The 55,683-nt window shown below is 68.8% G+C and carries 51 protein-coding genes (1 of these 51 only partly in view); 28 read left to right on the top strand and 23 right to left on the bottom strand.

What is annotated here, in order from left to right; all coding sequences use genetic code 11:
• Window positions 1–124: 124 nt before the first annotated feature.
• Window positions 125–1,318, bottom strand: a complete 1,194-nt coding sequence (locus ACFVM3_RS16065) for a lytic transglycosylase domain-containing protein (RefSeq protein WP_378439350.1) — start codon at window positions 1,316–1,318, stop codon at window positions 125–127.
• A gap of 250 nt (window positions 1,319–1,568) precedes the next feature.
• On the opposite strand from ACFVM3_RS16065, the gene ACFVM3_RS16070 reads away from it, so the two are divergent.
• The 3 genes from ACFVM3_RS16070 to ACFVM3_RS16080 all read left to right on the top strand — a co-directional run bounded on the left by ACFVM3_RS16070 (window position 1,569) and on the right by ACFVM3_RS16080 (window position 5,857).
• Window positions 1,569–2,147 carry an ArsR/SmtB family transcription factor gene (locus ACFVM3_RS16070; RefSeq protein ID WP_378439352.1) on the top strand — a complete coding sequence of 193 codons (579 nt, stop codon included), beginning with the start codon at window positions 1,569–1,571 and terminating at the stop codon, window positions 2,145–2,147.
• 96 nt (window positions 2,148–2,243) lie between these two features.
• A complete protein-coding gene (locus tag ACFVM3_RS16075) occupies window positions 2,244–4,565 on the top strand; it encodes a penicillin acylase family protein (protein ID WP_378439354.1) in 2,322 nt (773 codons plus the stop codon).
• The gene (locus ACFVM3_RS16080; protein ID WP_378439356.1) at window positions 4,562–5,857 is read left to right on the top strand and encodes an alpha/beta hydrolase family protein; all 1,296 of its coding nucleotides are present in this window, start codon (window positions 4,562–4,564) and stop codon (window positions 5,855–5,857) included. The genes ACFVM3_RS16075 and ACFVM3_RS16080 overlap by 4 nt, the downstream gene beginning before the upstream one ends.
• 136 nt (window positions 5,858–5,993) lie before the next feature.
• Here the strand turns inward: ACFVM3_RS16080 and ACFVM3_RS16085 are convergent, their stop codons facing one another.
• Entirely contained in the window at window positions 5,994–6,794 is an 801-nt protein-coding gene (locus ACFVM3_RS16085) for a carbon-nitrogen hydrolase family protein (protein WP_378439358.1), read from the bottom strand.
• A gap of 103 nt (window positions 6,795–6,897) precedes the next feature.
• On the opposite strand from ACFVM3_RS16085, the gene ACFVM3_RS16090 reads away from it, so the two are divergent.
• Window positions 6,898–7,557 (top strand): GntR family transcriptional regulator, encoded by a 660-nt coding sequence (locus ACFVM3_RS16090; protein WP_340681564.1) that lies wholly within the window; start codon window positions 6,898–6,900, stop codon window positions 7,555–7,557.
• A gap of 5 nt (window positions 7,558–7,562) precedes the next feature.
• Window positions 7,563–7,898 carry a sporulation protein gene (locus ACFVM3_RS16095; RefSeq protein WP_378439360.1) on the top strand — a complete coding sequence of 112 codons (336 nt, stop codon included), beginning with the start codon at window positions 7,563–7,565 and terminating at the stop codon, window positions 7,896–7,898.
• Here ACFVM3_RS16095 and ACFVM3_RS16100 read toward each other — a convergent pair.
• Complete coding sequence (locus tag ACFVM3_RS16100; RefSeq protein ID WP_378439362.1) at window positions 7,837–8,517, bottom strand: TetR/AcrR family transcriptional regulator; 681 nt, start codon at window positions 8,515–8,517, stop codon at window positions 7,837–7,839. The two genes, ACFVM3_RS16095 and ACFVM3_RS16100, sit on opposite strands and share 62 nt — an antisense overlap.
• A 53-nt stretch (window positions 8,518–8,570) precedes the next feature.
• Between ACFVM3_RS16100 and ligD the strand changes: the two genes are divergently transcribed.
• Window positions 8,571–9,509, top strand: a complete 939-nt coding sequence (gene ligD / locus ACFVM3_RS16105; protein WP_378439364.1) for a non-homologous end-joining DNA ligase — start codon at window positions 8,571–8,573, stop codon at window positions 9,507–9,509.
• Between the two features lie 41 nt (window positions 9,510–9,550).
• Here the strand turns inward: ligD and ACFVM3_RS16110 are convergent, their stop codons facing one another.
• Together ACFVM3_RS16110 and ACFVM3_RS16115 are read right to left on the bottom strand one after the other, a co-directional pair.
• The gene (locus ACFVM3_RS16110) at window positions 9,551–11,935 is read right to left on the bottom strand and encodes an ATP-binding cassette domain-containing protein (protein ID WP_378439366.1); all 2,385 of its coding nucleotides are present in this window, start codon (window positions 11,933–11,935) and stop codon (window positions 9,551–9,553) included.
• A 145-nt stretch (window positions 11,936–12,080) separates the two neighbouring features.
• Entirely contained in the window at window positions 12,081–12,584 is a 504-nt protein-coding gene (locus tag ACFVM3_RS16115; protein WP_378439367.1) for an Lrp/AsnC family transcriptional regulator, read from the bottom strand.
• Window positions 12,585–12,677: 93 nt separating this feature from the next.
• On the opposite strand from ACFVM3_RS16115, the gene ACFVM3_RS16120 reads away from it, so the two are divergent.
• The 7 genes from ACFVM3_RS16120 (at window position 12,678) to ACFVM3_RS16150 (ending at window position 18,114) form a co-directional block, all read left to right on the top strand.
• Entirely contained in the window at window positions 12,678–13,862 is a 1,185-nt protein-coding gene (locus ACFVM3_RS16120; RefSeq protein ID WP_378439369.1) for an MFS transporter, read from the top strand.
• Between the two features lie 138 nt (window positions 13,863–14,000).
• Window positions 14,001–14,189, top strand: coding sequence for a hypothetical protein (locus tag ACFVM3_RS16125; protein WP_378439370.1), 189 nt, complete (start codon window positions 14,001–14,003; stop codon window positions 14,187–14,189).
• Window positions 14,190–14,233: 44 nt separating this feature from the next.
• The gene (locus ACFVM3_RS16130) at window positions 14,234–15,376 is read left to right on the top strand and encodes a type III PLP-dependent enzyme (protein ID WP_378439372.1); all 1,143 of its coding nucleotides are present in this window, start codon (window positions 14,234–14,236) and stop codon (window positions 15,374–15,376) included.
• Window positions 15,366–15,737, top strand: coding sequence for an adenosylmethionine decarboxylase (gene speD, locus ACFVM3_RS16135; protein ID WP_125683252.1), 372 nt, complete (start codon window positions 15,366–15,368; stop codon window positions 15,735–15,737). Before ACFVM3_RS16130 ends, speD begins: the two co-directional genes overlap by 11 nt.
• On the top strand, window positions 15,737–16,597 hold the full coding sequence (locus ACFVM3_RS16140) for a spermidine synthase (RefSeq protein WP_378439374.1): 861 nt from the start codon (window positions 15,737–15,739) through the stop codon (window positions 16,595–16,597). Before speD ends, ACFVM3_RS16140 begins: the two co-directional genes overlap by 1 nt.
• A 116-nt stretch (window positions 16,598–16,713) precedes the next feature.
• On the top strand, window positions 16,714–17,412 hold the full coding sequence (locus tag ACFVM3_RS16145; protein ID WP_378439376.1) for a GAF and ANTAR domain-containing protein: 699 nt from the start codon (window positions 16,714–16,716) through the stop codon (window positions 17,410–17,412).
• A gap of 147 nt (window positions 17,413–17,559) precedes the next feature.
• Complete coding sequence (locus ACFVM3_RS16150) at window positions 17,560–18,114, top strand: hypothetical protein (protein WP_378439378.1); 555 nt, start codon at window positions 17,560–17,562, stop codon at window positions 18,112–18,114.
• A 15-nt stretch (window positions 18,115–18,129) separates the two neighbouring features.
• Here the strand turns inward: ACFVM3_RS16150 and ACFVM3_RS16155 are convergent, their stop codons facing one another.
• The gene (locus ACFVM3_RS16155; protein ID WP_378439380.1) at window positions 18,130–18,378 is read right to left on the bottom strand and encodes a hypothetical protein; all 249 of its coding nucleotides are present in this window, start codon (window positions 18,376–18,378) and stop codon (window positions 18,130–18,132) included.
• Window positions 18,379–18,683: 305 nt separating this feature from the next.
• Between ACFVM3_RS16155 and ACFVM3_RS16160 the strand changes: the two genes are divergently transcribed.
• The 3 genes from ACFVM3_RS16160 to ACFVM3_RS16170 are packed head-to-tail and all read left to right on the top strand — an operon-like array spanning window position 18,684 to window position 24,997.
• Window positions 18,684–19,367 carry a response regulator gene (locus ACFVM3_RS16160; protein ID WP_378439382.1) on the top strand — a complete coding sequence of 228 codons (684 nt, stop codon included), beginning with the start codon at window positions 18,684–18,686 and terminating at the stop codon, window positions 19,365–19,367.
• Window positions 19,368–19,399: 32 nt separating this feature from the next.
• Window positions 19,400–20,470 (top strand): PAS domain S-box protein, encoded by a 1,071-nt coding sequence (locus ACFVM3_RS16165; protein ID WP_378439384.1) that lies wholly within the window; start codon window positions 19,400–19,402, stop codon window positions 20,468–20,470.
• A gap of 21 nt (window positions 20,471–20,491) precedes the next feature.
• On the top strand, window positions 20,492–24,997 hold the full coding sequence (locus ACFVM3_RS16170; protein ID WP_378439386.1) for a HAMP domain-containing protein: 4,506 nt from the start codon (window positions 20,492–20,494) through the stop codon (window positions 24,995–24,997).
• A 7-nt stretch (window positions 24,998–25,004) separates the two neighbouring features.
• Here the strand turns inward: ACFVM3_RS16170 and ACFVM3_RS16175 are convergent, their stop codons facing one another.
• Both ACFVM3_RS16175 and ACFVM3_RS16180 read right to left on the bottom strand, forming a co-directional pair.
• Window positions 25,005–25,409: a response regulator transcription factor gene (locus tag ACFVM3_RS16175; RefSeq protein WP_378439387.1), complete on the bottom strand. Its 405-nt coding sequence runs from the start codon at window positions 25,407–25,409 to the stop codon at window positions 25,005–25,007.
• A gap of 71 nt (window positions 25,410–25,480) precedes the next feature.
• A complete protein-coding gene (locus ACFVM3_RS16180) occupies window positions 25,481–25,786 on the bottom strand; it encodes an ANTAR domain-containing protein (protein WP_378439389.1) in 306 nt (101 codons plus the stop codon).
• A 188-nt stretch (window positions 25,787–25,974) separates the two neighbouring features.
• On the opposite strand from ACFVM3_RS16180, the gene ACFVM3_RS16185 reads away from it, so the two are divergent.
• The gene (locus ACFVM3_RS16185) at window positions 25,975–26,607 is read left to right on the top strand and encodes a response regulator (protein WP_378439391.1); all 633 of its coding nucleotides are present in this window, start codon (window positions 25,975–25,977) and stop codon (window positions 26,605–26,607) included.
• A gap of 15 nt (window positions 26,608–26,622) precedes the next feature.
• On the opposite strand, the gene ACFVM3_RS16190 is transcribed toward ACFVM3_RS16185, so the two are convergent.
• A complete protein-coding gene (locus ACFVM3_RS16190) occupies window positions 26,623–27,600 on the bottom strand; it encodes an Acg family FMN-binding oxidoreductase (protein ID WP_378439393.1) in 978 nt (325 codons plus the stop codon).
• 129 nt (window positions 27,601–27,729) lie between these two features.
• On the opposite strand from ACFVM3_RS16190, the gene ACFVM3_RS16195 reads away from it, so the two are divergent.
• A complete protein-coding gene (locus tag ACFVM3_RS16195; RefSeq protein WP_378439395.1) occupies window positions 27,730–29,472 on the top strand; it encodes a GAF domain-containing sensor histidine kinase in 1,743 nt (580 codons plus the stop codon).
• 6 nt (window positions 29,473–29,478) lie between these two features.
• Here ACFVM3_RS16195 and ACFVM3_RS16200 read toward each other — a convergent pair whose 3' ends face one another.
• On the bottom strand, window positions 29,479–29,775 hold the full coding sequence (locus tag ACFVM3_RS16200) for a dsRBD fold-containing protein (RefSeq protein ID WP_378439397.1): 297 nt from the start codon (window positions 29,773–29,775) through the stop codon (window positions 29,479–29,481).
• Window positions 29,776–29,934: 159 nt separating this feature from the next.
• On the opposite strand from ACFVM3_RS16200, the gene ACFVM3_RS16205 reads away from it, so the two are divergent.
• Both ACFVM3_RS16205 and ACFVM3_RS16210 read left to right on the top strand, forming a co-directional pair.
• Entirely contained in the window at window positions 29,935–30,891 is a 957-nt protein-coding gene (locus ACFVM3_RS16205) for an Acg family FMN-binding oxidoreductase (RefSeq protein WP_378439399.1), read from the top strand.
• Window positions 30,892–30,968: 77 nt separating this feature from the next.
• A complete protein-coding gene (locus tag ACFVM3_RS16210; RefSeq protein WP_378439401.1) occupies window positions 30,969–31,928 on the top strand; it encodes a DUF6528 family protein in 960 nt (319 codons plus the stop codon).
• A 324-nt stretch (window positions 31,929–32,252) separates the two neighbouring features.
• Here the strand turns inward: ACFVM3_RS16210 and ACFVM3_RS16215 are convergent, their stop codons facing one another.
• Window positions 32,253–33,068, bottom strand: a complete 816-nt coding sequence (locus tag ACFVM3_RS16215; protein ID WP_378439403.1) for a response regulator transcription factor — start codon at window positions 33,066–33,068, stop codon at window positions 32,253–32,255.
• Between the two features lie 107 nt (window positions 33,069–33,175).
• Between ACFVM3_RS16215 and ACFVM3_RS16220 the strand changes: the two genes are divergently transcribed.
• Window positions 33,176–34,801, top strand: a complete 1,626-nt coding sequence (locus ACFVM3_RS16220) for an AMP-binding protein (RefSeq protein WP_378439405.1) — start codon at window positions 33,176–33,178, stop codon at window positions 34,799–34,801.
• 20 nt (window positions 34,802–34,821) lie between these two features.
• Here the strand turns inward: ACFVM3_RS16220 and ACFVM3_RS16225 are convergent, their stop codons facing one another.
• Entirely contained in the window at window positions 34,822–36,891 is a 2,070-nt protein-coding gene (locus ACFVM3_RS16225) for an AMP-binding protein (RefSeq protein ID WP_378439407.1), read from the bottom strand.
• 254 nt (window positions 36,892–37,145) lie between these two features.
• On the opposite strand from ACFVM3_RS16225, the gene ACFVM3_RS16230 reads away from it, so the two are divergent.
• Both ACFVM3_RS16230 and ACFVM3_RS16235 read left to right on the top strand, forming a co-directional pair.
• On the top strand, window positions 37,146–37,871 hold the full coding sequence (locus tag ACFVM3_RS16230; protein WP_378439409.1) for a flavin reductase family protein: 726 nt from the start codon (window positions 37,146–37,148) through the stop codon (window positions 37,869–37,871).
• A gap of 403 nt (window positions 37,872–38,274) precedes the next feature.
• Entirely contained in the window at window positions 38,275–39,519 is a 1,245-nt protein-coding gene (locus tag ACFVM3_RS16235; RefSeq protein ID WP_378439411.1) for an MFS transporter, read from the top strand.
• Here ACFVM3_RS16235 and folE read toward each other — a convergent pair.
• On the bottom strand, window positions 39,509–40,105 hold the full coding sequence (folE, locus tag ACFVM3_RS16240) for a GTP cyclohydrolase I FolE (RefSeq protein ID WP_219151525.1): 597 nt from the start codon (window positions 40,103–40,105) through the stop codon (window positions 39,509–39,511). The genes ACFVM3_RS16235 and folE overlap by 11 nt on opposite strands.
• A gap of 134 nt (window positions 40,106–40,239) precedes the next feature.
• On the opposite strand from folE, the gene ACFVM3_RS16245 reads away from it, so the two are divergent.
• Window positions 40,240–40,956, top strand: a complete 717-nt coding sequence (locus ACFVM3_RS16245; protein ID WP_378439458.1) for a helix-turn-helix transcriptional regulator — start codon at window positions 40,240–40,242, stop codon at window positions 40,954–40,956.
• Between the two features lie 5 nt (window positions 40,957–40,961).
• On the opposite strand, the gene ACFVM3_RS16250 is transcribed toward ACFVM3_RS16245, so the two are convergent.
• Both ACFVM3_RS16250 and ACFVM3_RS16255 read right to left on the bottom strand, forming a co-directional pair.
• Window positions 40,962–41,414: a carboxymuconolactone decarboxylase family protein gene (locus ACFVM3_RS16250; protein WP_378439413.1), complete on the bottom strand. Its 453-nt coding sequence runs from the start codon at window positions 41,412–41,414 to the stop codon at window positions 40,962–40,964.
• An 83-nt stretch (window positions 41,415–41,497) separates the two neighbouring features.
• Window positions 41,498–42,874, bottom strand: a complete 1,377-nt coding sequence (locus ACFVM3_RS16255; RefSeq protein ID WP_378439415.1) for a cytochrome P450 — start codon at window positions 42,872–42,874, stop codon at window positions 41,498–41,500.
• Between the two features lie 90 nt (window positions 42,875–42,964).
• Here ACFVM3_RS16255 and ACFVM3_RS16260 point away from each other — a divergent pair, with 90 nt between their 5' ends.
• Window positions 42,965–43,561 (top strand): TetR/AcrR family transcriptional regulator, encoded by a 597-nt coding sequence (locus tag ACFVM3_RS16260; protein WP_378439417.1) that lies wholly within the window; start codon window positions 42,965–42,967, stop codon window positions 43,559–43,561.
• Here ACFVM3_RS16260 and ACFVM3_RS16265 read toward each other — a convergent pair.
• On the bottom strand, window positions 43,479–44,273 hold the full coding sequence (locus ACFVM3_RS16265; protein WP_378439419.1) for a glycosyltransferase: 795 nt from the start codon (window positions 44,271–44,273) through the stop codon (window positions 43,479–43,481). The two genes, ACFVM3_RS16260 and ACFVM3_RS16265, sit on opposite strands and share 83 nt — an antisense overlap.
• Before the next feature lie 2 nt (window positions 44,274–44,275).
• Entirely contained in the window at window positions 44,276–44,905 is a 630-nt protein-coding gene (locus ACFVM3_RS16270) for a class I SAM-dependent DNA methyltransferase (RefSeq protein WP_378439421.1), read from the bottom strand.
• A 124-nt stretch (window positions 44,906–45,029) separates the two neighbouring features.
• Here ACFVM3_RS16270 and ACFVM3_RS16275 point away from each other — a divergent pair, with 124 nt between their 5' ends.
• Window positions 45,030–45,374 carry an MmcQ/YjbR family DNA-binding protein gene (locus ACFVM3_RS16275; RefSeq protein WP_378439422.1) on the top strand — a complete coding sequence of 115 codons (345 nt, stop codon included), beginning with the start codon at window positions 45,030–45,032 and terminating at the stop codon, window positions 45,372–45,374.
• A 766-nt stretch (window positions 45,375–46,140) separates the two neighbouring features.
• Here the strand turns inward: ACFVM3_RS16275 and ACFVM3_RS16280 are convergent.
• From ACFVM3_RS16280 to ACFVM3_RS16305, 6 genes are all read right to left on the bottom strand, one after another.
• Complete coding sequence (locus ACFVM3_RS16280; RefSeq protein ID WP_378439424.1) at window positions 46,141–47,382, bottom strand: DUF222 domain-containing protein; 1,242 nt, start codon at window positions 47,380–47,382, stop codon at window positions 46,141–46,143.
• Window positions 47,383–47,505: 123 nt separating this feature from the next.
• Window positions 47,506–49,125 (bottom strand): ribosomal protection-like ABC-F family protein, encoded by a 1,620-nt coding sequence (abc-f, locus tag ACFVM3_RS16285; protein WP_378439426.1) that lies wholly within the window; start codon window positions 49,123–49,125, stop codon window positions 47,506–47,508.
• A 274-nt stretch (window positions 49,126–49,399) separates the two neighbouring features.
• Entirely contained in the window at window positions 49,400–50,803 is a 1,404-nt protein-coding gene (locus ACFVM3_RS16290; RefSeq protein ID WP_378439428.1) for a GH1 family beta-glucosidase, read from the bottom strand.
• A 2-nt stretch (window positions 50,804–50,805) separates the two neighbouring features.
• Window positions 50,806–51,663, bottom strand: a complete 858-nt coding sequence (locus ACFVM3_RS16295; RefSeq protein ID WP_378439430.1) for a carbohydrate ABC transporter permease — start codon at window positions 51,661–51,663, stop codon at window positions 50,806–50,808.
• Window positions 51,660–52,640, bottom strand: a complete 981-nt coding sequence (locus ACFVM3_RS16300) for a carbohydrate ABC transporter permease (RefSeq protein ID WP_192742169.1) — start codon at window positions 52,638–52,640, stop codon at window positions 51,660–51,662. The genes ACFVM3_RS16295 and ACFVM3_RS16300 overlap by 4 nt, the downstream gene beginning before the upstream one ends.
• 3 nt (window positions 52,641–52,643) lie before the next feature.
• Window positions 52,644–53,945: an extracellular solute-binding protein gene (locus tag ACFVM3_RS16305; RefSeq protein WP_378439432.1), complete on the bottom strand. Its 1,302-nt coding sequence runs from the start codon at window positions 53,943–53,945 to the stop codon at window positions 52,644–52,646.
• 181 nt (window positions 53,946–54,126) lie between these two features.
• On the opposite strand from ACFVM3_RS16305, the gene ACFVM3_RS16310 reads away from it, so the two are divergent.
• Both ACFVM3_RS16310 and ACFVM3_RS16315 read left to right on the top strand, forming a co-directional pair.
• Window positions 54,127–55,173 (top strand): LacI family DNA-binding transcriptional regulator, encoded by a 1,047-nt coding sequence (locus ACFVM3_RS16310; protein ID WP_378439434.1) that lies wholly within the window; start codon window positions 54,127–54,129, stop codon window positions 55,171–55,173.
• Between the two features lie 109 nt (window positions 55,174–55,282).
• A protein-coding gene (locus ACFVM3_RS16315) for a LacI family DNA-binding transcriptional regulator (RefSeq protein ID WP_378439436.1) crosses the window boundary here: on the top strand, window positions 55,283–55,683 show its 5' end (the start). It continues 613 nt past the right edge of the window; 401 of the gene's 1,014 nt are visible here — the first part of the coding sequence; the start codon lies at window positions 55,283–55,285; its stop codon lies beyond the right edge, outside the window.

Consider the following 55,683-nt stretch of genomic DNA (forward strand, 5'->3'; position numbering starts at 1 on the left):
AGTCCTGGCACCCCGGCGTCTTGCTCTTATGTCGTGAAGGGCCCCTTTGAGACCTTCATCGTCTCAAAGGGGCCCTTCACGACATACCACCGCGAAACTCACGTGAGCGCCTGACTGGTGGGCGTCACGCGGTGGGGGAAGTGGTGGTACTGGTCGGGCTCGTCTCGCCGGTGTCGCCCGCCGGGGTCGAGGCAGGCGGCGCGGAAGACCTGCTGGACGGCGGAGGCGTCGTCGAGGACGGAGGCGTGCTCGAAGGCGGTGTCGACGAGGGAGGCGTCGACGAAGGCGGAGTGCTGGTCGGCTTCGAGGGCGAACTGCTGCTCGGCGGTGTGGTGCTGCTCGGCGGGAGCGACGTGCCGGGCGGAGAGGTCGGCGGCGGGGTGGTCGTGCCCGGCGGGGGAGTGCCGGGCAGGGTCGGCACCGGGACCTCGCCGCCGGGCGTGCCGGCGGCGACGTCCTGGGAGTCGGGAGCGCCGACCGGAACCTGGCTGTCCGGCGTGGTCGCGACGCCGCCGCGGTAGGCGACCGCCCAGCGGATCACGGTGTCCACATAGGACAGTGAGTGGTTGTAGCGGTACACGGCCACGCGCTGGGTCTGCTCCGACGTCAGGTCGACACCGCCGGAGCAGAGGTACCGGCCCGAGGCGAGCGTCGCGTCGTAGATGTTGTTCGGATTGGACTCGCCGTCGCCGTTGCCGTCGGAGGCGTAGCCCTTCCACGTCGACGGGATGAACTGCGTCGGGCCGACGGCGCGGTCCCACACCGTGTCACCGTCGTACTTGCCGCCGTCGGTGTCGGAGATGGCGGCGAACGGCCCGGCGCCGTTGAGCTGCGGGCCGAGGATCGGTTCGAGGGTGTTGCCCTTCGCGTCGACGTAACCGCCGCGTGCGTGATTGGACTCGATGCGGCCGATACTCGCGATCAAAGCCCAGTCGATGTGGCAGCCGGGCAGTTCCTTCGCGAGGATGTCGGCCGCGTTCTTGTAGGCCTTCATCATGCTGGCGGGGATGCCGAGCGCGCCCGACGGCGCGAACGCGCCGCCGACGTTGCCGCTGTAGCCGGGGACGGTCAGCGGGTCCGGCGTGGGCGGCTGGGGGAGGCTGCCGTCGACGGCGATCTCCGGGACCGTGCCCGCGGGCGGCTGCCAGGCCGCGGCCTGGTTCTGCGGCGCGGCCGGTTTCGGCGCGGCGACCGGGGCGTCCGGGCCCGCCGACGCGGTGACCGCGGGCAGGACGGCGAGCGCGCCACCGGCGAGCGCGAAGGCCGTCCGGTGCCGGGCGGACAACTTGTCCGTCTGTCGAGGGCGGTGCTTCGGCATGTTCTCTCCCGCTAGGTCGACTCCGGGCAAAACTATCCGATACGACCGAATTTCGGGGACGACGCAACGAAAAACCCGCGAACCTGTCGAGTTTTCGTCCGCCCGGCACAAGACCTTCGTAGTGAAGTTGTCAATTTCACGCTGAGTTCACCGAAACGTCAGCAGAATCCTCGCTCGCTCCGCGGGGGTGGTCTGAACCGTGTGCAAAGAGACCTTTGCACAATCATCTTTGCACGGCTACCTTGGTGTCATGACCGGTCCGCCGCCACCCGAAGAGATCGCCGACGCCGCCGTGCTGAAGGCGGTGATGCACCCGCTGCGACGCCGGATCATGGAGGCGCTGGGCCGCGGTCCCGCGACGGCGACGAAGCTGGCCAAGGAACTGGGGGAGAGTTCGGGCGCGACCAGCTACCACCTGCGGGAACTGGCGAAATACGAGTTCGTCGACGAGGTGCCGGAACTCGCGCACGGCAAGGAGCGCTGGTGGCGTGCCCGGCCGCGCGACATCCGCTGGCCTCGGCACAGCGAGCAGCACGACGAGATGCGTGCCGTGTTCGACGAGGCGCAGCGCGCCGCGTTCACCGAGGATCTCGAACAGCTGGCGCGTTTCCTCGAGCGGCGCGGTGAGCTGGGCGAATGGGGTGACGCGCTGGTGTTCTCCCGTGGCTCGGTCCATCTGAACCTCGAAGAGCTCAAGGAGTTCTTCGACGACTACCTGGACCTGCTTCGCCGCTACTGGCGGCCGGAACCCGGGCCGGACGCGCGGAAGGTGCTCGTGCGCTGGACGGCGTTCCCGGACGCCGACGGGGAGGTGGGGCAAGGGAAGTGAAAACCGGTGGGAGAGCGGCCACTCGACCACCGGCAACGCGTCACCACGCCGGACGGCGTGTCTTCACGAACGACTCCACAGACAAGGGGGAGCAGCATGCTGCTCTGGAAGAGGATCGCGGCCATCTGCGCCACGGCGAGCCTGCTCGCGGCGGGGACCGCGACGGCCGCGCAACCGCCGGACGGGGCATCCCGGGCGGACGCCACCATCCGCTACACCGAATACGGCATCCCGCATATCGTCGCGAACGACTGGGTGGACCTGGGCTTCGGGCAGGGGTTCGCCGCGGCCAAGGACAACATCTGCGCGATCGCGGACGTCGCGGTCACGACGAGGGCCGAGCGTTCCCGCTGGCTGGGGCCGGACGCGCCGCCGACGAGCGGGGTGAGCCAGGCGAGTACGAACCTCGCGAGCGACCTGTACTTCCAAGGTCTGAACGACAGCGGAGTGGTCGAGCGACTCCTGTCGGCACCCGCGCCGCGGGGGCCGTACCGAGAGGTCCGCGAACTGATCCGCGGCTACGTCGAAGGCGTCAACAAGTATCTGCGCACCGGCGAGATCACCGATCCGGCCTGCCGGGGCGCCGGCTGGCTGAAGCCGATCACCGAACTCGACGTCCACCGGCACGCCCACGCGGTCGGCATGATCTTCGGACAGGGCGGCGTCGCGGACTCGATCACCGCGTCGTCGCCGGGTGCGCCGCCCGCGGGCCGCGGCACCGAGCAGATGCTCGGGGAGACCGGGATCGGCAGCAACGCGATCGCCATCGGTTCGGCCGCGTCGGCGAACGGACGCGGGGTCTCGCTGGCCAACCCGCACCTGCCGTGGCAGCTGAGCGGGACCAGGCTGTGGCAGTCGCAGATGACGCTGCCCGGCAAGTTGAACGTCAGTGGCGCCGGTATCCCCGGCATTCCGCTCATGTGGCTGGGGCACAACGAAACCGCCGCCTGGAGCGGAACCGCCACCGACACGACGCGCACGTACACGCTGTTCGAGCTGAAGCTCGTGCCCGGCTCGCCGACGACGTACCTGGTCGACGGGAAGCCCGAGCGGATGCGCCGCCACGACGTGAGTGTCCTGTCGCGCAAGGCCGACGGCACCCTGGAGCGGGTCGTACGTCCACAGTGGACAACGCGATACGGCCTGGTGACGACTCGGCTCGGGCAGCGGGAACTGCCGTGGACGGCGTCGAGCGCGTTCGCCATGGCGGACGCCAACGCCACGAACCTCGGGATGACCAACTCGATGTTCGCGATCGCCCGCGGCCGGACGGCGGGGGAGATGATCGGCGCGGTCCGCGAGACCCAAGGGCTGCCGTGGATGAACATCCTCGCCACCGACGACCGCGGCCGGGTGGAGTTCAGCCAGATCCACGGGGTCCCGCACGTCACCGACGAGAAGGCGGTGCGCTGCAACACCCCATTGGGCAAGGAAATGTTCGCGGCTGACGGCGTCGCGGTGCTCGACGGTTCCAAGACAGCCTGCGCTTGGGGCCGTGACAGGGACGCGCTGCGGCAGGGCGTCTTCGGCCCGTCCAGCCTGCCGAGCCTGAGCCGCACCGACTACGTGGCGAACTCGAACGACAGCTACTGGCTGCCCAACCCCGCGGCCGCGACGACCGGTTTCCCCAGGATCGTGGGCCCGGTCCGCTACGAACAGAACATGCGGACAAGGGGCGGTTTCGTCGAGATCGCCGATCAGCTGAAGAAGGGCGGCTTCACGGGGCAAGCGATGCGGGACCTGATGTTCTCGCACCGGGACCACGCCGCCGAACTCGTGCGGACCGACGTCGTCGCGATGTGCCGCACGATGCCGGGAATAGAGGCCGCGTGCGCCGCGCTGGCGGCTTGGGACGGCCGTTCGGACGCGGACAGCCGAGGCGCGCTGCTGTTCGACCGGTTCTGGGCACTCGTCGATCGCCTGGGGCCGTCGATCTGGAAGGTCCCGTTCGACGTCAAGGACCCGGTCCACACGCCGAACACCCTCGACACGGGTAACGCGGCGATCCGCAAGGCGCTTTCCGACGCAGTCGTGGAGTTGCAGGCGGCGAAGATCCCGCTCGACGCGCCATACGGCGACAACCACTACGTCGTCCGTGACGGCCGGAAGATCCCGCTGGGTGGCGGAACCGCGGGCCGCGGCGTCTACGACTCCCTGGGCGGGCCGTGGGATCCGGCTCGCGGCTACACCGAGTTCACGCACGGCGGGACGTACCTGCACGTCGTGGCGTTCACCGGGACCGGTTGCCCGGACACGACGACGCTGCTGACCTACTCGCAGTCCGCGAACCCGAATTCCGCGCACCACAGCGACCAGACGGAGTTGTACGCGCGCAAGCGGTGGGTCACCGAACGGTACTGCGAGAAGGACATCCTCGCGTCGCCGTCGCTGGAGGTCGTCCGGGTGAGCAGGCGATGATCGCCGCCTTGCTCGCGGCCGTCGTCGCGGTCTCATCACCGCTGCCCGCCGCGGCGCCGGACGGCGAAGTCTCGTTCACCAGCCACGGGGTCACCCTGCGGGGAACGGTGGTCGCGCCGGAGGGCGGCGGTCCGGCGCCGGGCATCGTCATGGTGCACGGATCCGGCGAACACGACCGGGACGACTACCGCGCCGAGGCGGAATCCTTCGCCAAGGCGGGGATCGCGACGCTGATCTACGACAAGCGGACCGAGGGCTATTCGCTGTTCGAGCGGGACTACTCGGTCCTGGCCGACGACGCTCTCGCGGCGGTCGAGGCGCTGCGTTCACATCCTGGGGTGGATCCCGCCCGAGTCGGCGTGTGGGGCTTGAGCGAAGGAGGCTGGGTCGCGCCGCTGGCGGCGTCGAAGTCGAAGGACGTCGCGTTCGTGGTCACCGTCGGCGCCAACGGCGTTTCGCCTGACCGCCAGCAGTCGTGGACCTTCGAGACCTATCTGCGCCGCGGCGGGGTCACCGGTTCGATGGTGGACATGGTGTCGTCGACGAACATGCGGACCCTCGCGGGCGCGGGCGTGTTCCCCGAGGCGGGATACGACCCGGTTCCGGTGCTGGAGAAGGTGCGGCAGCCGGTGCTCGGTCTGTGGGGCGAACTGGATCGGCTCACCCCGCCCGGCGAGGCCGTCCGGATCTTCCGGGAAACGCTGGACCGGGCTGGGAACCGGCAGTACACGCTGAAGGTGTTCCCGCAGGCTCAGCACGGGCTCCGGCCGACCACCGATGGTTTCGACAAGCTCGACGGTTTCGCTCCGGGCTACCTCGACCTCGTCGCGAACTGGGTGAACGGAGCGAAGCACGGGCCGTCCGCCGATCCGCCTCCGGTCCAGGCGAGCCAAAGCGCCGCGCTGGCACCGCTCGCCTGGTACGAGGCGCCGTGGGTGCAGATCGGGGTCTGGGCGCTGGCGTTGCTGGCGTTCGCGGCCTATCCGGTGACGGCGTTGTTCCGCCGTCGTAAGGAGGTCCCGCTCGGCAAGCCTGCCCGTTGGCTGGCGTCGGCAGGCCTGCTCGGCACGGTGGGATTCCTCGTCTACTACGTCGTGTTGACGACGGGGGCGGCGATGGCGCCGGGTCCGGTCCTTTTCGGACGGACGTTGCCGTGGCTCGCGTTGCAGGTGATCGCGGCCGGGGTCGTCGTCGCCGGGGCGGTGACCGCGGTTTCGTGGTGGCGGAAGAAGGAACGCGGGGGAGTCCGGGTCGGCCTGCTGCTGGCCGGGACCGTGCTGTTCGTCCCGTAGGCCGTCCACTGGGGACTGCTGGTGCCGTGAAACGAGCCTGGGTGCCGGGCGGCCACCCGGCACCCAGGCGAACGGAAGCCGCGTCACCACGCCCGAGGGCGTGTCTTCACGAACGGACCTCCGGGTCAGAAGATACTCAGGACTTCGGGGTGACGGCGAACCGGCGCAGTTCCAGCGCCGGGTTCTTGGCGCGTACCTCGGAGATCCGCTCGGCGGAGACCTCGCCTGTCGCGGTGCCCGTGCGCTCGCCGAGCGAGGCGACGACGACGCCCATCGGGTCGACGATCATGCTGTGCCCGGAACCCGCGGGGGCGGCCTGCCCCGCCGCGACGAGATAGATCGTGTTCTCGATCGCCCTGGCCCGGACCAGGGTGGTCCAGTGGTCCTCCTTGAGCGGGCCGGGCATCCACTCCGCGGGCAGCAGCACCGCGTCCGCGCCCGCGTCGACCAGGCGGCGGGTGACCTCCGGGAACCTCAGGTCGTAGCAGGTCTGGAGGCCGAAGGTGATCCCGTCGACCTCGAACGTCTCCGGTGCTTCGATGTCGCCGGGCCGGACCAGTTCCGATTCGCGGAAACCGAAGGCGTCGTACAGGTGCAGCTTGCGGTAGAGCGCGGCGATCGCGCCGTCGGGGCCGGCCGCGACGAGCGTGTTCGAGATCCGCTCGCCGCCGGGGAGTGCTTCGTTGATACCCGCGACGACGGTGATCTGCCGGTCCTTCGCGAGGCCCCGCAGCTCGGTGACGAAGGGCCCGTCGAGTTCTTCGGCCGAGGTCACGAATTCCCGGCTCATCGTCGGTACGGTGAACAGCGAGTACTCGGGCAGGACGACCACCCGCGCACCGCGGTCGGCCGCTTCGCCGACGAGGGAGGCGACTCGGGCGAGGTTGGCCTGTTTGTCGTTACCGGGCGCGAACTGCGCCACCGCGACGTGCACCATGGGACCCCTTCCAATCAGTGGAACTCTTGTATACATGATGGATACTTGAGTGGTCCAGGTGTAGGCTCTGTCGCGGAAAGTAAGGGAATAGAGGGGGAACGAGATGACTGTGACCGCCGAAGGGGGCGGCCCGGCGCGCGAGCGGGTCTACACGTGGCTGCGCGACGGAATCATCTCGGGTGAGCTGGAGGGCGGCCGCTTCCTCGACGAAATGTGGGTTTCCGGCGTCGTCGGCGTCTCCAGGACCCCGGTGCGCGAGGCGTTCCACCGCTTGGCGGCCGAGCGGTTCATCAGTCTCCTGCCCCGCAAGGGCGCCCAGGTGCGCACGGTCACCGCCAGGGAACTGGAGGAGGTCTACCAGAGCAGGCGACTGATCGAAGGGCACGCGATCGCCGCGCTCTGCGCGAACCGGGCGGGAGCGCCCGCCGAACTGCCGGAGCTCATCGAAGCGATGGCGAGCTCCGGCGCCGAACGCGACTGGTTCGCCGTTTCGGGTTTCGACCGCCGGTTCCACCGCGCCATCGTGAACGCCGCGGGCAATACCGTCCTGACCGAGCTGTACGACACGCTCCGTTCACGGCAGCAGCGGGTCACGGTCCGCGCGCTGGAGGCGCGCCCGGAACGGCTGACGGTCATCAACGAGGAACACCGGGCGCTGGTCGCCGCGTTGAACGCCCACGACGTCAAAGAGGCCTCACGGTTACTGGAGGAGCATCTGCGCCCGGTGTCCGAAGTGATGTCGGCGCTGCCACAGGAAGGCTGACCTCGATGGGACTCGAAAAGGTCGTCGGCGTCATGCGCGACAACCTCACCGTCCGCCGTGTCTACGGCGAGCCCGTCGAGAAGGACGGCGTCGTGATCATCCCGGCCGCGAGGGTGATCGGCGGCGGAGGCGGCGGGCACGGCTCCGAACAGGACAAGGAAGGTGAGGGTGGCGGTTTCATCCTCGCCGCGAGGCCCGTTGGCGCCTACGTCCTCAAGGGCGGCGAGGTGCGCTGGGTCCCGGCGGTGGACGTGACCCTCCTCGGAGCGGTGTTCGCGGTCATGGTCGCCGCGATCCACCGGCGCCGGTCATCCCGGCGAGGATCAGATCGATCCCGATGAGAAACTGCGTCCGGTCGTCGTGATCGCGCGCCTCGGCGGCCACTGCCCGGAGGAAGGGGAACTCGCCGGGATCGAGTTCTTCCCAGGCGTCCGCCGCGGCGTGGAGGAATTCGGCGCGGTCCATCCCTGGCCCGAGCACCCTGGCGTTCGCGGCGTTTTGGCCCGCGGCGCCGAAGATGTAGTGCACCAGCGCCGACGTCGCCGTGAACCAGGTGGTTTCGGGGACGCCGAGCGCGCTGACCCGCTGTCCGATGCTTTCGAAGATCCGCGGCGTCACCGAACCGCGAGGGCTATGGGAAAGCTGGAGGGCGAGCTGCGGGGAAAGCCATGGGTGCCGCTCGATCGCTTCGAACAGACCGAGTCCGATGGCCCGAATCTCGTCCTGCGGTGAGCCCTCGGCCACCACACTCAGCGCGGTGGCGATGACGGACGCGGTCGCGGCGTCGAGCAGCGCGCCCTTGTTCGGCACATGCCAGTAGATCGCGCCGGGGCCGGTGGCGAGCCGTTCGGTCAGCGTCCGGAAGGTCAGCCCGCGCTCGCCCGCCGCGTCGAGGAGTTCGACGGCGGCCTCGACGATGCGCTCGCGGGTCAGTGCCTCCGCGCGTGTCCGTGGTGCCATGTCGTTCATCCTGGCAGAGCGCGGACAGGCGGCTTTCGCGTTAGTTTCCCTGTATGGCGAAAAGCTCGGCGGTGGAGATCGAGGTCGGCGACCGGACGGTGCGCGTCTCGAACCCGGATCGTGTCTACTTCCCGGCACGCGGCGAGACCAAGCTCGACCTCGTCCGGTACTACCTCGCCGTCGGCGACGGGATCGTGCGGGCGCTGCGGGAACGGCCGTGCATGCTGCACCGGTTCCCGTCCGGTGTGTCGGGGGAGAAGGTCCATCAGAAGCGGGTGCCGAACGGTGCTCCCGACTGGCTGCAGACCGTCCGCGTCGACTTCCCCTCCGGCAGGCACGCCTACGAACTGTGCGTCACCCATCCGGCGGACGTGGTCTGGGCGGTGCAGATGTCGACCGTCGAGTTCCACCCGTGGAACTCCCGCCGCGCCGACACGGAACGCCCCGACGAATGGCGGATCGACCTCGACCCGATGCCCGACTGCCCGTTCTCCACCGTGCGGAAGGTCGCCCACACCGTCCGCGAGATCCTGGACGAACTCGGGATCACCGGCTGGCCGAAGACCTCGGGCGGGCACGGCCTGCACGTCTACGTGCGGATCGAGCCACGCTGGGGTTTCCAGGAGGTCCGCCGGGCGGCGCTCGCTTTCGCGCACGAGGTCGAGCGCCGGCTGCCCGACGAGGTCACCACCACCTGGTGGCGCAAGGACCGCGACCCGTCGAAGCTGTTCGTGGACTACAACCAGAACGCGCGCGACCACACCATCGCGAGCGCGTACTCGGTTCGCGGCGTGCCCGAAGCCGTCGTCTCGACGCCGATCCGGTGGGACGAGATCGACGACGTCGAACCGCGTGAGTTCACCATCGCCACCGTGCCCGCGCGCTTCGCCGAATTCGGCGACCTGCACGCGGGCATCGACGACACGGCGTACTCGCTCGATACCCTGCTCGAGTGGGCGGACCGGGAAGGCCTCGACACCGACGGCGAGTGACCTCCCCGCATTTAGAGGACTAAATGCGGGAGGGGCGAGGCTCACTTGCCGACGTAGGCCGCCAGGTGTTCGCCGGTGAGCGTCGAAGCGCTCGCGACGAGGTCGGACGGCGTGCCCTCGAAGACGATCTTGCCGCCGTCGTGACCGGCGCCGGGGCCGAGGTCGATGATCCAGTCGGCGTGCGCCATGACCGCCTGGTGGTGCTCGATCACGATCACGGACTTACCGGAGTCGACGAGCCGGTCCAGCAGGCCGAGCAGGTTCTCGACGTCGGCGAGGTGCAGACCGGTGGTCGGCTCGTCGAGGACGTAGACGCCGCCCTTGTCGCCCATATGCGTCGCGAGCTTCAGCCGCTGCCGCTCGCCGCCGGAGAGCGTGGTGAGCGGCTGGCCGAGGCTGAGGTAGCCGAGCCCGACGTCGTCGAGCCTGCTGAGGATGGCGTGCGCGGCCGGGATGCGCCCGTCGCCCTCGCCGAAGAACTTCACGGCCTCGGAGACCGGCATTTCGAGCGCTTCGCTGATGTTCTTGCCGCCGAAGGTGTACTCCAGCACCGACGCCTGGAACCGCTTGCCGTCGCATTCCTCGCAGGTGGTCGCGGTGCCCGCCATGATGCCGAGGTCGGTGTAGATGACGCCCGCGCCGTTGCAGCTCGGGCAGGCACCCTCGGAGTTGGCGCTGAACAGCGCCGGCTTCACCCCGTTGGCCTTGGCGAAGGCCTTGCGGATCGGTTCGAGCAGGCCGGTGTAGGTGGCCGGGTTGCTCCGTCGAGAGCCGCGGATGGGGGTCTGGTCGACCGAGACCACGCCCTCGGCGGCGGGGATCGAGCCGTGGATCAGCGAACTCTTGCCGGAGCCCGCGACACCGGTGACCACGCAGAGGACGCCGAGCGGGACGTCGACGTCCACGTTCCGGAGGTTGTGGCGGTCCGCGCCGCGGATCTCCAGTTTGCCGGTCGGCTTGCGGACGCTGTCCTTGAGCGACGCCCGGTCGTCGAGGTGCCTGCCGGTGATGGTGTCGCTCGCGCGCAGGCCTTCGACGGTGCCCTCGAAGCAGATCGTCCCGCCCGCGGTTCCCGCGCCGGGCCCGAGGTCGACGACGTGGTCGGCGATGGCGATGGTCTCCGGCTTGTGCTCGACGACCAGCACCGTGTTGCCCTTGTCCCGCAACTGCTGGAGCAGGTTGTTCATCCGCTGGATGTCGTGCGGGTGCAGCCCGATGGTCGGCTCGTCGAAGACGTAGGTGACGTCGGTGAGCGAGGAGCCCAGGTGCCGGATCATCTTCGTGCGCTGCGCCTCACCACCCGAAAGCGTGCCGGACGGCCGGTCCAGGGAGAGGTAGCCGAGCCCGATGTCGACGAAGGAGTCGAGAGTGTGCTGGAGCTTCTCCAACAGCGGCGCCACCGACGGCTCCTTGAGGCCGCGGACCCAGTCGGCGAGGTCGCTGATCTGCATCTTGCAGGCGTCGGCGATGTTGATCCGCTTGATCTTCGACGACCGCGCGAGTTCGCTGAGCCTGCTCCCGTCGCATTCCGGGCAGACGGCGAAGGTGACCGCGCGGTCGACGAACGCGCGGATATGCGGCTGCATCGCCTCGCGGTCCTTGGACAGGAACGACTTCTGGATCGTCGGGATCAGCCCCGAGTAGGTCAGGTTGATGCCCTCGATCTTGAGCTTGACCGGCTCCTTGTAGAGCAGGTCGTTCATCTGCCGCTTGGTGTACTTCTTGATCGGCTTGTCGGGGTCGAAGAAGCCGCAGCCGCGCAGGATGCGGCCGTACCAGCCGTCCATGGAGAAGCCGGGGATCGTCAGCGCGCCCTCGTTGAGGGACTTCGTGTCGTCGTACAGCGCGGTGAGGTCGATGTCGTTGACCTTCCCCCGGCCCTCGCAGCGGGCGCACATGCCGCCGGTGATGCTGAACTCCCGGCGTTCCTTCGTGGTCCGCCCGCCCTTCTCGACGGTCACCGCGCCGGCGCCCGAGATCGACGCGACGTTGAAGGAGAACGCCTGAGGCGAGCCGATATGCGGCTTCCCGAGCCGGCTGAAGAGGATGCGCAGCATGGCGTGGGCGTCGGTGGCGGTGCCGACCGTGGAGCGCGGGTCGGAGCCCATCCGCTGCTGGTCGACGATGATCGCGGTGGTCAGGCCGTCGAGCACGTCGACCTCGGGCCGGGCCAGCGTCGGCATGAAGCCCTGCACGAAGGTGCTGTACGTCTCGTTGATCAGCCGCTGCGACTCGGCGGCGATCGTGTCGAAGACCAGGGAGCTCTTGCCCGATCCGGAAACCCCGGTGAACACCGTCAGCCGTCGCTTCGGCAGCTCGACGGCGACGTTCTTGAGGTTGTTCTCGCTCGCGCCCAGCACGCGGATCAGGTCGTGGCTGTCGGCGGGGTGCTGCTCGGGCGGCCGCGGCCTGGTGGTCTTGCGCATCTTCTCTCCATCCTCATGTGGGCCGCGTGTACGTTCCGTCAGCCTCACCGGCTAGATCTAACCAGCTTCGAGGCGTTCTGCCTCGCCGACGATCACGCTAGGTGAACGTGGCCCCCGTCGCTTCTCGATTCCTGACCGGTGACGTTCAGACGCTCCAGCCCTCGCTCTTCGTCGCCTTCAGGTAGTCCTCGACCGGCGGGCCGACCGGCCTGCCCTCGTACTGGGTCGACAGCACCACCGACGACCGGATCTCGCCGTGTTTGCCCAGCCGTTCGAAGAGGCCTTCGAGGTGTTCGAGCGAGACGGCCCGCACCTTCAGCATGGTGCAGCGGTCGCCGCTGAGCCGGTGCAGCTCGACCACCTCGGGGTAGTCCTCCGACTTGCTGGTGCGCAGCAGGCAGCTGCCGAGCGAGCAGCGCATCTCGACGAACGCCTGGAGGTCGTACCCGGCGCGGCGGGCGTCGACCTGGGCCCGGTACCCCGTGATCACGCCCGCCTCCTCCAGCCGCCGGACCCGTTCGGCGACGGCCGGGGCGGAGAGGTTCACGCGGCGGCCGAGTTCCTTGAACGAGAGCCGCCCGTCGCTCTGGAGCGTTTCGAGGAGCCGCCAGTCGAGGTCGTCCAGCGCCCTTTCCGATCGTAAGGTCATCGCGCCCGGATTCCTTCCATGATGCGCCTCGCACCCCGGCGAGGCCTTCGTCAGCCTATTCGCCGCGGCGTCCGGAATCCTTAGGTTTGAAGCATGAAACCGATGTTCGCGCTCTTCATGGGCGTCGCCTGTCTCAGTACCGCGGTCGTCGGCCTGTCCACCACGGCCGCGCTGATCGTGGTCGAGCACGCCGGCGCCGCGTGGAGTGGATTGCCGAACGCCGTCCTGGTACTCGGTTCCGCGGCGGGTTCGCTGTGGTCGGGGGCACTGGCCGCCCGCTACGGCAGGCGGCTCGTCCTGGTGCTGATGTACGGCGCCGCGGTGGCGGGCGCGCTGATCTCGTTCGCCGGTGTGCTCGGCGGATCCGTGCTCGCGCTGGTGGCGGGGATGCCGTTGATCGGCTTCGGCAACAGCGGCGCGCAGTTGTCCCGGTACACGGCCGCCGACCTGTCGCCCGAGCACCGCAAGGGGTTCGCACTGTCCACAATGGTCTGGGCGGGGACGGTCGGCGCGGTCGCGGGGCCCGCACTGATCGCACCGGCCGCGGCGAGGGCGGAAGCCGCGGACCTGCCCGCGCTGTCCGGCCCGATCGTGGCGGGCGCGATCGTCGTCGCCATCGCCGTGGTCGCCGTCGCCACCCTGCCGCGCGGCCTCGCCGCCCCGGCGGAGGGGGTGCCGAGGCGGGAGCGGATGTCCGTGCGGAACCCGGTGATCCTCGGTCCGCTCGTGGCGATGGTCGGCGCGCAGCTGGCCATGGTGGCGGTGATGACGATGACGCCGGTCCAGCTGCACCAGCACGGTCAGGGCCTCGACGTCGTCGGCTGGGTGCTGAGCGCCCATCTGGTCGGGATGTTCGCGCTGGCACCGCTGTCCGGCTGGATCGCCGACCGCTGGGGCGGCCGCGCGACCATCTTCGGCGGGATCGGCACGCTCGCCGTCGCGGCGATGACCGTCATCGCCGCTCCCGCTTCGCATCACGTGGGAATCCCGGTCGCGCTGTTCCTGCTGGGCTACGGCTGGAACCTGGTGTTCGTCGGCGGCAGCAGCATGCTCAGCCGCGATCTCCCGCCTGCCCAGCGGACGAGGGCGCAAGGCACTGTCGACGCCTTCGTCTGGGGGACCTCGGCCGCGGCGAGCCTGCTCGCCGGGCAGCTGTTCGGCCTCGGCGGATACGTTCTGGTCGCGGTCGCGGGCGGACTGTGCGCTCTCGTCCCGCTCGCGGTGATCGGCCGCCGGGCGGCCGCGCCGGAACCCACCGAAAAGGCAGGGCTCCGCTGATCTGCGAAACCCGGGGCGTGCCGTCATACTGCTTCACTCCGACACGAACGAACCCGTGATGACGCAGATCACGTGGGTGACCGATTCGGAGGGTCCTAGGGTGAAAGCAGACAAGGTGCGGGAGATCGGGGGTGCACGATGAGCGAGTTCGCGGTGAATCTGCGGGACCGGGTACGGCAGGCGAGGGAGGACGTCCAGATCGCCAAGCAGGCCTCGGACGAGGACAGGGCGTCGGCCGTCGGCGCCGATCTGGCCAACCTGGAGCGACTGGCCGCCGAGCACGGCGTGGAACTGCCGGAGCAGTCTTCGAGTGACTCCCGGGCGTGACCCGGGTTCCGGGCCGGTGATCGGGCTTTGACACCCTGGGGCGTGTGACCGCAAGCCTGAACCGGATCCGCGCCTTCCTGGCGGACCGCGAGCCGCCGACACCGTGCCTGGTCGTCGACACCGACCTGGTCGCGGAGCGCGCGGCCGCGGTGTCGGCGGCGTTCCCGGACGCGCTGATCCGCTACGCGGTCAAGGCGAATCCGGCTCCCGAGGTGCTCGACGCCGTGGCGTCGACCGGTGCGGGGTTCGACGTGGCTGGCACGGCCGAGATCGAGCTGTGCCTGTCCCATGGCGCGCGGGCGGCGGACCTGGCCTACGGCAACACGATCAAGAAACCGGCGGACATCGCCTTCGCGTACGAGCGCGGAGTCCGTGAATTCACCACGGATTCCGCCGGTGATCTGGCGAATCTGGGCGAGCACGCGCCCGGTTCGCTGGTCTCGGTCCGCCTCCTGACCGGCGGTCCGGACTCGGTCACGCCGTTCGGCCACAAGTTCGGCTGCGAGCCCGCGGTGGCCGCCGCCCTGCTCCGCCAGGTCGCGGAAGCCGGCCTGCGGCCGGGAATCGCGTTCCACGTCGGCTCGCAGCAGCCGGATCCGGCCGCCTGGGAGATCGGGATCGCGACCGCGGCCAAGGTCGCCGCCGACGCGGGCGTCGTACTGGAGCGGCTCAACATCGGCGGCGGGTTCGCCACCGAACACCGGGAGCCCGTGCCGTCGCTGACGGACTACGCCGCGGTGATCCACGACGCCCGCCGCGAGCATCTGCCGGGGCCGGAGCTGCTGCTGGAGCCGGGGCGCGTGATCGTCGGCGACGCCGGGCTCATCAGGACCGAGGTCGTCCTGGTGACGACCCGCGCCGCCGCCGACGAACGCCGCTGGGTCTACCTCGACGTCGGCAGGTACAACGGAATGGCGGAGTGCGAGAACGAAGCCGTCGCGTATCGGCTGGAGGCCGTCGGCGTCAAGGGACCGCAAGGACCGGTGGTCCTCGCCGGGCCGACCTGCGATGGTGACGACGTGCTCTACCAGCGGACGCCGTGCGCCCTGCCGCTGTCGTTGAAGGCTGGCGACCGGCTGGACATCCCGGGCACCGGGGCGTACACCGCCAGCTATTCGTCCGTCGCGTTCAACGGAATCGAGCCGTTGCGTACCTATTGTGTGGGGAGGTTCGCCGATGCCGGGTGAAGTACCACTCGTCGGCCGGTTCGCTGGCCGCCACGTACTCGCGGAGTTCGAGGGGATCGAGCCGTCGTTGCTCGACGACGCCGTGCTCCTCAAGAAGACGCTCGCCGAAGCGGTGACCGAGGCGGGCGCGACTGTCTGCGAAGTCGTGTCGCATTCCTTCGCCCCGCAAGGGGTCACCGTGCTCGCGCTGCTGGCGGAATCGCACGCGTCGGTGCACACCTATCCGGAGATCGGCTCGGTGTTCGTGGACGTGTTCACCTGCGGGGACCGGGCGGATCCGGAACGCGCGGTCGCGTTGCTGGCGAAGATGCTGGGCGCCGGTACCGTCCGGATGTCCACCGTGGAACGAGGAGAGAACTGATGGCGCAGCGAGTGATCGTCGAGCCGATGGGCGCGGGGCTCACCCGGAACTGGGACGTCGAGGAGGTCCTGTTCGAGGGCCGCACCGCGTTCCAGAACGTCCTCATCGGACGGACCGCGCAAGGGATCTCCCTGTTCTGCGACGACGAACGGCAGAGCACCGAACTGAGCCAGCTCGTCTACCACGAGGCGCTGATGGTCCCCTCGCTGCTGCTCGCCGAGCGCGTCGAGCGGGTGCTGATCATCGGCTCCAGCGAAGGGGTCGCCTCCGAACTCGCGGTCGCCGCGGGCGCCGAGGTGGTCGATCACGTCGACATCGACGCCGAAGCGGTGCGGGCCTGCGCCGAACATCTTCCCTACGGCTACACGCTCGACGATCTGGCCCGTGCCGAGCGCGGAGAGGGGAAGATCCGGATCCACTACCGCGACGGCTGGGAATTCCTCGCCGAGGCGCGTGAGCGCGGGGACTCCTACGACGTGGTCGTGATCGACCTGCCGGACGAGAACGACGATCCGGAGGCGCAGCACAACCGGTTGTACGGTACCGATTTCCTGGCCCGGTGCACGGCGTTGCTCACCGACGGCGGAGTGGTCGGGTGCCAGGCGGGCTGCCCGACGCTGTGGCGCAACCAGACGTTGATCACGGCGTGGCGCCGGTTCGGCGAGTCGTTCGGGACCGTTCTCTACTACGGTTCGGACGAGCACGAGTGGGCGTTCCTGAGCGGCAGGGCTGACGCGCTCGAAGATCCCGGCGCGCTCGTCGCGGAAAAGATCGGCAAGGTGGGAATCGGTGAGTCCACAATGGACGAAGAGGCGCTGAGGGCGAACACGGTCCCGCCGTTTTCCTTGCGGCGGCACTGAGCCCGCTCGCCGTTATCCAGCCGAGATCAACGGTCGTCGCGGTGCGTGACGCCGCCGGTACAGGATCCTCCATCTGGTCGTTGCCGCTGGTCGCGGTGGGGGCCAGAATCGCTCGGGTGAGCAGCTGGCGAGCGGACCGGGAGCCCGCGGTCTGTGCCGCCTTCGCGAGTTTGACCGCGAGTGTCACGGAAGACCTTGGACCGGACCGGGTGGTGGACACCTTGTCCAGCGAATGCGCGCGGCTGCTGCCGATCGATTCCACCGAGGTCTTCCTGCCGGGTCTCGAACTCGAACGTCATCCCGCGGTGGTGGAGGAAGGGCCCGCGCGCGAGTCGTTCGAAACCGGGAGCGACATCGCCGTCCGCGACCTTTCCGCGGAGGCTTCGCGCTGGCCGGGTTACGCCGCCAAAATGGCGGGGAAGGGTTTTGCCGCGGTTTCCGCCCTCCCGTTGCGCACGACGGACGAAACCGTCGGCGCGATCGCCTTCCTCAGTGCCGAAACCACGGTCCTGAGCGCCGAAGACCGCCGTCTTGGCCGGGCGCTCGCCGACGTCGCGACGTTGTGTCTCCTGCAGCAGCGGGAATTGCGGCACTACCGGTCGCTTTCGGAGCAGTTGCAGGCCGCGCTCGACAGCCGGATCGTCGTCGAACAGGCGAAAGGCATGCTCGCCGAACGCGCCGGTGTCGATGTCGGCACCGCCTTCCATCGCTTGCGTTCTTTCGCCCGCGGTGCGAACAGGAAGCTGTCGGAGGTCGCGCGCGGCGTCGTCGACGGCACGCTGGACGCACCGGAACTCGGGCCGCGAGACCGGTGACGGCTGCCGGAAAGGGGCAGGCGAGGCTGGTAGGGCCGTTGGTCACCGGAACCGGGGACTTGTCCCGGACAACGCGCGACCGTGCGGCCCTAGGACGCGACGGCGTGGTCGGAAAGGCTTCACGCGGCAGAAGGGTGCGGTGAAGTCATGGCGTTGCTGGGAAGTCTTCGGAGGAGCCGGTCGGTGCGGCCGAGCCTGCTTCCGTTGCTGGAGTTGAGGTCCGCGGCGGTGACGCTGCGGTCCGGGTATGGGCTGGCGCCCACCGGATCGGGGACGGTCTGCTTCGTCGCGGAAGGCCGTCCGGGCGAGGGGACGGAGGCGGAGTTCGTCGCCGGGCTCGCCGGGGATCCCGTCCGGCGCAACGTGGTCGATCACGACGGGCTCGGGCGGACGATCGTCCGGTGCTGGCGGGAGAACGGCGACCTCGGCCGGTTGCTCGGCGACCTCGCCGACGTCAACGAGCGGCTGGCACAGGCCGGGTTCGCGTCCTGGTTGCTGCACACGACGGTCGACTTCGCCGAGCTGCCGGATATGCGCCACCCCAAGCTGACCATGGTCTATCGCCGGGAGCGCGGCACTTTTTACCCGTACGCGCCTCGCGGGACCCAGGGCAGGGACAGGGCGAGGGAACTGAAGATCCGCTCGTCGCTGACCCGGATCGTGCCGATGGAGTCCGACATCGGCCGGTGGCGCCCGGTGTGACGGGCGCCTGCCCGGTCAGCCGGGTGCGCCGCTGAGCCAGCCGCGCAGTCGCTGGACGCGCCGGTCCCGCGGGTTCCACCGCGTGGCCAAGGCGGTGCCGTCGAGATGCCGGATCGCGGTCAGGACGTCGTCGAGTAGCGACGCGTACGTTTCGGGCCTCGTCACGCCCTCCGGCACCCGCTCGAGTTCGGCCGCGACCCGTGCCCGGCGGACGGCGGCGGGCGTGCCGGGACGGCGGCGGGTCTCGCAGATCCTCGTGGTCACGTCCCGGTCACCCTTCCCCCGCGCTCGATCCGGCAGTCGTCACCTATGACGATGGGCCACCGAAGGCCGTTCCGGTCACCGCCGAAGGTTGTGCCATCGAGGGCACAAAGACCCCACTCGCCCGCCAGGCGGACCGCTTCGGGTGTGTTCCGCCTTCAATCACGCGAGTTACGCGTCCGATCACGCGTGTTCCGGCTCCGGACACGCGAGTTCGCACCAGGGTGAATGCGGCCGTGGACGGGATCGATTTCCGGGAATCTGCCGGACAATGGTCAAGGCGAGACCACGATCGACGGAGAAGGTGCATGCCGAACCCGAACTCCCCGCGGCCCGTGCCCGCTCCGAAGACACGACCGATTCGGGTGCTGCTCGTCGAGGACCACAAGATGGTGGCCGAAGCGCTGGGCGCGGCCTTCGAGGAATTCCCGGAGATCGACCTGGTGGCGTCGGTGGAGTCGTTGGCGCACGGGATGGTCGCGGCGGAAGAGCACCTGCCCGATATCGTGCTGCTCGATCGGCGGCTGCCGGACGGCGACGGGATCGAGGCGATCGCCGGGTTCCGCGCGGTCTCGCCGTCGAGCAGGGTGCTGGTGCTGACCGGCGACGCGAACAGTGCCATCGCCGCCAGGATCCTGGAGGTCGGTGGGGCCGGGCTGCTGCTGAAATCCGGTCTCCTCGACGAGCTGGTCACGGCGATCCGGACCATCGCGGCGGGCGACGTGGTCATCGACCCCGAGCTGCTCAGCGGCGCGCTGGCCATGCTGGCGGGCAGCCAGGGCAGGCTCGGACCGGTACTCACCCTGAGGGAACGACAGGTGCTCGGGATGATCGCCGAAGGCGCGGGAACCGACCGCATCGCCGAAGAGCTGCGGCTCGCGCGGAACACCGTGCGGAATCACGTGCAGCGGATCCTGGTGAAGACCGGGACCCATTCGAAACTCGAAGCCGTGGCGCACGCGCGCAAGAATGGCCTCCTCGAACGGCCGTAGCGGGGAGTCGTATCCGAGTGCCAAGCTGCACTATGGCCATGCCGCCATCGGAACGGACGCCTGATCACCACAGCGCTGTGCTCTTCCGGTTGTTCATGCACAGCGTCGTCGACTATGCCATTTACCTGCTGGACGTCGAGGGCAGGGTGATCAGCTGGAATCCGGGGGCGGAGCGGATCAAGGGCTATTCCGAGGACGAGATCCTCGGCCGTCATTTCTCCGTTTTCTACACCGAGAAAGACGTCGCCGACGGCAAACCGGCCTCGGAGCTGCTGGTCGCCGCCGAGATGGGGAGTCACGAGGAGGAGGGCTGGCGCGTCCGGCGCGGCGGCGAACGGTTCTGGGCCAGCACCGTGATCACCGCCTTGCGGGACGAACAAGGCGAGCTCGTCGGTTTCGGCAAAGTCACCCGTGATCTCACCGAACGCCGGAAAACACTGGAGGAAAGGACCGAACGCCGCCTGGCCTTCGCACATTTGGTCCGGGCGCAGGAAACAGAACGTCGCCGTATCGCGTGGGATGTTCACGACGATTCCATTCAGTCGATGATCGCGGTGAGCATGCGGTTGCAGATGCTCGCCGCGCAACGGCGGGATCCCGCTTTGAGGCAACTCGACGAAGCGATCCAAGGGGCGATCCGACGCTTGCGGATCCTCGTCGCCCAATTGCGGCCGCCCGCGCTGAACGACGAAGACCTGGTCGCTTCCGTCCGTGACTACCTCCACGAGGTCGTCGCGGGCTGGGGGCTCGACTGCACACTGCGGCACGACCTCGCCGTCGAACCGCCGCCAGACCTCGTGGTCACCGCCTTCAGGATCCTGCAGGAGGCCCTGGTGAACGTGCGTAAACACGCGAACGCCACCTCCGTCGTGGTCTCGCTGACCGGACAGGACGGCGGGCTGCTGGTGACGGTCGCGGACGACGGCGATGGGATGAAGGCGGACGGCGAGAGCGCGCACGAATCGTTGTCGGGTGAGCACATCGGCATGGCGTCGATGCGTGAACGTGCCGAAGCGGCGCAAGGCTGGTTTCGGATCTCCAGCAGACCCGGCGAAGGTACGACGGTGGCCTTCTGGATTCCGCTGGGCCCTCCCCGCGGGTAGTCAGGACAAGGAGGCATTTCGATGCCGGAACCGGGAAGCAAGCGCGGACCGAGAGAGCCGGTCCGGGTGGGCGGGGCGATCGACGACCAAGGCCTCCAGCGGCTGTTGGAAGGCCTGAAAGCCGTTCGCGATGGCGATTTCAGCACCCGGCTGCCCCAGGTGGACGACGTCCTGATGGACGAGATGGCGCTCGTCTTCAACGGGATGGTCGATCAGCTGGCGTTGTTCACCTCCGAGGTCACCCGAGTCGCGCGCGAGGTGGGGACCGACGGGAAGCTCGGCGGCCAGGCGGCGGTGCCCTCGGTTTCGGGGACCTGGAAGGACCTCACCGATTCGGTGAACGCGATGGCCGGCAACCTCACCGGCCAGGTCCGCGATATCGCCGAGGTCGCGACCGCGGTGGCGAAGGGTGACCTGTCACAGAAGATCACCGTCGACGTCAAGGGCGAGATGCTCGAGTTGAAGAACACGATCAACACGATGGTGGATCAGTTGTCGTCCTTCGCGGACGAGGTCACGCGGGTCGCGCGTGAGGTCGGCAGCGAAGGACGGCTGGGCGGGCAGGCGGAAGTCCCAGGGGTGGCGGGGACCTGGCGGGATCTGACGACGTCGGTGAACTTCATGGCGGGCAACCTGACCGATCAGGTGCGGTCGATCGCCGAAGTCACGACGGCGGTGGCGAAGGGTGATCTGTCGCAGAAGATCACGGTCGACGCGCGGGGCGAGATCCTGGAGTTGAAGAACACGATCAACACGATGGTGGATCAGTTGTCGTCGTTCGCCGATGAGGTCACGCGGGTGGCGCGTGAGGTCGGCACCGAAGGTGCGCTCGGCGGCCAGGCGCAGGTGCCCGGGGTGGCCGGCACCTGGCGAGACCTGACGACGTCGGTGAACTTCATGGCGGGCAACCTCACCGCGCAGGTCCGCTCCATCGCCCAGGTGGCCACGGCGGTCGCGAAAGGTGACCTGTCGCAGAAGATCACCGTGGACGCGCGGGGCGAGATCCTGGAGTTGAAGAACACGATCAACACGATGGTGGATCAGTTGTCGTCCTTCGCCGATGAGGTCACCCGGGTGGCGCGTGAGGTCGGTACCGAGGGGCGGTTGGGTGGTCAGGCGGACGTCAAGGGTGTGTCGGGTACCTGGAAGGGCTTGACCGAGTCCGTCAATGTCATGGCGGACAACCTGACCGATCAGGTGCGTTCGATCGCCGAGGTCACCACGGCGGTGGCGAAGGGCGACCTGTCGCAGAAGATCCGCGTCGACGCCCGCGGCGAGATCCTGGAACTCAAGGACACCATCAACACGATGGTCGGCCAGTTGTCGTCGTTCGCCGATGAGGTCACGCGAGTCGCGCGTGAGGTCGGTACCGAGGGGCGGTTGGGTGGTCAGGCGGACGTCAAGGGTGTGTCGGGGACGTGGAAGGGCTTGACCGAGTCCGTCAATGTCATGGCGGACAACCTGACCGACCAGGTGCGTTCCATCGCCCAGGTCGCGACCGCGGTCGCCAGGGGCGATCTGTCGCAGAAGATCACCGTCGAGGCCAAGGGCGAGGTCGCCGCGCTCGCGCAGACGATCAACACCATGGTCGACACGCTGTCGGCCTTCGCGGACGAGGTCACGCGCGTGGCGCGCGAGGTCGGCACCGAGGGCATCCTCGGCGGGCAGGCCAGGGTGCCGAACGTCGCCGGGACCTGGAAGGACCTCACCGACAACGTCAACTCGATGGCGAACAACCTCACCGGACAGGTCCGCAACATCGCCCAGGTGACCACCGCGGTCGCGCAGGGCGACCTGTCCCGCAAGATCGACGTCGACGCCCGCGGCGAGATCCTGGAGCTCAAGACCACCATCAACACGATGGTCGACCAGCTCTCCGCGTTCGCCGCGGAGGTCACCCGCGTCGCGCGCGAGGTCGGCAGCGAGGGGCGGCTTGGCGGCCAGGCCGAGGTCGAAGGCGTTTCGGGCACCTGGAAGCGGCTGACGGAGAACGTCAACGAGCTGGCGGGCAACCTGACCCGCCAGGTCAGGGCGATCGCCGAGGTCACCAGCGCGGTGGCCACCGGTGACCTCACGCGGTCGATCTCGGTCGAGGCGCAGGGCGAGGTCGCGGAGCTGAAGGACAACATCAACGCGATGGTGCAGTCGCTGCGCGAGACCACGCGGGCGAACGAGGAACAGGACTGGCTCAACAGCAATCTGGCGCGGATCTCCGGCCTGATGCAGGGTCACCGGGACCTGCGGGTGGTGGCCACGCTCATCATGAACGAGCTGACCCCGCTGGTCGGCGCCCAGCACGGGACGCTGTTCCTCACCGAATCCGGGGAAGACGGCACCCGCCTGCGGCTGATCACCAGCTACGGGCACAGCGAGGACCCGGACACGCCCACGGATTTCGCGATGGGGCAGTCGTTGATCGGCCAGGCCGCGCAGACCAAGAAACCGATCGTGGTCGACCGGACGCCACCGGGTTTCGTGAAGATCTCGTCGAGCCTCGGCTCCGCCCCGCCGGTCACCCTGATCGTGTTGCCGATCGTCTTCGAGGACCAGGTGCTCGGTGTCATCGAACTGGCGTCGTTCGGCGAATTCACCGCCGTCCGCAAGGATTTCCTCGAACAACTGATGGAGACCATCGGGGTCAACGTCAACACGATCATCGCCAACGCGCGGACCGACTCGCTGCTGGAGGAGTCCCAGCGGCTCGCCGAGGAGCTCCAGGCCCGCTCGGAGGAACTCCAGGCGCAGCAGGCGAAGCTCCAGGTGTCCAACGCGGAACTGGAGGAGAAGGCCGAACTCCTCGCGCGGCAGAACCGCGACATCGAGGTGAAGAACTTCGAAATCGAGCAGGCGCGCCAGGAAATCGAAGAACGTGCGCAGCAGCTCGCACTGGCATCGAAGTACAAGTCGGAGTTCCTGGCGAACATGTCGCACGAACTCCGTACGCCGTTGACCAGCCTGCTGATCCTCGCCGGGGTCCTCTCGCAGAACTCGACGCAGAACCTGACGCCCAAACAGGTCGAGTTCGCCAAGGTGATCCAGTCCGCGGGCACCGACCTGCTGCAGCTGATCAACGACATCCTCGACCTGTCGAAGGTCGAGGCGGGCAAGATGGACATCCACCACGAGCCGTTCCCGCTGCGTCAGCTGCTCGACTACGTCGGCACGACCTTCCGCCCGCTGACCGCGGAGAAGGGGCTCGACTTCCAGGTCACCGTCGAACCGAACGTGCCGGAACTGCTCTTCACCGACGAGCAGCGGCTGCGGCAGGTGCTGCGGAACCTGCTGTCGAACGCGGTCAAGTTCACCGAAGACGGCAGCGTCGAACTGCGGGTCAAACTGGTCGACACCGTCGTTTCGCCTTCGGGGGCGCTCCCGCACGAATCACTGGTGGCCTTCAGCGTCATCGACACCGGAATCGGGATCGCCGAGGAGAACCTGGAATCGATCTTCGGGGCCTTCCAGCAGGCCGACGGCACCACCAGCCGCAAGTACGGCGGCACCGGGCTCGGCCTGTCGATCAGCCGTGAGGTCGCGTACCTGCTCGGCGGTGAAATCCGGGCGGACAGTGTGCTGGGGAGGGGTAGCACGTTCACCCTCTACCTGCCGGTGGCCAGGTTCGCCGCGCCCGCGAATCCCGACGAGTCCACTGTGGACGCCGCGGGCGCGGAGCGGCGGGTCCTGGTCGTGGAGGGCGAGCGGAACAGTCTGCTGACCTTGCTCTCCCGCGGTGTCGCGGCCGACGTCGCGGACAGCCATGGCTCGGTCCAGGTCCGGGCGGTGGCCGATCCGGCGGAGGCGTTCGAGGAAGTGAAGCGGGAGAGCTACCGCTGCGTCGTCCTCGACACCAGCATTCCCGGGACGAGCGCGCTGAGCTTCCTCAAGCGGCTCTCCGAGGGGCCGGATCCCGTCGAGGTCCCGGTGCTGGCGTACGCGACCCGCAAGCTCAGCGCGGCGCAGGAGCGGTTGCTGCACGGGCACGCGAAGGTGCATCCGGTCGAGTTGCTGCCGTCGCTGGACATGCTGCGGGAACGCATCATGCTGCACATCTCGGCCAGCGAACTCGAAGGAATCCTCCCACTGATGCAGCAGCCGGAGGTGACGGTGCCGTCGCCGGACGACCAGTCGTCCGGCCCGCCCGCCGGCCCGCCGCGGCTGCGGGGCCGCAAGGTCCTGCTCGTCGACGACGACCCCCGCAACGTGTACGCGATCTCGGGGATGCTCGAACTGCACGGACTTTCGGTCGTGCACGCGCCCAACGGCCGCAAGGGCATCGAGGAACTGCTGGCCGACGACGGCATCGACCTGATCCTGATGGACGTGATGATGCCGGAGATGGACGGCCACGCGACGACCGCGGCGATCCGCGAGATGCCGAAGTTCGCCGGCCTGCCGATCATCACGGTGACCGCGAAAGCGATGGAAGGGGACCGGGAGAAGAGCCTGGCCGCCGGCGCGAGCGATTACGTCACCAAACCCGTGAACGCGGAGGAACTACTGGCCTGTATGGAACGCTGGCTCGCGGACTGAGCGGCGGTCACTCGGTCCCGTTGGCGCTGTTCGCGCAGACGCGGCGGATGGCCGCGACGATCTCCGTGTTGGGGCTGCCCTTCACGAGGTATTCGGTGACGCCCGCGGACGCCATCTGGGCGATGGACCGGGTGTCGCTGTGCGCGGAGAACGCCATCAGCCGCGTGTGGGGCACCCGGCGGCGGATCTCCCGCGCCATCCACGCACCGCCTCCGCCGGGGATCCGCACGTCCAGCAGGGCGACCTCCGGGGTCAGCAGCTCCGCAAGCGCGACCGCTTCACCGGCGTCGAGCGCGACGGCGACCACTTCGATGTCCGGTTCGGATTCGAGGAGGGCGCGCAGGGCGTCGCCGATGACCGGGTTGTCGTCCGCGACGAGGACCCTGAGTCTGGGGGGCGGCGTTCGGTTCATGGCCCGGTCCGAGCCCGCGTGGTCTGCGGCTCCGGTGGTGGTCGCGGGCCCCCCGCCGAACTTGGCGTGACTCAGCAAGAGATCCGGCGGTCGCCCTCGCTGGGCTGCTCGATGAGCGTCCTGGCGACGTCGTGGATCTTCATGTTGTTGTTGCGGCAGAACGAACGCAGCAGTTCGAACGCCGCGTCGATGTCGATCTGGTAACGCTCGGCGAGGATTCCCTTCGCCTGTTCGATGGGAAGCCGGTGGTCGAGCGCGTACTGGAGTTGCTCGGCGCGGGCCCGATAGAAGCGGACGCGGTCGCGCATGGCCACGAGGTCGTCGGCCGGGTCGGGGGACCCGGCCTCGGGGGCCGTCGAATACATGGTCTCGGACATGGGGTGATCGTCGCAGCGGCCGGACTGCTCCGGAAGAACAGAACGTCCTGACTCGAATGATGCAAATGAACCTGGTCCGGTCGGCGGCCGCCACTCGAACGGGCGCCGAACAGGGCCCTTTGGCCTGTCGCAGTGACCGGCCGTGCGCCGTACGCTCACATCCGAGGAGGGAAACCGTGGAGGTCGGAATGCTCCGGGTGTTTCTGGTCGACGACCACGAGGTGGTCCGTCGAGGGGTGGCGGACATGCTCGAAGAGGACGCCGACCTGTGCGTCGTCGGGCAGGCCGCCACGTTTTCCCAGGCGCTGGCGAGGATTCCGGCCCTGCGGCCGGATGTCGCCGTCCTCGACGTGCGGCTGCCGGACGGCAACGGCGTCGAGCTCGCCAGGGAACTGCGCTCCAAGATGCCCGAGCTGAAATGCCTGATGCTCACCTCCTACACCGACGAGCAGGCGATGCTGGACGCGATCATGGCGGGCGCGAGCGGTTACGTCATCAAGGACATCCGGGGGATGGACCTGGTGGCGGCGGTCAAGGAGGTCGGCATGGGCCGGTCGTTGCTGGACACGCGGGCCGCCGCGACGCTGATGGCGAAGTTCCGCGACGACGCAGCCAAGAAAGGGCCGCTCGCCGGGCTTTCCGATCAGGAACGCACCCTGCTGGAACTGATCGGCGAGGGACTGACCAACCGGCAGATCGCGGAGCGGATGTTCCTCGCGGAGAAGACCGTGAAGAACTACGTGTCCCGGCTGCTGACGAAACTCGGGATGCAGCGGCGGACTCAGGCGGCGGTGCTGGCCACGGAACTGCGGCGGCAGTGAACCCTCCGGCCTGACTCAAGCGGAAATGAGAGTGTCGAGCAGCATGTCTTCCAGCGGACGGCGCGGCGTCCACGGCAGCGGCGACCCGTAGCCGACTCGCAGCAGCACCTGCGGCCACACGCCGCAGCCGAGGAGACGCCGGAGTTCGGCGCGGGCCCCGCGGACCATGATCGGCGGCGAGATGAACGACGCGTCCAGGCCCGCGCAGGTCGCGGTCAGCAGGACCCGTTGCAGCGCCTGGCCTGCCTGCAACCGGTCGAGCCGTTCGTCGGTCAGCGACCCGATCACCACCACGAGCGGGGAGGCCGGCGTGCCGTCGTGAGCTTGGCCGACGCCGTCGAGGAGCCAGCTTTCGTCGGCGGGGGAGCCCTCCATCGCGTAGGACGGCACCCCGTCGCGAGCGCTCGCGCTCCGGCCGGTCCAGCGGCCGAGTTCGGCGAGGAACGCGGGGTCGGCGAGTTGCTCGCGGCGGGCACGGGCGGTGAGGTCTCGCAGCAGCCCGCACTGTTCGGCGTCGAGGCTCGACATCCACGCGTGCTCGAGTTCGGTCGCGTGGCGGAGCGCGGTGAGCGTGGTTTTCGGGACGGCGTCGGATACGAACGGCCGCCGGTTGGTCCGGCGCCGCGGGATCGCGCGGGCCAGCCGGACGACCTTCGGATCCGGGGTGCGCTCGGCGTGCGGGCGGACGACGGCCAGCAGATCGGGATCGGCGCGGCTCGGCATCAGGGTCGTCGCCGGATGGAAGCCCAGTGCGTGAATCGCCGTCCGGAGGGTGAACAGGGCGGCACCGCACGAGAGAACGATTTCCCGGCCGTCCGGATCCGTGGCCGTCAGGATCCGGCGCGGATCGGCGTGGACTTCGATCCCGGTGCCGGTGCACCGGAAGAGCCACGGCTGGGTGTTGTGCGTGGACGGGGCCAGCGTCGCCGACCGGAGCACGGAATTCACCTGTTCGGAGTTCAAACGTCCGACCCGGGTGACTTGTATGGTCATGGTTTCCCCCGCCGCCGCGCCACGGGCAATAAGGTTGTCTCATGGACGGTCCCCGCCCGCGGTGCGGGGCCGAAAGAGGAGAAAGTCACCACGGCCGCGACTCGTCCCGATCTTCGGAGGCGCAGCAGGATGTCGGCTCATGACCGGCTGGGCGGAAGCGACGACCGGATCACCGGCGCCCTTTCCCAGCTGCGGATTCGTGAGGTGCTGCGGGATCTGCAGGACCGCATCGAACGGCTCATCGGCACCCGCGACAAGATGGACGGCCTGCTCGAAGCGGTGCTCGCGGTCGCGTCGGGGCTGGAACTGGACGCGACGCTGCGCCGCATAGTGCAGGCGGCGATCGAACTCGGCGAAGCCGCTTACGGCGCGCTCGGGGTGATCGCCGACGACGGATCGCTCGCCGAATTCGTCTATCTCGGCATCGACGGCGAGACGAAGCAACAGATCGGGCATCTCCCGAAAGGGCACGGGCTGCTGGGTTTCGTCATCGACGAGGCGAAGCCGGTGCGGCTGGCCGACATCTCGGCGCATCCCGCGTCGGTCGGATTCCCGCCATGCCATCCGCCGATGCGCTCGTTCCTCGGGGTCCCGATCCGGGTGCGCGACGAGGTGTTCGGAAATCTCTACCTCACCGAGAAACGCGGGGAGGGTTTCACCGAGGACGACGAGGTGGTCGTCCAGGCACTCGCCGCCGCGGCCGGGATCGCGATCGAGAACGCCCATCTCTACGAGCAGACGCGGATCCGCCAGCGGTGGCAGGCCGCGACCAGCGAGGTGACCACGGAACTGCTGGGCGGCACCGATCCGGTCGACGCGCTCAACCTCATCGCGGGCCGGGCACTCGAACTCACCGGTTCCGACCTCACCCTGCTGGCGCTGCCCGGCCCCGGGCGGCTCGACGTAAGCCCGGACGGGGAGGACGAGGCCGACGAACTCACCATCGCCGTCTGCGCGGGTGCGCGGGCGGCGGAGCTGACCGGCGCGCGGATCGGTGTCGCCACCTCGTTGCCGGGGGCGGTCTACCGCGACCGGACCCCGCGCAGCGTGCCCGACCTCGTGCTCGGCGACGACGGGGAGTTCTGCCTCGGCCCGACGCTCGTGGTGCCGCTCCGGGCGCGAGAGCGGACCTCCGGCGTGCTGATGGCGGTGCGGAACCCGGGCGCCGTCCCGTTCGAGCTCGCCCAGTTGCCGGTGGTGGCCTCGTTCGCCGACCAGGCCGCGCTCGCGCTGCAACTGGCGGCGCGGCAGCGCACGGCCAGGGAACTCGACGTGCTCGCCGACCGTGACCGGATCGCCAGAGATCTGCACGACCACGTGATCCAGCGGTTGTTCGCGGTCGGGCTCGCCCTGCAGAGCACCCACCGCCGCGCGGACTCGCCGGAACTGCGGCGGCGGATCGGCGAGAGCATCGACCAGATGCACGAGATCGTGCACGAGATCCGTACGGCGATCTTCGATCTCCACGGCGGCGAGGCCGGCCAGCGGGGAGTGCGGCTGCGGCACCGGCTCTACGACTCGATCGCCGAACTCACCGACGACACTCCCACCCATCCGACGGTCAGCCTGTCCGGGCCGCTCGACTCGATTCCGCTCGCCTTCGCCGAACACGCCGAAGCGGTGGTGCGGGAAACGGTCGGCAACGTGGTCCGCCATGCTCGGGCGAGCGGGGTTTCGGTGAGCGTCGCGGTGAAGGACGACATCCTGCGGATCGTCGTCACCGACGACGGCATCGGGATCGCCGGGGCGCCGGACGGGCCCGGCGGGCTGCGGAATCTGCGCGATCGCGCGGAAAGGGCGGGCGGGGCCTTCCTGGCGGAGACGAAAGAAGGGGGCGGAACCAGGGTCGAGTGGTCCGCCCCCTTGCGCTGACCGCGGTCAGTTCGTCGACTGCGTGGTGAGGACCCCGTCGACTTCGACCGAGCGGGCGAGGTCGGAGGCGACGGTCTCCAGCAATTCCGCGGTGAGGTCCGAAAGCGCCCGTGTCACCGCGAGATAGGAGCCGATCTGGGAGGTCGAGCCGTTTCTCAGCCCGGCCTCCGCGATGCCGACACCGACGAACTCGCCGCCGTCTTCGAGCCGGAGCAACGCTTCGGCGCGTACCCGATACGGCTCGTGCTGCAGGGAAACGTCGATCGTCCACTTGTCCGTCATCGTCGGCTCCGTTCCGGTCATCGAGACTCCCATCACCGCCGTTCGTGGCACAGGGTCCTTGGTCCTCGCTCCCGCGAATCGGGGGCGAAAGTCCTCGGAATTCATGACCGGCGGCCGCTGCGGTCGCCGGGTACCCCGGCCGAAGGTGGACCAACCCTCGTCTTCCGGAGAGAGGCCACGATGAAGATCCCGTTGCCGACCCATGTCGACCAGGCGGTGGCGGCCGCCGTCCGCGCGCCGTCCCCGCTCAACACCCAGCCGTGGCGGTTCGTCGCCGACCGGGACCGGATCGAGGTGTGGCTGGACCGCACCAGGGTGCTCCGGATCGCCGACCCGGACGCCCGCGAGGCGCGGCTCTCGTGCGGCGCGGCGATGTTCAACCTGATGATTTCGTTGCGGTCCAACGGCAAGACCCTTTCGTTGCGGGCGGTGCCGAAGCCGGACGAGCCGGATCTGCTCGCCGAACTCGAGATCGAGGGCGACCGGTTCTCCTCACCGGAGGAGCGGAGGCTGGCCGAAGTCGTCTTCCGTCGTCACACGAACCGTCGCCCGTTCCTGGACCGGCCGGTGCCCGTGTGGGCGCGGACGACGTTGCGGGCGGCCGCGCTCGTGGAAGGCGGGCTGCTGGAGCTGTTCGGGCGCGGTGACCGGGCGAACGCGGTCGCGCGCGTGCTGCACCGGGCCGAGGCGGCGCAGGCGCGCAACGGCGCGTTCCAGGCGGAGGTCGCGTTGTGGACCCGGCGGACGGCGCACGCGCCGGACGGCGTCCCGGCAGCGACCAGGCCGCCGTCACCCCACTCCATTCCCGCGCAGGAGTCGTTCTGCGCCGCCGAGCGCGAGAGCGGTGAGCCGGTGCTCGGCGCGGTACTGACCGCGGACGGCGGGCCCGCCGCGGATCTTCGGGCGGGCATGGTGCTGCAGCGGGTCCTGCTGACGGCGACCGCCGCCGGCCTCGCGACGTCGTTCGTCGGCAGGCCGTTCGAAACCCCGGAGACCCGGGCCGCGATGGACCGGATCTTCGCCGACCTCGGACGGCCGCATACCGTGTTGCGCTTCGGATACGGCCGTCCAGTGCCGATGACGGCCCGCCGCCAGGTCGGCGAAGTACTGCTCCGGCGGTCCGCGGCGAGCCTCTGACCCGGGGTCATCTCGTCGACATCCACGTTTCGGGCCGCCGCCACCCGGTCGTCACCCGGGGCGGGTTCGGTCTCCCTATGAAGATCATGCGGAAATCCTTGGTGGCGCTGGCCGTCGTGGGCCTTTCGGTCGCGGCGTCCGCGCCGGCGGTGGCGGACGCGGGCGCCCGCGATCGCGGTTCGATCGTCATCACCGAGCAGGCGTCCAAGCGGATCCTGGTCCTGCCCGCGGACCGGGCGTCCTGGCAGAACCGGAAGGTGAGCTGGGCGTGGGCGCCGAACGCCGCGAACGGGCTGGCGGACCTCGCGGGTTCGTGGAGCAACCCGAGCGACGCGAAGCTCGCCGAACGAGGTGGCGAGAAGTATCTGCTGACGTCGGCGTCCGGGGGTTTCGCCGCTGTCGTGCCGTATCCGGCGGGCGACCGGGCCTACTGGGCGGCGAACGTCGGCGGTCCCGCCAACCCGCACAGCATCGAACTGCTGCCGGACGGGAATGTCGCGGTGGCGGCGAGCACCGGTGGCTGGGTGCGGATCTACACCGCTTCGCAAGGGCAGCGTTCGACGACCTACACGGAATACCGGCTGGTGGGCGCGCACGGCGTGGTGTGGGACGCCGGACGGAACGTGTTGTGGGCGCTGGGCACCGACGCGCTCGTCGCGTTGAACGTCGGCGGCACGCCCGCCGCGCCTGTGCTCACCGAGCGGCTCTCCGTGCCGGTGCCGAGCAAGGGCGGACACGACCTCCAGCCGGTGCCGGGCAGGCCGGATCTGCTGTGGGTGACCACGGAAGCGGGGGTGTACCAGTTCTCGAAGACGAGTGGCGGGTTCACCCAGCACTACGCGGGCGCGCGGGAGATCGACCGGCCGCATGTGAAGAGTGTGTCGACGAACCCGCGGACCGGGCAGATCCTGACCGCCTCGGTGCAGGAAGGTCACCTGTGCACGTGGTGCACGGACACCGTCCGGCTGGCCTTTCCACGCGCCGAGCTGGCGCTGCACGGCGCGTGGATCTACAAGGCCCGCTGGTGGATCGGTTGAGCTGAACTTCCATGTCGGTACCGGCCGTTCGGGGGGCTGCCCGGCCGGTACCGACACACCAGAGAAGAGGGGACCCTGTCGCGAGAATGACGCGTGGCCGCGTCTTTCACCTGACCGAGTGAATCGGTCCGTTCAACCGGCGGCGTTGACCCATTCGAGGTATACGCCGCTCGCGGGAAGCCGCGGCGGGTTTCGCGTGACTGGTTGGACGACTCGCGGCGGAGCTCCGCAGTGCGCGTGTCGTCCATCCAGTCACACGTGTCGTCCGCTGGATCACGCGTGTCGTCCGTTGAGTCACGCGAACCCGCCGGTTCGGGGAGAAAGTCAGGGGAGCAGGCCGATTCGCCGCGCGTGCGTGACGGCCTGCAACCGTGAAGTCGCGTCGAGTTTGCGCATGGCGTCCCGCAGGTAACTCTTGACCGTCTCCGCGGTCAGGCCCAGCCGGTGCGCGATCTCGCCGTTGGTCAAGCCGAGCGCGACGAGCGCGACGGTGTCCAGTTCCCGCGGCGCCAGGCGCACCGCCGGGGGAGCCGCTCCGGCGAGGCTGCCGCAGAGCGCGTCGAGGCGGTCACGGAGGACGCTGTCGGTGATTTGGCCGGAGAGCGCCCGGAGCTCGCCGTAGACCTCGCGCAGCCGTTCGCGCGGCGCGGCCTCCTCGCGATGCTCCGCCAGCGGCCGTGCCTCCGCCAGCCGCTTTTCGATCTCGTCCTCGACAGCCAGCGTCTGTTCGAGATCGCGCGCGGCGTGCAGGGCGGCGGTGATCGTCCGGTCGGAGAGGGTGGCCTCGTCACGCAGACCGCCGTAAAGCACGGCGCGGACACGGCGGCGCACGACGACGGGGATCGCGACCACCGAGTGGATGCCTTCGTCGCGGACCGGCTCGTCGTAGTCGTGACTGATCGTGGTGGCGCTGTGGTAGTCGTTGGCGACCACCGGCCGGGTCAGCGCGAGCGCCTTGCCACCGAGACCACAGCCCGCGCGGACGGACAGGCCGTTCAGCGCGGTGCCGCGGTTGCCGAGGAACGCGGTCAGCCGCATCCGCGGTGAGGCACCGGCGACCCCGGCGAAGCCGACCGGCAGGCCGGTGTCCCGGCGCAGGTCCGAGACCGCGCCGAGGAGCTGGGCGTCGTCGACCGGCATCGGCTCACCCTCCTCGGTGATCCCCCTCGATCGGGGGTGGTGGACGGATCGGGCCCGCCCGCACGATTTCCGGAACTGTACGCCTTCGGAAGGTCCCGGGAGAAACGATGACCGAAGCTCACGTCCGGCGGTTGCTCGAGGTCTACGACGACGAGCGGGCCTGTGCGGCGACGCTGTTGTGTGACCGGCATCCGGCGGAGGCGGTCGCGTTCACCGTGGTCGAAGCGGATCTGACCAGCCACGATCTCACCTACGGCGAGCTGCGCGAGCAGTCGGAACGCTTCGCCGGGGCCCTGCGCGACCTCGGCGTCGGGCCTGGAGACCGGGTCGCGACGTTGATGGGCAAGTCCGCGGAGCTGGTCGTGGCATTGCTGGCGATCTGGCGGCTGGGCGCGGTGCACGTCCCGCTGTTCACGGCGTTCGCGCCACCCGCCATCGCGCTGCGCGTCACCGGCAACGACACGAAGGTCGTCATCGCCGACGCCGGTCAGCGTTCGAAGCTGACGCCGTCCGCCGATCTGCCGGACGACCCTTCGCGGCGGATCGTGGTCGTCGGTGACGGCGAGGCGGGCGATCTGTCGTTCCGGGAGATGCTGGCCGCCGCCGCGCCGCTGCCGGAAGCCGCGGTGACCGGTGGGGCGGGGGTCCTGGTCGAGCTGTTCACGTCCGGGACCACGGGAACGCCTAAAGCCGTCCCGATTCCGCTCCGTGCGCTCGCGGGTTTCCAGGCCTACCAGGACTTCGCGCTCGATGTCCGCGCCGACGACGTTTTCTGGAACGCGGCCGACCCTGGCTGGGCCTACGGTCTGTACTACGCGATCATGACGCCGATGGCGACCGGCAGGCGGAGTCTGTTGCTGCACGCGGGTTTCTCCGCCGAACTGACGTGGGCGGTACTGGAGCGGTTCGGTGTCACCAACTTCGCCGCCGCGCCGACGGTATATCGCGCGCTCCGGAACTCGGCCGCCCCTGTGCCGGACGATCTCCGCCTCCGGCACTGCTCGTCGGCGGGCGAACCGTTGACTCCGGATGTCCTGGAGTGGGCGTCATCGAAGCTGGGCGTCGGCGTCCATGACCACTATGGACAGACGGAACTCGGCATGGTGGTGGGTAACGCCTGGCATCCGGATCTGCGCGCCGAGATCCGGCCGGGCTCGATGGGCCGGGTGCTACCGGGTTTCGCCGTGGAGGTGCTCCGCGAGGACTCCGACGTGGTCGCGGAGCCGGGGGAGCGCGGCCGCGTCGCCCTGGACCTTCCCGCGAGCCCTCTCCTGTGGTTCCGCGGCTACCGCGACGCGCCCGAGCGCACCGCCGCGCGCTTCAGCCCCGACGGTCGCTGGTACTACACGGGCGATGTCGCCGCCAAGGACGCCGACGGGTATCTGACCTTCGCCTCGCGGGACGACGACGTCATCCTGATGGCGGGTTACCGGATCGGGCCGTTCGACGTGGAAAGCGTGCTGCAGCAGCATTCCGCGGTGGCCGAGTCCGCCGTCGTCGGTGTCCCGGACGCGCTGCGGGGCGAGGTGATCGTCGCGTACGTGGTGGCCCGGGACGGTGTCTCCGCCGACGCGGCGCTGGCGACCGAACTGCAGCAACTGGTGAAGACGCGGTTCGCCGCGCACGCCTACCCGCGCGAGGTGCACTTCGTGCCGGAGCTGCCCAAGACACCGAGCGGGAAGATCCAGCGGTTTCTCCTGCGGGAGCGGCACTCGAACGCGCAACACGCGTGATCAGAGGCGGAACACGGCGCTCATTGCTCGATCGGCCAGGTTTCGTCTCGCAGCAGCCGCTTGAGCACCTTGCCGGTCGCGTTCCGGGGCAGCTCCTCGACGAAGTACACGTCCCGCGGCACCGCGAAACGGGCCAGCCGGTGGTGGATGTAGGCGCGGACGTCGTCCGCGCTCATCCGGGCGCCGCGTTTCGGCACGATGTACGCGGCGAACCGTTGCCCGAACTCGCGATCCGGCACGCCGATCACCGCGGCCTCGTGGACGCCGGGCAGGGCGGCGATGGCCTCCTCGACCGGACGAGGGGACACGTTCTCCCCGCCGGACACGATCATCTCGTCCGCCCGGCCGGTGACGAAGAGCCGTCCGGCGGCGTCCTGGTAGCCGACGTCGCCGGTCGCCATCAGGTTCTCCGCGCGGGGAACCCTGGCGCCGTCGGTGTAGCCCTCGAAGAGCATGTCGTTGCCGACGAAGATCTGTCCCTCCCAGCCCGGCGGGACACGATTGTGGTCGTCGTCGAGGATCGCGACGCGGGTGCCGGGCGGGCAGCGGCCCGCGGTGGTCGGCGCGGCGCGCAGATCCTCGGGCGTGGCGATGCTGGCCCACGAAACCTCGGTGGAGCCGTAGAAGTTGTAGAGCACGTCGCCGAAGGTGTCCATGAACTCGGTGACGATCGGGCCCGGCAACGCGGATCCGCTGCTGGCGACGATCCGCAGCGACGACAGGTCGTAACGGGCACGGACCCGTTCCGGCAGATCGAGGATGCGCTGCAACATGATGGGCACGGCGAACAGCACACCGCAGCGGTGTTCGGCGATGGTCCTCAGGATCTCTTCGGCGTCGAACCGGCGGATCAGCGACAAGGACGCGCGCACGGCCATCCCGATCTGCATACCGGCGAGCCCCCAGCTGTGGAACAACGGCGCGGCCACCACGAACCGGTCCCCGGAGTGGAGCGGGATGCGGTCGAGCATGGCGGCCGACGTCGACAATCCCTTCGGTGTCGGGCGGCGCGCGCCTTTGGGGGTGCCCGTGGTGCCCGATGTGAGGACGACGAGCCTGCCGATCCGGTCCACCGGCTTGAGTTTGGTGGCGGGCACCCCGGCGATCAGCTGATCGATCGTCGGGTAGCCGTTCTCGGTCTCCGGCCAGGTGGACAGCCGCAGGAAATCGCCGGGAATGCCGGCGATGACCCGCGAGAACTCGTCGTCGGCGAGTACCGCGACCGGTTCGTGCAGCCCGATCACGTCGGCGACCGCGCCGGCGGAAAGCCCGGTGTTGAGCAGGATCGCGTCCGCCCCGAGTTTGCTGCACGCGATCAGTGACTCGACCATCGCGGCGTGGTTGCGGCACAGCAAGGCGATCCGGTCGCGGGCGCGCACTCCGCGGGCCGCGAGCGCGTTCGCGAGCTGGTTGCTGCGATCGGCCGTCTGCTTGAACGTCCGGACGTTGCGTTCGTCGCGCAACGCGACGTCGTCCGGCACGCGGGCGGCGTTGGCCGAGTAGCCGCCGGCGACGGTGGCGCCCCATTGCGACAACGACGTGAGCTGCCGGGCGATCTTGTCCGGTCGCGCGGCGGCGAGCACCCCGGCCTTGATCAGCGTGCTCGCCGTGTGCAGCGTGGTGGCCTTGGTATGCGCCGGTTCCTCCTCGGGCGACGCCGCCCGGCCCGAAAGGTGCAGATCGATCCGGCGGGCCGTCGCGCGGACGGTGCGTTTGAAGGACGCGGCGGACACCAGACTTGCGTGCGGCGCCGGAAGCATCAGCTGAGCGATGAGTTCCGTGCCGCCTCCGGGAGCCTGCCGCAGCTCGACCGAGACCCAGTTCCCGTCGTCCTCGACGCCGCACCAGACGACGTGCTCGCCCGGCCGCCAGACGCGGGCTTCGATGTCACCGACGACGAGTGTTCCCGGCCGCGGCTCCAGCCGGGCAAGGCATTTCGGACCGCGCCCGCGTTCGGCGGGGCGCTGGATCTCGCACCAGCTGATCTCCGCGACGAACCTCGAGTAGGACTCGGGATCGCCGATCACTTCCCAAACCTGGCCGGGGGAATGCCCGAGAATCGAGCTCGCCTGGACCACATCGTCTCGCATGCGATTCGCCTCACCACGCGCGTTCGGGTGTTGACCGGGCCGCTGCCGGCGCCTCCTTCGTCGTTCAAGTTCGGCGAACCTACCAGCAATCGGCCGAACGCAATACTCCGAACGACCGCGTTCGCGTCCGTCCAAGGGGAACCACCACGGAAAGGGTAGATGTTCGCGTGGCGTGATGCCGTCCGCCGACGGTGTTGATCGCGACGTCCGATTTACGCCGGTCTCCGGCGCGCGAGGCGGCGAAGCTGGCGAACGTGACAGCTACTACGACGGCGGCCGAGTCCGCGCATACCCGTATCGAGCCAGGAATCCTCTACTTCGGCACTCCGGTGGTGCTCATTTCCACGGTCGACCAGGCAGGTGCCCCGAACCTGGCTCCGATGTCGTCGGCGTTCTGGCTCGGCTGGCGGGGCATGCTCGGACTGGGCGCGAAAGCGAAGACGTCGCAAAATCTCATGCGGAACCGTGAATGTGTTCTGAATCTCCCTTCCGACGCGCTGGCCGCCGCCGTCGACAGGCTGGCGCTGACCACCGGGTCGGATCCCGTCCCGGCCCGCAAGTACGAACGCGGCTATCGGCACGAACCGGACAAGTTCGCCCGCGCCGGGCTCACCCCGGTCCCCTCGGAGACCGTCCGGCCGCCGCGTGTCGCGGAATGCCCGGTGACGATGGAGGCCGTCGTCGAGGCCGTCCACCCGCTCGCGGAAGACGACCCGAAACAGCGCGGCGGCGTCCTCGTGTTCGAGGTCCGCGTGAAGCGTGTCCACGTCCACGACGACGTGCGGATGCCGGGTACCGAAGACCGGATCGACCCCGACCGGTGGCGGCCGCTGATCATGAGCTTCCAGAAGCTCTACGGCCTCGGCCCGCAGGTCCATCCGTCGACGTTGGCGCGGATCCCGGAGCGGCTCTACCGGGGGCCCGACATCGAACGGTCGCGGGCGAACGAGAACGGGGCCAGCGGCGGCGGCCGGCACTGACAGGACGCTGCCGGCAGGAAATCGAGTTCCGCCGGTGAAATCACCGGTCGAGGAGGTTGCGCGTCTATTGTGGACTGTTCGCACGACGGTTCCGGTGCTTCCGCGCGAGGAGACGGAGCGACCGCGGCCAGGGGAGGACGGTCGCCGTTGGCCCGATCCGTTCCGGCGGGGGCCTGCGCCGGAACGGCGTCGGGGGCCTCGGTATCGGCGAGCCCGCGCACGAGCCCCGCGTACCCTGGATCGTCCTGCCGCGGCCGTCGCCGGAATTCGGTGACGTCCGACCGCAGGCCGCCCGTTTCCCGCGCACCCGACTAGACCTCGTGGACGGGATTCCAGGGGGCAGCCGCTCAGCTGTGAGTGAAACCCCGCCTCCGCTGGGTCACCGATCGCTACCTTCGATCTCATGACGGGGGAGAGGCTCGACGGAAGGTACGCGAAGCTCTGGGCGGCGAGTACGACGTCCGCGCTCGGCAGCGGTCTCGCGACGGTGGCGGCGCCGTTGCTGATCGCTTCCCGCACCGACGAACCGCTCGTGGTCTCCGGCGGGTTCGCGGTGGCGTGGTTGCCTTGGCTGCTCTTCTCGCTACCGGGTGGAGTGCTGGTCGACAGGGTGGACCGGCGAAAGCTGATGATCACCCTCGATTGGATCCGCGTGCCCGCCGTCGCGCTGCTCGCCGTCGCGATCTCGATGGGAGACGTCAGCATCGCCTTGCTGTACGCCGTCCTCTTCGTGATCAACGCGTGCGAGGTCGTGTTCCGGACGGCGGGCGGGGCGATGCTGCCCTCGATAGTCCCGAAAGCGTTGCTGGAGCGGGCGAACGGGCGGCTGTACGCCGGGACGACACTGACCCACGGCATGCTCTCGGGTCCGCTGAGCGGATTCCTGTTCGGTGTCGCGGCGAGCATCCCGTTCTACGTCAACGCCGGCACGTACGCGGTCAGCGCCCTGCTGCTCGGATTGATCGCGGGTGCGTACCGGCCGCGGCCCGGCGACGGTGAGCCGGTCGCGCGCCGGTCTATCCGTTCGGAGGTGGCCGAGGGATTCCGTTGGCTCGCCGGTCAGCGGCTGCTGCGGACCATGATCGGGTTGATCGGGATGCTGAACCTGACGCTCGTCGCGGCCACCTCGGTCCTCGTGCTGCTCGCGAAGGAACGGCTCCAGCTGGGCGCGGTCGGATACGGCCTGCTCTTCACCTGCATGGCGGTGGGCGGGCTACTCGGCTCGATCGCGGGCGACCGGCTGATCGCCTGGTGCACGCCGACCTGGACGTTGCGGATCGGGCTGCTGATCGAGGCCGGGACCCATCTGGTGCTCGCGACAAGCACGAGCGCGCCGGTCGTCGGGGTGACGTTGTTCCTCTTCGGGGTACACGGCGCCCTGTGGGGAATCGTCGGCAGTTCCCTGCGCCAGCGGCTGACCCCGCCCGACATGCTGGGCCGGGTCGGCAGCACCAGTCTGTTCGTCATCGCGGGCGGAAACTGTGTCGGCGCCCTGCTCGGCGGGGCGGTGGCGTCGAAATTCGGGCTGACGACGCCGTACTGGGCCGGTTTCGTGGTGGCCGTGATCGTTTCCGCGCTCACCTGGCGGGTATTCGACCGCGAGGTCGTCTCCGCGGCTTACGCGCAAGAGCCCACCGTCAGCCGTTGATCCCGGTCAGCGCGAAGAACTCCTGGCGTGAACGAGCGTCTTCACGCAGCGTGCCGAGCAGGGTCGAGGTGACGGTGCTCGACCCGACGGCCTGGACCCCGCGCAACGTCATGCACGAGTGCTCCGCTTCGATCACCACGCCGACGCCGCGCGGTTCGAGCTGCTCTTCGAGCCAGTCGGCGACCTGCTTGGTGAGCCGTTCCTGGACCTGCGGACGGCAGGCGAAGTGTTCGACGATCCTGGCCAGCTTGGACAGGCCGAGGATCCGCTCTCCCGGCAGATATCCCACGTGCGCGACCCCGACGAACGGCAGCAGGTGGTGCTCGCAGACGGATCGAACCGGAATTCCCCTCGCGAGGACGAGTTCGTCGTAGCCCTCGTCGTTGGGGAAGGTCGTGAGGTCGAACGGCCGAGGGGTGAACAGCTCGGCATACGCGCGCGCCATCCGGCCCGGCGTGCCGCGGAGGCTTTCGGAGTCCAGCGAAATGCCCAGTGCGGTGAGGAGATCGGCGGCCGCGGCCTCGGCGGCCACCAGGTCCGGCCCCGGCCCGGATTCGTGCACGACGCGCAAGGCGGGAGTGGACATTGGGCCTCCTAGGCTGAACGCGATCCCCAGTGGATTAAACCAAGACTTTTGGGTGTTTTGCCACCCGGTGGCTCATCCTACATGGTAGATCGGCACTCCAGAATGTTCCGCCGGTTGAGATAGGCGATATCGTGGTGAACGTGACAGTGCAGGACCCGGACGGCCTCGACGCCCCCGCCATCGCCGCGGTGGCGGCGCTCGACGACGACCTCCGTCGCGGCATGTACGCCTACGCCCGGCGTGCGAGGCGCCCTGTGACGCGGGACGAGGCGGCCGCGGCGGTAGGGATTTCCCGCAAGCTCGCCGCCTTCCATCTCGACAAGCTCGTGGCGGCCGGACTGCTCAGATTCGGCTTCGCGGCCGGTCCGGTGGTGAAGGTGGGACGCAGGCCGAAGGTCTACGAACCCGTCGACGAGGCCATCCAAGTGCAGCTTCCCGCCCGGCGGCACGAGATCCTGGCCGGCATCCTCGCCGAGGCCGTGCTGGCCGAGGGCAGCGGCGAGTCCGCGCGGGAAGCCGTGTTGCGGGTCGCGGGGGAGCGCGGTTTCGCGGCAGGGGAAGAGGAACGAGCGCGAACGCGTCCCGGCAGGCTGGGCACGGAGCGCGCGCTCACGGTGGCCGAAGGGGTGCTTCGCCGCTACGGCTTCGAGCCGAGCCGGGACAGCAGGACCTGTGTCCGGCTGCGGAACTGCCCGTTCCATCCGCTGGCCGCGGAGGCGCCGGAGCTGGTCTGCGGGATCAATCAGGCCTTTCTCGCCGGTTTCCTGAACGGCGTGCGCGCCGGGAACGTGGAGGCGGCCCTCGTTCCCGGCGCGGCCGAGTGCTGTGTGGAGGTGCGGCAGGCCGAGTAGGTCGCTCAGGCGGCGCCGGCGATCTGCCGGGTGGCGACGTTGAGCCGATTCCAGGTATTGATGGCGGCGATGGAGAGGACCAGGCTCGACAGCTGCGCTTCGTCGTAGTGACGAGCCGCCTCGTTCCAGATCTCGTCGTCGACCGGGTCGGCCCGGTCCGCGATGCGAGTGAGGGCCTCCGTCAGCGCGAGCGCCGCTCGTTCGGCGTCGGTGAAGTAGGCCGTGTCGCGCCACGCCGCCACGGTGAAGATCCGCTCGTCGGACTCGCCCGCCCTGCGCAGTTCCTTGGTGTGCATCTCCAGGCAGCCGCTGCATCCGTTGATCTGGCTCGCGCGGACGTGCATGAGGTAGTGCGTGGTCTTCGGGACACCGGTGTCGCCGGTCGACTCCGCCAGCGCGATCAGGGCCTTCAACGTGGCAGGGTTGGCGAGGGCGGGGTTCGGGATGCGGGTTTCCATGTTCGTTCTCCTTCGGGATTTCCGTCTTGCTTTCACCGCACTGACGGATGCCGGGAAGGAGATGTGACCGGAGTGCTGAAGTCTCAGGCGGCCACTGATGCCCGGTCGCGGAGCGAGACCTCCAGTTTGAAGCCCTCCGGCTTGAGGGTCAGCAGTTCCTGCACCTTCAGCCGATAGGACGGGTCGCCGCGCAGCTCGTACCGGCTCAGCAGCATGCCGAGCACCAGCGTCGCCTCGTGCAGGGCGAACTGCCGCCCGATGCAGGCACGCTCGCCGGTGCCGAAGGGCTTGTAGACGTGCGCCGGGCGGGCACGGTTGCGTTCCGGGGAGAAGCGGTCCGGGTCGAACGATTCGGGATCGTCTCCCCAGACGGGATCACGGTGCAGCGCCGGGATGAGGACCAGCGCCCACTGCCCCCTGCGCATCGGGTACTCGCCGCCGACGACGGTGTCCACCTGGGCCTGGCGCGCGAACGCGGGCGCCGTCGGCCAGAGCCGGAGCGCTTCGTCGAGCACTCGACGGACGTAGCGGAGCTTCGCGACTTCTTCGTAGGACGGGTCCGGATTCCCGCCCCAGACCTTGTCCACTTCGGACTGTGCGCGGGCCAGGACTTCCGGATTCCTGGCGAGGTAGTACAGCGCGAACGACAGCGCGCCCGATGTGGTCTCGTGTCCGGCCACGAGGAAGGTGATGATCTGGTGCCGGATGTTGTCCTCGTCCAGCGCTGCACCGGTGCTCGGCTGCGTGGTGTTCAGCATGAGCCCGAGCAGGTCTTCGGTGCTCGTGTCGTGCCGGCGCCCTTCGATGACGTCGGCGACGACCGAGTGGAGGAACGCCAGATCGGCTTCGTTGCGCCGGTTCGCCTTGCGGCTGAGAAGCGGGCCGATGACCGGCGGCTGGATCGCCCTTCGCTGCGCGTGCCGCAGCGTGCGGACCATCGCGGCCACGAACGGATGCGGCTCGGCGCGTTCGAACGAAGAGAAGCTGTAACCGAATCCCGTCCGGCCGATGGTCTCCAGCGTCAGCTTGGTCATGTCGTCCGCGACGTCGACCTCGCCGCCCCTGTCCCACGTGCCCAGCAGCTCGCGGGTGATCGCCAGCATCGTCGGGTGGTAGCGCTGCATGGCGTTGCGGCTGAACGCGGGCGCGAGGATCTCGTGCGCGCGCCGCCAGTTCGGCTCTTCGTTGTGGGCGGTGAACAGGCCGTCGCCGCCGAGCGGGCGCAGGTTCGAGATCGCGGGCGTGACGTGCTTCGCGAAGCGCTTCTCGTCGGAGAGGTCGGCGACCATCTCGGCGCCGTTGACGAACACGATGCTCCGGCCGAACACCTTGCGCTCGAAGACCGGGCCCAGCTCGGCCGCGTGCCGCATCGAGTCCTGGACCGGCGTCTTCGGCGACACGCCGAGCACGTCGCCGATCAGCGGGATCCGTCGCGGGGGATGGGGGAGAGCGGTGGCCATCGAGCCCCTCCAGGTGTGCACTGTTGAACCGGCGTCCAATAGCGAGCGTGGCCTGTTACTGAACTCGTGTCAAGTAAGTACGATGCCCGGATGGCGCCGAGTACTTCCGGGAAGCCCCGCAGCAGGCTGACCACCGCCGAACGGCGGGAACAGCTGCTGCGGATCGGCGCCCGCCTGTTCGCGGAGCGGCCGTACGACGACGTGTGGATCGAGCAGGTCGCGGACATCGCCGAGGTGTCCAGGGGGCTGCTGTACCACTACTTCCCGACGAAACGGGACTTCGTCACCGAGGTCATCAAGGCACAGGGTGAACGCCTGCTCGAGATGACCAAGTCCGATCCCGCACTCCCGGTCGCCGAGCAGCTGACAGCAGGTCTCGACGCGTACCTGCGCTACGTCGAAGCCAACGAGGACGGCTACCGGGCGTTGCACTCGGGGACGTCCATCGCCGTCGACGGCGTACGCGAAGTCCTGGACAACAACTTCGCCGAGCAAGGACGCCGGATCCTCGAAGTGCTGTGCCCGGACGGCGATCCGCCCGAGTCTTTGCGGGTGCTCGTCCGCGGCTGGCTGGCCTTCGTCGTCGCGGTCTGTCTCGACTGGCTCAAGTACCGGAAACTGACCCGGGACCAGATCCGGGATCTGTGCGCGAAGGCGTTGCTCGACATCGTCGCCGTGCCAACATGACCTCGGCCCGTTCCTCGATCAGTTTCATCCGCGCGAGCCGCTCGCCGTCGTCGTTGTGCGCCGCGGACCGGGTGACCTGACCGGCCCACTTCCGGTAGAACATGCCGCACGCCGAGATGAAGTAGCCGTCCGAGCAGGCGTTGGCGGCGAGGATCAGCCCAGTGTCCTCCGACGCGGGCAGTGCCATCCACCCGCCCAGCTCCAGCAGCAGGTCGCGGCGGATGCAAAGCGTCCCGGCCACCACGGAGGAGACGTAGCCGTTGCGCTGCCAGTGGCGCAGGATCGCGCCGCGTTCGATCCGGCCCTCTTCGGGATCGCTGTCGACTCCGGCGGTGGTCCCGTCCGGGAGGAGGTCGAGGACCCGGCACGTCGTCCAGCCGATCTCGGGATCGTCCAGCGCCGCGATGTCTCGTGCGAGCGCGCCGGGCGCCAGGAGGTCGTCCGCGTCGAGTGCCTTGATCAGTTCCCCGGATGCGCGTGACAGGGCCATCATCCGCGCGACCCCGGGGCCGCCCCGGCGCCCCGAGCCGGGCAGCACGCGTTCGTCCGCGGGGAGGACGCCGTCGAGCAGACCGGTCTCACCGTCCTCCTGCACCAGCCATTCCCAGGTCCAGCCCGGCGGGAGTTCCTGCGCGGCGAGGGATTCGTACGCCTCGGTCAAGTACGGCAGGCTCGGCGGATGGACCGGGGTGATCACGCTGACGACCGGCATGCTCACTCCGGGCGGCGGGCCAGGATCAGTAGGTGCTCCTCGGGCGGGGTTCCCGGCTCATCCGCGGTGAAGACCTCCGAATGGGTTCCGGTGATCTCCAGGCCGGCCGCCTCGACCCGCCGGACGAGGTCGTCCGGGGCGAAACTGGTGACGCGGAAGTTGTGGCCGAAGAACTCCGCCGGCATCTCCTCGGCGTCACGCGGAACGGTGACCAGAGCGAAGAGCCCACCCGGCACCAGCCAGCGCCCGATGTCGGCGAGGACGGCTTCGGTGTCCTTCCGCGGCATCTGGAGGAAGGGGAAGAAGGCGCAGACGGCCTCCCAGGACTCGGACGGCGAGGTCCATTCCCGCACGTCGGCCTGGACGAAGGTGGCGGCGGGCACCTGCTCACGCGCGAGATCGATCATCACCGGCGACACGTCGAGCCCGGTCACCCGATGGCCGGCGGAGGACAGGTCCTCGGCCACCGGCCTGCCGGTTCCGCTGCCGATGTCGAGCACCCTCGACGACGGCGGCAGGCTGTCCAGCAGATGCCGCAGGGCCCTGTCGACCACCGGGGCCCGTCCGAAGACGTCGTCGTAAGCGGAACCGATGGCGTCGAACAACTCTGCCGCCGTGACCGGTCGGTCCATTGCGCAGCTCCCCGGATCGAGTGGATCTCCCTCCGGCGAATCTACCGATAGACGTCCTCAAAGGAAGGGTCCACCCGGGCCCTTAGACTGGAGCCGACGGAGTTACTGGGGTTTGGGGTTCAAGATGAGCGTGTCGAGTGACGAGTTCCACCGGATGCTGAAGTCGCTCGCCGACGTCGAGCGATCCGACGCGAAGGAGTGGGAGTCGTTCAGCGTGCGCGGGAAGCGGTTCGGCTACTACTGGCCGCGAACCCAGACGGTCGGCCTGAAGCAGACGCTCTCGGAACAGGAAGCCCTCGTGGCCGAGCGGCCAGATGTCTTCGAGGTACAGTTCACGGCCGGGGGATTCGGCTGGGTGGTGGTCTATCTCGACGGTATCGACTCCGACGAGCTGAACGAATTGGTCTACGAGGCATGGCGCCTGTCCGCTCCCGAAGAACTGGTCGATCAGGTTCCGCCGCCCTGCTGAGTGTTACCGCGTTCGTGTGTTGACGCGCGTCACTTCTTTCGCGGGGAACATTTTCCGGGTCATGGCGTTGTAGAGAGTGTCGGTACGGATGGTGCCCCCGGGCCTCACCCTTCGCCTTCATGGAATACCGGTCCGGCCGGAGCCGTGTCGTGCCATTCGCCGAGAGGCGGCCCACCGTATCGGCCTTTGCTCCCGCTTCCGCTCGCAGGTAACCCCCAGGCCTTCGCTGAGCGGGAGCGGGTCTTTTTGTTCGACCGGCTTTCGGAAATGACGCAGGTCACTTGCTCGTCGGGAACCGTTTCGTGTGTCGCCGCGATTTCCGCGCATTCGAGTGTAGATGCGAGTCACATCGATTCGGGATCGGTGCCGGGGAACATTTCGCACGGTGGTGCGTTGTACAGAGTGTCGGTGCGGATGGTGCCCCCGGGCCTCACCCTTCGCCTTCACGGAATACCGGTCCGGCCGGAGCCGTGTCGAGCCACTCGCCGAGAGGCGGCCCCCGTACCGGCCACAAACTCCCGCTTCCTGCTCGCAGGAACCCCCAGCCTTCGCTGAGCGGAAGCGGGACCTTTTTCTTTCTTGTCCGTCGCCGGTTCGGTGGCGGGCTTTGTTTTGTGATCGGGTGTGACCGGCGACGGTCGGTGGTCCGTGAAGGCCTCCTTGCGGGACTCTGGATCCCTCAAGGAGGCCTTCACGGACTTCAGGATCGAACGGGGTGTGGGCATGGCGAGGGGCCCGTCGCCGGTGTGGCTGGCGGGCTCCCCGGTCAGACGTGGTGGAGACTGTTGCGCCGAGGTTTTCGGAGCGGATCTCGGTATTGAGGCGGGATGAACTCCGGTAACCCATCAACGGCCATCCGTACTTGCCAGTCGCCGTGGTGGATGAGCCGGTGGTGAAAACCGCACAGCAGCACGAGATTCCGGAGATCCGTCGGCCCGCCGTCTGCCCAGTGCACGATGTGATGGGCGTGGCAATTCTTCGGTTTGCGATGGCAGCCGGGGAAGGCGCAGCCACCGTCGCGGATGTTCAGCGCGCGGCGTTGGCCGGGGGTGACGAACCGCCGCAGCCGCCCCACGTCGAGGGGCTCTCCGGCGGCGCTCAGCACGACCGGCAGCATGAGGCAGTCGCAGGCGGCGAGCCGCGCTTCGCGGGCGGTCATCGTGCCGACGAAGTCGAGGCACGCGGTCCCGAGGCCGGACTTGAGTTCGTCGAGGCTGATGGTGACGTTCACCAGGGTGCGGTAGCCGCTGGTGCCGGGCTGGTCCGGGCAGGCGATCGCCAGGTCGAGGATGTCGACCCACGCGTCGCCCATGCGCTCGCATTTCATCCGCAGATCCGCCTGCCCGAACTCATCAACCGGCCGCGGCTTCGCATACGCCTCCAACACAGCCTTCGTCCGGGCACCGGTCTCGTCATCGAGCAACCCGGTCAGTTTCCAGAATCCGTCCTTGCGGCGTTCCAGGGTGATTTCCCGGCGCGGCTCTTTGGGTTCCGGGTCTTTCGGCTCGTTCCCGTCGGGATCGAGCAAGGCGAGGAGGTTCGCTTCGGCTTCCGCGAGCTGGCGGGGACCGGCGTCCCGGGCGAGAGTCGCGAGGATCTTCTCCGCGTTCGGCTGATCCTCGTCAGGGAGTTTCTTCAAGATCTCCAGGATCTGATCGATCCGCTCATCCCCGACCAAACCCTCGGCGGCGACCGCGGCGGTGGCGGGCGCGACAGGCGGAACTTCGGTGCCATCCAAGGCACGGGTGGGGTTCAACGCGAGCGCCCGCTTCACCACCGGTCCTGCTTCACCGCGCGACAATCCGGCCACATCCGCAAACCACGCGGCCGTAGTGCCGTACCCGTACAGGTCCTTGACGCCCCGAGACTCGATCTCCGCCAGGAATCTCCCCAACCCGGCGGTGGCCATCCGAATCACCCGCAGAGACTGCTGCACGCCATGCGCAAGCTCCAGCTTGCCGGCACGCCACAACTCCTGCGGCAACTCGGGAAGGAAGGTCTCGGACACCCCTCCATAATACACCAAACCAATCGAACACGCGTTCGTAATTTTAAGTCACAATGCAAAAAGCAGAACAACACTGAAGGGTGATTCGACTACAGAGCCACTTACGTTCGAGCGACCGAAGAGTTAGAACTCCACGAGCGTCCCATCGGTCAACCGCACCCGCCGATCCACCTTGATCTCCCGAAGAAACCGCTCGTCATGGCTGACGACCACGAAAGCCCCTTGATACGCCCCCAACGCGCTCTCCAATTGCCCGACGCTGACCAGGTCGAGGTTGTTGGTCGGCTCGTCGAGCAGCAGGAGTTGTGGCGCGGGTTCGGCGAACAGGACGCAGGCCAGGGTGGCTCGCAGACGTTCCCCCCCGGAGAGCACGCCGACGGGAAGCTGGCTTCGCGCGCCTCGGAACAGGAAGCGGGCGAGCAGGGTCATCCGTTGAGATTCGGGGAGGCTCGGGGCGAACGCGGCGAAGTTCTCGGCGATCGTCCGGTCGAGATCCAGCAGGTCGAGCCGCTGCGAGAGGTACGCGATCCGGCCTTCGGCGCGTTTCACCACGCCGCTGTCCGGCGTGAGGTCTCCCTTGAGCACCCGCAGGAGGGTCGACTTGCCGGTGCCGTTTCCGCCGGTCAGCGCGATCCGTTCGGGGCCGCGGATCGTCAGGTCGACGCCGTCGCCCGCGAAGACGTTCCGGTCGCCGTAGCGGACTTGGATGTGCTCGCCCTGGAACATCGTGCGCCCGGCGGGGACGTTGGTGCCCGGCAGGATCAGCGCGATCTTCTGGTCGTCGCGGAGTGAGCGTTCGGCCTCGTCCAGGCGGCTCTTCGCCTCGCTGACCCGGGCGGCGTGCGTTTCGTTCGCCTTGCCCGCGGACTCCTGGGCGTTGCGTTTCATGGTGCCGGCGAAGATCTTCGGCAGGCCCGCGTTGCCGAGGTTCCTGGCGGCGTTGCCCGCGCGGCGCGCCGCCCGCTCGCGGGCCTGCTGCATCTCGCGCTTCTCGCGTTTGACCTCTTGTTCGGCGCTGCGGACGTTGCGTTCGGCGACCTCTTGCTCGGCCTTGACCGCCGCTTCGTATTGGGTGAAGTTCCCGCCGTGGTACCGCAGATCGCCGCGGTCGAGTTCGGCGATCCGGTCCATTCGGTCGAGCAGTTCCCGGTCGTGACTCACCAGCAGCAGGCAGCCGGACCAGTCCTCCAGCACGCCGTAGAGCTTGCGGCGGGCATCGAGGTCGAGGTTGTTGGTCGGTTCGTCCAGCAGCAGGATGTCCGGCCGCTTCAGCAACTGTGCGGCCAGGCCGAGGGAGATGATCTGCCCGCCGCTCAACGTGCGCAGGCTCCGGTCCAGCGAGATACCGTCGAGACCGAGGCGGTCGAGCTGGGCGCGGGTGCGTTCCTCGATGTCCCAGTCGGTCCCGATGGTGGTGAAGTGCTCTTCGCTCGCGTCGCCGGACTCCATCGCGCTCAGCGCCGCGAGCTGCGGCGCGATGCCCAGCACCTCGGCCACGTTCAGGTCGGCGGTGAGCGGCAGCGACTGCGGCAGGTAGCCGAGGACGCCCTGGGTGGAGACGGACCCGGACGTCGGGCGCAGTTCGCCGGCGATCAGTTTGAGGAGCGTGCTCTTGCCAGCCCCGTTCGGCGCGACCAGTCCGGTGCGGCCACCGGGCACGGTGAACGACAGGTCGTCGAAGACCGGGGTGTCATCCGGCCAGGAGAAGGAGAGAGCGGACACGACGACAAAGGCGTCTGACATGGAAATGACCTCGTGAAGGACGGCGGGCGCCTCGAGGCTGCACCGCGGTGGACGTGGCTTGAGGGGACGACAAAGGGGCCACGTCGGCGTCAACGCCGGTGGCCTGCCTGCTCCGGCTCACCCGGAGATGTCGTCTTCACCTGCCACGTCTGGTCTCCACTGCTCGTCGATCAGGTCCGCGTCCACGATAACAAGACCCGTCGGGAGGTGGCCACCGCAATCCCGGTCAGGCAAGTGTCGTTCAGGACGAAGACCGTCCTGAACGACACTTGCCTCAGCTCAGCCCGTTGAGACTGATCGCCCGGGCGTACCAGAGCGCGCTCTGTTTCGGCGTCCGCCGCTGGGTCGCGTAATCGACGTGGACGAGCCCGAACCGCTTGCCGTACCCCTCGGCCCACTCGAAGTTGTCGAGCAGCGACCAATAGAAGTAACCGCGCAGGTCGACGCCCGCCTCGATCGCCTCGTACGCGGCGCGCAGATGCGAGTCGAGGAAGGCGATCCGGTCGGTGTCCGCGATATCCCCGCCGATCACCGCGTCCGGATAGGAGGCGCCGTTTTCGGTGATGTACAACGGGATCGGCCGATAGTCGCGATGGACCTGGAGGAGGCACTCGGTGAGCCGCGAAGGCTGGACCTCCCAGCCGGAGTCGGTGCGAGGTGCCGCTGCGTCGGGCACGAAATGAACGTCGGGGGAGCCGAGCCAGTCGGCGCCCGCCGGTTCACTGCCGGGCAGCGGGGTGCCCGCGACCTGGTAACCCCGGTAGTAGTTGATGCCCAGCCAGTCGATCGGAGCGGCGATGGTCGCGAGGTCGCCGTCCCGCACCAGCTCTCCGATACCGAGCGGCGCCAGGTCGGTCAGCAGATCCTCAGGGTAGGAACCACAGAGCACCGGATCCAGGAAAAGCCGGTTCTGCAGGCCGTCGATCCGGCGCGCGGCCTCGGAGTCCACAGTGGACGAAGGATCGACCGCCGACACCGGGTACAGGTTCAGTGTGATCCCCGACGACGCGGCGGGCGCGTGCCGCCGCAGGACGTCCATCGCCAGTCCGTGTCCGAGCAGCAGGTGGTGCGCGGCCGCGACGGCGGCGCGGGGTTCCTGCCTGCCGGGCGCGTGGATCCCGCGAGCGTAGCCCAGCATCGCGGCGCACCACGGCTCGTTCAGGGTGGACCAGCGCGGTACCCGGTCCCCCAGACGCGCCACGACCGTTTCGGCGTATTCGGCGAACCGGAAGGCGGTCTCGCGTGAAGCCCAGCCGCCCTCGTCTTCCAGCGACTGGGGGAGATCCCAGTGATACAGCGTCGCCCAGGGTTCGACTCCGGCTTCGAGAAGCTTGTCGACGAGCCGGTCGTAGAACGCGAGACCCCGGGGATTCGGCGTGCCGCCGTCGGGCCGGATACGCGGCCACGACAGCGAAAACCGGTACGCGCCGAGGCCGAGCCGTCGCATCAGATCGACATCTTCGGCATAGCGCCGGTAGTGATCGGCGCCCGGCTCCCCGGTGTCGCCGCCGACGACGGCGCCGGGACGGCGGGCGAAGACGTCCCAGATCGAGTCGGTCCGGCCGTCGGCGGCCGTGGCCCCTTCGACCTGGAAGGCCGCGGTGGCGGCGCCCCACACGAATCCGGGCGGGAACAGGAGCGCGGTCTTCGCCCGGACACTGTCGGGATGAGCGGACATGGTCACCCTTTCACGGCACCTTGCATGATCCCGGCCACGATCTGGCGGCCGAGGAGGAGGAAGACGATGAGGATCGGGATGGTGGCCAGGGTGGTCCCGGCCAGCACCAGCGAATAGTCGACGTAATAGCCGCTCTGCAGCTTCTCCAGCGCCAGCTGGACGGTGGGGTTGCCGGCGTCCAGCACCACGAGCGGCCAGAGGAAGTCGTTCCACGACGTCATGAACGTGAACATCGCCAGGATCGCCGCCGCGGGCCGGACCGCGGGCAGGCAGACGTTCCAGAAGATCCGGATCATGCTGCAGCCGTCGACCCGCGCCGCCTCGATCAGTTCGTACGGTACGGCGTCCACTGTGTACTGACGCATCCAGAAGACGCCGAACGCGGTCACCAGGTTGGGCACGATCACCGACTGCAATCCGCCCGCCCAGCCGAACTCCGACATCGCCATGAACAGCGGGATGATGCCGAGCTGGGTCGGTACGGCGAGGGTGATGACGATGAACACGAACAGCCCGTTCCGCCCGCGGAACCGCAGTTTGGCGAAGGCGAACCCGGCCAGGGCCGAGAACAGCACCGTGGTGAGGGTGACCGTGCCGGACACGATCAGGCTGTTCGCGAGCGCCTTCCAGAACGGAACGGTGTCGAACACCCTCGCCGCGTTGGCGAAGAAGTTCCCGCCGGGCAGGAACGGTGGGACCCGTTCGGTGAGCATCCCGCTGTCCCGGCTGGCGACCAGGAACGACCAGTAGAACGGGAAGAGCGAGCCCAGTACGAAGATGGTGAGCACGACATAGGTCGCCCTGCGTGGTTTGCCCAGCGCCGAGACGCCTCGCTTGAGTCCACTATGGAGTGTGGTCATTTCTTCTTCACCGCCGTGAGCCTGCCGGTGAGGAAGAAGTTCACCAGCGCGATGAGCACGATGATCACGAACAGCACCCACGCGATCGCCGAGGCGTAGCCGAGTTCGTAGTTCTCGAAGGCCGTTTGGTAGAGGTACAGCGTCACGGTCTGGAACTGGTTGGACGAGCCGCCGTTGTTCGAGCCCGGCATGGCGTCGAACAGCTTGGGCTCGGTGAAGATCTGCAGGCCGCCGATCGTCGAGGTGATCGTGACGAAGATCAGCGTCGGCTTCAGCAAGGGGAGCGTGATGCTGAAGAACCGGCGTGTGGCGCCAGCGCCGTCGATCAGGGCGGCCTCGTGCAGTTCCTTCGGGATGGCCTGCATCGCCGCGAGCACGATCAGCGCGTTGTACCCGGTCCAGCGCCAGTTCACCATGATCGCGATCGCGGCGTGGCTGCTGAACCGGCCTGCCTGCCAGTCGACCGGATCCAGCCCGATCGTCTGCAGCAGGCCGTTGACCAGCCCGTACTTCGGCCCGAACAGGTTCGCGAAGATGATCCCGAGCGCCACCAGGCTGGCGGCGTAGGGGAGCAGGACGCCGACCCGCCAGCCGGTCGCCCCGCGGAGCCTGGCGCTGAGCAACGCCGCCAGGAGCACCGCGATGATCAGCTGCGGAACGCTGGAGAGCAGGAAGATGCTGACGGTGTTCTCGAGCGCGTTCCAGAACTGGGTGTCGGCGAACAACTCCTTGAAGTTGTCCAGCCCGATGAAAACGGGGTTGTCGTCACCCGCCTCCCAGCTGAACAGGGACACGTACGCCGTGTAGAGCAGCGGGAACAGCCCGACGATCCCGAACACGACGAAGAACGGGGCGATGTAGAGGTACGGCGAGACCTTGACGTCCCACCGGCTCAGCCGATGGCGGAGGGTGGGCCGGGGTGACGTGCGCACCCCGGCCTTCTCCTCGTCCGGCGCGATCTTGTCGACGACGGTCATCGGTCAGCGCGTGATCTTCTTCGCGGCGTCGAGCAGTTGCGTCCAGCCCTCGTCCGCCGACTTGCCCTGTTCGACGGCCTGCAGCGCCGGGCTCGACGCGTTCTCCTGGATCTGACCGTCGCCGGGGCCCTTGTACTGCGGCTTCGCGACCTTCTTCGCCTGCTCGGCGAACAGCTGGCCGATCTTGGCGCCGCCGAAGTAGGCGTCGGTCTCGCTCAGCAGCGCCTGGTCCTCAAGCGCCTTGACCTGGCTGGGGAAGGTGCCCTTCGCCTTGAACGCCTTGATCTGCTGCTCGGGCGCGGTCAGCCAGGCAGCGAGTTCGGCCGCCTCCTTCGGGTGCTTCGACTGCGTGGGCACGGTCAGGTACGAGCCGCCCCAGTTCCCGCCGCCACCGGGGAAGGCCGCGGTGACCGCCCATTTGCCCGCGTTCTCGGGACCGGAGTGCTCCTCGATCACACCGAGCATCCACGCGGGACACACCTTCGTGGCGAACGCGCCCTGTTTGAAACCGGAGTTCCACTCGTTGCTGAACGCGGTCAGCTTGGCCGACTGTCCTTTCGCGACGGCGCCGGTCACCTTGGTCCAGGCATCCCTGATGCCCTGGTTCGATTCCAGCGTCGGCTTGTCGTCGTTGCCGATGTAGCCGGTGGGGAGCTGGTTGACCATGGCGTTGAAGTTCTGCGCGGCCGAGTCGAACCACGCCTTCCCGCCGGTCTTGGCGACGTACTGGTCGCCGGCGGCGAAGTAGCTGTCCCAGGTCGCGAACAGTGGCTTGACCGCTTCGGGGTCGGACGGCAGCCCCGCCGCTTCGAGCATGTCCTTGCGGTAGCACATCGCCAGCGGGCCGATATCCGTCCCGTAGCCGATGACCTTGCCGTCCTTGGTCTTCGCCGCGTCGTACTTCCAGCCGAGCCAGCGGTCGGGGGACGCCTCCGCCGGGCCGATCTTGGTCAGGTCGTTGAACTTCGAGCCCTTGTCGAGGACGTTCGACAGGTGCCCTTCCTCGACGGCGGTGACGTCGGCGAGGCCGGAACCCGCGGCCAGTTTCGTGATCAGATCCTGGTGGTACGGCCCGCCCTGACCGGTCTTGCGGTGGGTGATCTTGATGTTCGGATGCAGCCGTTCGTACTCGGGGATCAGCTCCTCGTAGCCGAATTCGGTGAAGGTCGCCAGCGACAGCTCGACCTTCGCGTTCGGGTCCGACGCGGCGGGGGCGCCGCCGTCGTCACCGCCGCACGCCGCCAGGCCGAACGTCGTCATCGTGATACCCAGTGCCAGCACCAGGCCGTTCCGGATGCTTCTCACGTCGTTATCCCTTACTGATGGGGGTGAGGAGAAAATGGGAGCGCTCCCAGGATGCGCCGAGTCTGTCGCCAAGGTATGGCGGTGTCAAGGGCTCGTAATGAGAGTGTTTCCATCAGGGGAGCGCTCTCAGTGTCGGCGCGCGCCGAGCACTAAGCTGTCGGTGTCCGGATGGAGCTGAAGAGTGAAGGTGGCGCGGGTGGGGCCTCGACCAGAGGAAGACGGCAGGCCGACGCTGGAAGACGTCGCCGCGTCCGCCGGGGTCAGCCGGTCGACGGCGTCCCGTGCGCTGAACGACGACGGCTACGTCAGCGCGCGCTCCCGTGAGAAGGTCCAGGCCGCGGCCAGGGAACTCGGCTATTCCCCGAACCAGGCGGCCAGATCGCTGGTGACCAAGCGGACCGGCGCGGTCGCGGTCGTGCTCTCGGAGCCGGAGGCGCGGCTGCTCGACGACCCGTACCGCACTGCGGTCATGCGCGCGGGCTATCGCGAACTCGCCGACGTCGGCTGCCAGATGGTCTTGATCTTCAGCGACACCCGCGAGGATCTCGACCGCACGGTCCGGTTCCTGGACGGCGGGCACGTCGACGGCGTACTGGTCTTCGCGCCGCACCGGACCGACCCGCTGCCCAAGGCGTTGCGGCAGTTGAGGATCCCGGTGGTGTACGGCGGACAGGCGGCGGGGCTGAAACGCGGTGTCCACGTCGTCGACTTCGACAACGAGGGCGGCGCGAAGCTCGCGGTCGCGCATCTGGTCGAGGCGGGCCACCGCCGGATCGCCACGATCGCGGGCCCGCAGGACCAGAGCGCGGCGATCGACCGGCTCTCCGGCTGGCGCAAGACCCTCCTCGACGCCGGGCTCGACCCGGCGGACCTGATGGAGGAAGGCGACTTCACCCTGACCGGCGGCGCGAAGGCGATGGCGAACCTGCTCGCCCGCCGCCCCGACCTCGACGCCGTGTTCGTGGCCAGCGACATGATGGCCCTCGGCGCGCTCCGCACCCTGCATTCCGCCGGACGGCGGATCCCGTCGGACGTCGCCGTCGTCAGCTTCGACGACAACGCGACCCTCGCGCCGGAGATGGACCCGCCGCTGACGTCGGTCCATCAGGACCCGCGCGAACAGGTGCGGGCGATGGTCGAGACCCTGCTCGCGGTGATGGACGACCGGGATCTCAAGCCCCGCCAGCGGATCTTGCCGGTCTCGCTCACGCATCGCGCCTCCAGCTGATCCCGGGGCTCCGTGACCCGACTGTGACTCGAAGGGCACTTGACCCGGCTGGTGTTATCGCTAACACTTGCGGCACTCGTCACACGGTACCGGGATTGGGAGACAGGCGATGGCGCGCGAAACCACCGAGAGCAAGCAGGCCAGTCTCACCGACGTGGCCGCGCTCGCGGGTGTTTCGCATATGACGGTCTCGCGGGTCATCAACGGCACCGGGCCGGTCCGCGCCGAGACGCGCGTCCGGGTCAACGCCGCCATCGAGCAGCTGGACTACCGGCCGAACTCGGTCGCCCGCGCGCTGGTCACCGGTCGCTCGGGCACGCTCGGTGTGGTCGCGCTGGAGGCCAACCTCTACGGTCCGGCCAGCACCCTGAGCGGTATCGAGCACGCCGCCCGCGAAGCCGGCTACGCGACGACCATAACCAGCATCAGCCGTCCCGGCCGGTCGTCCATCACGGACGCGGTGGAGCGCCTGCGCCGCCAGGCCGTCGAAGGCATCGTCGTGATCGCGCC

It is taken from the genome of Amycolatopsis sp. NPDC057786 (assembly GCF_042797905.1).
Lineage (GTDB): Bacteria > Actinomycetota > Actinomycetes > Mycobacteriales > Pseudonocardiaceae > Amycolatopsis.

Coding starts and splice junctions, on each gene's coding strand:
- ACFVM3_RS16255 (WP_378439415.1), bottom strand. CDS start 42,874: ATGGCCACCGCTCTCCCCCATCCCCCGCGACGGATCCCGCTGATCGGC.
- ACFVM3_RS16115 (WP_378439367.1), bottom strand. CDS start 12,584: ATGACCTTACGATCGGAAAGGGCGCTGGACGACCTCGACTGGCGGCTC.
- ACFVM3_RS16095 (WP_378439360.1), top strand. CDS start 7,563: ATGGGACTCGAAAAGGTCGTCGGCGTCATGCGCGACAACCTCACCGTC.
- ligD (WP_378439364.1), top strand. CDS start 8,571: ATGGCGAAAAGCTCGGCGGTGGAGATCGAGGTCGGCGACCGGACGGTG.
- ACFVM3_RS16150 (WP_378439378.1), top strand. CDS start 17,560: ATGGCGTTGCTGGGAAGTCTTCGGAGGAGCCGGTCGGTGCGGCCGAGC.
- ACFVM3_RS16140 (WP_378439374.1), top strand. CDS start 15,737: ATGGCGCAGCGAGTGATCGTCGAGCCGATGGGCGCGGGGCTCACCCGG.
- ACFVM3_RS16085 (WP_378439358.1), bottom strand. CDS start 6,794: ATGGTGCACGTCGCGGTGGCGCAGTTCGCGCCCGGTAACGACAAACAG.
- ACFVM3_RS16275 (WP_378439422.1), top strand. CDS start 45,030: ATGAGCGTGTCGAGTGACGAGTTCCACCGGATGCTGAAGTCGCTCGCC.
- ACFVM3_RS16250 (WP_378439413.1), bottom strand. CDS start 41,414: ATGGAAACCCGCATCCCGAACCCCGCCCTCGCCAACCCTGCCACGTTG.
- ACFVM3_RS16110 (WP_378439366.1), bottom strand. CDS start 11,935: ATGCGCAAGACCACCAGGCCGCGGCCGCCCGAGCAGCACCCCGCCGAC.
- ACFVM3_RS16175 (WP_378439387.1), bottom strand. CDS start 25,409: ATGAACCGAACGCCGCCCCCCAGACTCAGGGTCCTCGTCGCGGACGAC.
- ACFVM3_RS16205 (WP_378439399.1), top strand. CDS start 29,935: ATGAAGATCCCGTTGCCGACCCATGTCGACCAGGCGGTGGCGGCCGCC.
- ACFVM3_RS16215 (WP_378439403.1), bottom strand. CDS start 33,068: ATGCCGGTCGACGACGCCCAGCTCCTCGGCGCGGTCTCGGACCTGCGC.
- ACFVM3_RS16075 (WP_378439354.1), top strand. CDS start 2,244: ATGCTGCTCTGGAAGAGGATCGCGGCCATCTGCGCCACGGCGAGCCTG.
- ACFVM3_RS16235 (WP_378439411.1), top strand. CDS start 38,275: ATGACGGGGGAGAGGCTCGACGGAAGGTACGCGAAGCTCTGGGCGGCG.
- ACFVM3_RS16165 (WP_378439384.1), top strand. CDS start 19,400: ATGGCCATGCCGCCATCGGAACGGACGCCTGATCACCACAGCGCTGTG.
- ACFVM3_RS16180 (WP_378439389.1), bottom strand. CDS start 25,786: ATGTCCGAGACCATGTATTCGACGGCCCCCGAGGCCGGGTCCCCCGAC.
- speD (WP_125683252.1), top strand. CDS start 15,366: ATGCCGGGTGAAGTACCACTCGTCGGCCGGTTCGCTGGCCGCCACGTA.
- ACFVM3_RS16080 (WP_378439356.1), top strand. CDS start 4,562: ATGATCGCCGCCTTGCTCGCGGCCGTCGTCGCGGTCTCATCACCGCTG.
- ACFVM3_RS16190 (WP_378439393.1), bottom strand. CDS start 27,600: ATGACCATACAAGTCACCCGGGTCGGACGTTTGAACTCCGAACAGGTG.
- ACFVM3_RS16210 (WP_378439401.1), top strand. CDS start 30,969: ATGAAGATCATGCGGAAATCCTTGGTGGCGCTGGCCGTCGTGGGCCTT.
- folE (WP_219151525.1), bottom strand. CDS start 40,105: ATGTCCACTCCCGCCTTGCGCGTCGTGCACGAATCCGGGCCGGGGCCG.
- ACFVM3_RS16265 (WP_378439419.1), bottom strand. CDS start 44,273: ATGCCGGTCGTCAGCGTGATCACCCCGGTCCATCCGCCGAGCCTGCCG.
- ACFVM3_RS16200 (WP_378439397.1), bottom strand. CDS start 29,775: ATGACCGGAACGGAGCCGACGATGACGGACAAGTGGACGATCGACGTT.
- ACFVM3_RS16185 (WP_378439391.1), top strand. CDS start 25,975: ATGCTCCGGGTGTTTCTGGTCGACGACCACGAGGTGGTCCGTCGAGGG.
- abc-f (WP_378439426.1), bottom strand. CDS start 49,125: ATGTCAGACGCCTTTGTCGTCGTGTCCGCTCTCTCCTTCTCCTGGCCG.
- ACFVM3_RS16125 (WP_378439370.1), top strand. CDS start 14,001: ATGAGCGAGTTCGCGGTGAATCTGCGGGACCGGGTACGGCAGGCGAGG.
- ACFVM3_RS16070 (WP_378439352.1), top strand. CDS start 1,569: ATGACCGGTCCGCCGCCACCCGAAGAGATCGCCGACGCCGCCGTGCTG.
- ACFVM3_RS16065 (WP_378439350.1), bottom strand. CDS start 1,318: ATGCCGAAGCACCGCCCTCGACAGACGGACAAGTTGTCCGCCCGGCAC.
- ACFVM3_RS16260 (WP_378439417.1), top strand. CDS start 42,965: ATGGCGCCGAGTACTTCCGGGAAGCCCCGCAGCAGGCTGACCACCGCC.
- ACFVM3_RS16195 (WP_378439395.1), top strand. CDS start 27,730: ATGTCGGCTCATGACCGGCTGGGCGGAAGCGACGACCGGATCACCGGC.
- ACFVM3_RS16120 (WP_378439369.1), top strand. CDS start 12,678: ATGAAACCGATGTTCGCGCTCTTCATGGGCGTCGCCTGTCTCAGTACC.
- ACFVM3_RS16160 (WP_378439382.1), top strand. CDS start 18,684: ATGCCGAACCCGAACTCCCCGCGGCCCGTGCCCGCTCCGAAGACACGA.
- ACFVM3_RS16295 (WP_378439430.1), bottom strand. CDS start 51,663: ATGACCACACTCCATAGTGGACTCAAGCGAGGCGTCTCGGCGCTGGGC.
- ACFVM3_RS16300 (WP_192742169.1), bottom strand. CDS start 52,640: ATGACCGTCGTCGACAAGATCGCGCCGGACGAGGAGAAGGCCGGGGTG.
- ACFVM3_RS16290 (WP_378439428.1), bottom strand. CDS start 50,803: ATGTCCGCTCATCCCGACAGTGTCCGGGCGAAGACCGCGCTCCTGTTC.
- ACFVM3_RS16270 (WP_378439421.1), bottom strand. CDS start 44,905: ATGGACCGACCGGTCACGGCGGCAGAGTTGTTCGACGCCATCGGTTCC.
- ACFVM3_RS16170 (WP_378439386.1), top strand. CDS start 20,492: ATGCCGGAACCGGGAAGCAAGCGCGGACCGAGAGAGCCGGTCCGGGTG.
- ACFVM3_RS16090 (WP_340681564.1), top strand. CDS start 6,898: ATGACTGTGACCGCCGAAGGGGGCGGCCCGGCGCGCGAGCGGGTCTAC.
- ACFVM3_RS16100 (WP_378439362.1), bottom strand. CDS start 8,517: ATGGCACCACGGACACGCGCGGAGGCACTGACCCGCGAGCGCATCGTC.
- ACFVM3_RS16220 (WP_378439405.1), top strand. CDS start 33,176: ATGACCGAAGCTCACGTCCGGCGGTTGCTCGAGGTCTACGACGACGAG.
- ACFVM3_RS16225 (WP_378439407.1), bottom strand. CDS start 36,891: ATGCGAGACGATGTGGTCCAGGCGAGCTCGATTCTCGGGCATTCCCCC.